This window comes from Streptomyces sp. ID05-39B (assembly GCF_033794725.1).
Taxonomy (GTDB): domain Bacteria; phylum Actinomycetota; class Actinomycetes; order Streptomycetales; family Streptomycetaceae; genus Streptomyces; species Streptomyces bobili.
Window position 1 is genome coordinate 1 of sequence record NZ_JARGEF010000017.1, and the last position, 57671, is coordinate 57671.

Annotated in this window: 51 protein-coding genes and 2 tRNA genes (1 of these 53 running past the window's edge); 44 read left to right on the forward strand and 9 right to left on the reverse strand. The window is 70.9% G+C overall.

The annotated features are described in order from the left end of the window. Window positions 1–295: 295 nt before the first annotated feature. Window positions 296–742, forward strand: coding sequence for a hypothetical protein (locus P1P75_RS06645; protein WP_319252464.1), 447 nt, complete (start codon window positions 296–298; stop codon window positions 740–742). Window positions 743–944: 202 nt separating this feature from the next. Continuing rightward, the gene (locus tag P1P75_RS06650) at window positions 945–1133 is read left to right on the forward strand and encodes a hypothetical protein (protein WP_319252561.1); all 189 of its coding nucleotides are present in this window, start codon (window positions 945–947) and stop codon (window positions 1131–1133) included. A gap of 61 nt (window positions 1134–1194) precedes the next feature. Here P1P75_RS06650 and P1P75_RS06655 read toward each other — a convergent pair whose 3' ends face one another. After that, complete coding sequence (locus tag P1P75_RS06655; RefSeq protein WP_086771706.1) at window positions 1195–1755, reverse strand: CGNR zinc finger domain-containing protein; 561 nt, start codon at window positions 1753–1755, stop codon at window positions 1195–1197. 278 nt (window positions 1756–2033) lie between these two features. After that, window positions 2034–2447 carry an SsgA family sporulation/cell division regulator gene (locus P1P75_RS06660; protein ID WP_004002642.1) on the reverse strand — a complete coding sequence of 138 codons (414 nt, stop codon included), beginning with the start codon at window positions 2445–2447 and terminating at the stop codon, window positions 2034–2036. 191 nt (window positions 2448–2638) lie between these two features. Between P1P75_RS06660 and P1P75_RS06665 the strand changes: the two genes are divergently transcribed. The 7 genes from P1P75_RS06665 to P1P75_RS06695 all read left to right on the forward strand — a co-directional run bounded on the left by P1P75_RS06665 (window position 2639) and on the right by P1P75_RS06695 (window position 10898). Beyond that, entirely contained in the window at window positions 2639–3097 is a 459-nt protein-coding gene (locus P1P75_RS06665) for a TIGR02611 family protein (protein WP_319252467.1), read from the forward strand. Window positions 3098–3174: 77 nt separating this feature from the next. After that, window positions 3175–3246: transfer RNA gene (locus P1P75_RS06670), tRNA-Val, on the forward strand. A gap of 1062 nt (window positions 3247–4308) precedes the next feature. After that, entirely contained in the window at window positions 4309–5598 is a 1290-nt protein-coding gene (locus P1P75_RS06675) for an extracellular solute-binding protein (protein WP_319252469.1), read from the forward strand. Window positions 5599–5612: 14 nt separating this feature from the next. Then, the gene (locus tag P1P75_RS06680) at window positions 5613–6569 is read left to right on the forward strand and encodes a sugar ABC transporter permease (RefSeq protein ID WP_319252471.1); all 957 of its coding nucleotides are present in this window, start codon (window positions 5613–5615) and stop codon (window positions 6567–6569) included. Next, window positions 6566–7441 (forward strand): carbohydrate ABC transporter permease, encoded by an 876-nt coding sequence (locus tag P1P75_RS06685; protein WP_319252473.1) that lies wholly within the window; start codon window positions 6566–6568, stop codon window positions 7439–7441. Before P1P75_RS06680 ends, P1P75_RS06685 begins: the two co-directional genes overlap by 4 nt. Before the next feature lie 10 nt (window positions 7442–7451). After that, on the forward strand, window positions 7452–8063 hold the full coding sequence (locus P1P75_RS06690) for a hypothetical protein (RefSeq protein WP_319252475.1): 612 nt from the start codon (window positions 7452–7454) through the stop codon (window positions 8061–8063). A 96-nt stretch (window positions 8064–8159) separates the two neighbouring features. Further along, a complete protein-coding gene (locus P1P75_RS06695; protein WP_319252477.1) occupies window positions 8160–10898 on the forward strand; it encodes a Tat pathway signal sequence domain protein in 2739 nt (912 codons plus the stop codon). Window positions 10899–10947: 49 nt separating this feature from the next. Here P1P75_RS06695 and P1P75_RS06700 read toward each other — a convergent pair whose 3' ends face one another. Next, window positions 10948–13278, reverse strand: a complete 2331-nt coding sequence (locus P1P75_RS06700; RefSeq protein WP_319252479.1) for an SCO7613 C-terminal domain-containing membrane protein — start codon at window positions 13276–13278, stop codon at window positions 10948–10950. Window positions 13279–13371: 93 nt separating this feature from the next. Here P1P75_RS06700 and P1P75_RS06705 point away from each other — a divergent pair, with 93 nt between their 5' ends. Both P1P75_RS06705 and P1P75_RS06710 read left to right on the forward strand, forming a co-directional pair. Further along, window positions 13372–13818 carry an SRPBCC family protein gene (locus P1P75_RS06705; protein WP_319252481.1) on the forward strand — a complete coding sequence of 149 codons (447 nt, stop codon included), beginning with the start codon at window positions 13372–13374 and terminating at the stop codon, window positions 13816–13818. Window positions 13819–13857: 39 nt separating this feature from the next. Beyond that, window positions 13858–13929, forward strand: a tRNA-Val gene (locus P1P75_RS06710). A 68-nt stretch (window positions 13930–13997) separates the two neighbouring features. On the opposite strand, the gene P1P75_RS06715 is transcribed toward P1P75_RS06710, so the two are convergent. Further along, entirely contained in the window at window positions 13998–14723 is a 726-nt protein-coding gene (locus tag P1P75_RS06715) for a 3'-5' exonuclease (protein WP_086768990.1), read from the reverse strand. 193 nt (window positions 14724–14916) lie between these two features. On the opposite strand from P1P75_RS06715, the gene P1P75_RS06720 reads away from it, so the two are divergent. The 3 genes from P1P75_RS06720 to thrS all read left to right on the forward strand — a co-directional run bounded on the left by P1P75_RS06720 (window position 14917) and on the right by thrS (window position 18783). Beyond that, entirely contained in the window at window positions 14917–15483 is a 567-nt protein-coding gene (locus P1P75_RS06720) for a DUF4365 domain-containing protein (RefSeq protein WP_319252483.1), read from the forward strand. Continuing rightward, a complete protein-coding gene (locus P1P75_RS06725) occupies window positions 15480–16715 on the forward strand; it encodes a hypothetical protein (RefSeq protein WP_319252485.1) in 1236 nt (411 codons plus the stop codon). Before P1P75_RS06720 ends, P1P75_RS06725 begins: the two co-directional genes overlap by 4 nt. A 91-nt stretch (window positions 16716–16806) precedes the next feature. Then, the gene (thrS, locus tag P1P75_RS06730) at window positions 16807–18783 is read left to right on the forward strand and encodes a threonine--tRNA ligase (protein WP_319252487.1); all 1977 of its coding nucleotides are present in this window, start codon (window positions 16807–16809) and stop codon (window positions 18781–18783) included. A gap of 35 nt (window positions 18784–18818) precedes the next feature. Here thrS and P1P75_RS06735 read toward each other — a convergent pair whose 3' ends face one another. Continuing rightward, the gene (locus P1P75_RS06735; protein WP_319252489.1) at window positions 18819–19511 is read right to left on the reverse strand and encodes a potassium channel family protein; all 693 of its coding nucleotides are present in this window, start codon (window positions 19509–19511) and stop codon (window positions 18819–18821) included. A 67-nt stretch (window positions 19512–19578) separates the two neighbouring features. On the opposite strand from P1P75_RS06735, the gene P1P75_RS06740 reads away from it, so the two are divergent. After that, window positions 19579–20142, forward strand: a complete 564-nt coding sequence (locus P1P75_RS06740; protein ID WP_319252491.1) for an HIT domain-containing protein — start codon at window positions 19579–19581, stop codon at window positions 20140–20142. 322 nt (window positions 20143–20464) lie between these two features. On the opposite strand, the gene P1P75_RS06745 is transcribed toward P1P75_RS06740, so the two are convergent. After that, the gene (locus P1P75_RS06745; protein WP_319252493.1) at window positions 20465–22126 is read right to left on the reverse strand and encodes a hypothetical protein; all 1662 of its coding nucleotides are present in this window, start codon (window positions 22124–22126) and stop codon (window positions 20465–20467) included. 187 nt (window positions 22127–22313) lie between these two features. Further along, window positions 22314–24509, reverse strand: a complete 2196-nt coding sequence (locus P1P75_RS06750) for an elongation factor G-like protein EF-G2 (protein ID WP_319252495.1) — start codon at window positions 24507–24509, stop codon at window positions 22314–22316. Between the two features lie 312 nt (window positions 24510–24821). Here P1P75_RS06750 and pgsA point away from each other — a divergent pair, with 312 nt between their 5' ends. From pgsA to P1P75_RS06840, 18 genes are all read left to right on the forward strand, one after another. Beyond that, the gene (gene pgsA / locus P1P75_RS06755; RefSeq protein WP_319252497.1) at window positions 24822–25502 is read left to right on the forward strand and encodes a phosphatidylinositol phosphate synthase; all 681 of its coding nucleotides are present in this window, start codon (window positions 24822–24824) and stop codon (window positions 25500–25502) included. Continuing rightward, entirely contained in the window at window positions 25499–26407 is a 909-nt protein-coding gene (locus tag P1P75_RS06760) for a phosphatidylinositol mannoside acyltransferase (RefSeq protein ID WP_319252499.1), read from the forward strand. The genes pgsA and P1P75_RS06760 overlap by 4 nt, the downstream gene beginning before the upstream one ends. Continuing rightward, window positions 26404–27570: a glycosyltransferase family 4 protein gene (locus tag P1P75_RS06765; RefSeq protein WP_319252501.1), complete on the forward strand. Its 1167-nt coding sequence runs from the start codon at window positions 26404–26406 to the stop codon at window positions 27568–27570. The genes P1P75_RS06760 and P1P75_RS06765 overlap by 4 nt, the downstream gene beginning before the upstream one ends. Window positions 27571–27708: 138 nt before the next feature. Then, complete coding sequence (locus tag P1P75_RS06770) at window positions 27709–28254, forward strand: hypothetical protein (protein ID WP_319252502.1); 546 nt, start codon at window positions 27709–27711, stop codon at window positions 28252–28254. 139 nt (window positions 28255–28393) lie between these two features. Continuing rightward, on the forward strand, window positions 28394–29299 hold the full coding sequence (gene pdxS / locus P1P75_RS06775; RefSeq protein ID WP_319252504.1) for a pyridoxal 5'-phosphate synthase lyase subunit PdxS: 906 nt from the start codon (window positions 28394–28396) through the stop codon (window positions 29297–29299). 4 nt (window positions 29300–29303) lie between these two features. Continuing rightward, window positions 29304–29912, forward strand: a complete 609-nt coding sequence (pdxT, locus tag P1P75_RS06780; RefSeq protein ID WP_319252506.1) for a pyridoxal 5'-phosphate synthase glutaminase subunit PdxT — start codon at window positions 29304–29306, stop codon at window positions 29910–29912. Window positions 29913–29960: 48 nt separating this feature from the next. Next, window positions 29961–30713, forward strand: coding sequence for a YebC/PmpR family DNA-binding transcriptional regulator (locus tag P1P75_RS06785; protein ID WP_319252508.1), 753 nt, complete (start codon window positions 29961–29963; stop codon window positions 30711–30713). Window positions 30714–30918: 205 nt separating this feature from the next. Then, window positions 30919–31449 (forward strand): crossover junction endodeoxyribonuclease RuvC, encoded by a 531-nt coding sequence (gene ruvC, locus P1P75_RS06790; RefSeq protein WP_319252510.1) that lies wholly within the window; start codon window positions 30919–30921, stop codon window positions 31447–31449. Further along, window positions 31446–32051: a Holliday junction branch migration protein RuvA gene (ruvA, locus tag P1P75_RS06795; RefSeq protein ID WP_319252513.1), complete on the forward strand. Its 606-nt coding sequence runs from the start codon at window positions 31446–31448 to the stop codon at window positions 32049–32051. Before ruvC ends, ruvA begins: the two co-directional genes overlap by 4 nt. A 26-nt stretch (window positions 32052–32077) precedes the next feature. Continuing rightward, a complete protein-coding gene (gene ruvB, locus P1P75_RS06800; protein WP_319252515.1) occupies window positions 32078–33172 on the forward strand; it encodes a Holliday junction branch migration DNA helicase RuvB in 1095 nt (364 codons plus the stop codon). Window positions 33173–33359: 187 nt separating this feature from the next. After that, window positions 33360–33893 (forward strand): preprotein translocase subunit YajC, encoded by a 534-nt coding sequence (gene yajC, locus P1P75_RS06805; protein ID WP_319252517.1) that lies wholly within the window; start codon window positions 33360–33362, stop codon window positions 33891–33893. Window positions 33894–34029: 136 nt separating this feature from the next. Beyond that, window positions 34030–35787, forward strand: coding sequence for a protein translocase subunit SecD (gene secD / locus P1P75_RS06810; RefSeq protein ID WP_319252519.1), 1758 nt, complete (start codon window positions 34030–34032; stop codon window positions 35785–35787). A 3-nt stretch (window positions 35788–35790) separates the two neighbouring features. After that, window positions 35791–36909, forward strand: a complete 1119-nt coding sequence (gene secF, locus P1P75_RS06815) for a protein translocase subunit SecF (RefSeq protein WP_319252521.1) — start codon at window positions 35791–35793, stop codon at window positions 36907–36909. Further along, complete coding sequence (locus tag P1P75_RS06820; RefSeq protein WP_319252523.1) at window positions 36906–37454, forward strand: adenine phosphoribosyltransferase; 549 nt, start codon at window positions 36906–36908, stop codon at window positions 37452–37454. The genes secF and P1P75_RS06820 overlap by 4 nt, the downstream gene beginning before the upstream one ends. 202 nt (window positions 37455–37656) lie before the next feature. Continuing rightward, window positions 37657–40203 carry a bifunctional (p)ppGpp synthetase/guanosine-3',5'-bis(diphosphate) 3'-pyrophosphohydrolase gene (locus P1P75_RS06825; protein ID WP_319252525.1) on the forward strand — a complete coding sequence of 849 codons (2547 nt, stop codon included), beginning with the start codon at window positions 37657–37659 and terminating at the stop codon, window positions 40201–40203. A gap of 43 nt (window positions 40204–40246) precedes the next feature. Continuing rightward, window positions 40247–41647, forward strand: coding sequence for a serine/threonine-protein kinase (locus P1P75_RS06830; RefSeq protein ID WP_319252527.1), 1401 nt, complete (start codon window positions 40247–40249; stop codon window positions 41645–41647). Continuing rightward, entirely contained in the window at window positions 41640–42071 is a 432-nt protein-coding gene (locus P1P75_RS06835) for a hypothetical protein (RefSeq protein ID WP_319252529.1), read from the forward strand. Before P1P75_RS06830 ends, P1P75_RS06835 begins: the two co-directional genes overlap by 8 nt. Beyond that, entirely contained in the window at window positions 42055–43194 is a 1140-nt protein-coding gene (locus P1P75_RS06840) for a caspase family protein (RefSeq protein ID WP_319252531.1), read from the forward strand. The genes P1P75_RS06835 and P1P75_RS06840 overlap by 17 nt, the downstream gene beginning before the upstream one ends. 93 nt (window positions 43195–43287) lie before the next feature. Here the strand turns inward: P1P75_RS06840 and P1P75_RS06845 are convergent, their stop codons facing one another. After that, the gene (locus P1P75_RS06845; RefSeq protein WP_319252534.1) at window positions 43288–44517 is read right to left on the reverse strand and encodes a DUF349 domain-containing protein; all 1230 of its coding nucleotides are present in this window, start codon (window positions 44515–44517) and stop codon (window positions 43288–43290) included. A gap of 143 nt (window positions 44518–44660) precedes the next feature. After that, window positions 44661–45476 carry a peptidylprolyl isomerase gene (locus tag P1P75_RS06850; protein WP_319252536.1) on the reverse strand — a complete coding sequence of 272 codons (816 nt, stop codon included), beginning with the start codon at window positions 45474–45476 and terminating at the stop codon, window positions 44661–44663. A gap of 179 nt (window positions 45477–45655) precedes the next feature. On the opposite strand from P1P75_RS06850, the gene P1P75_RS06855 reads away from it, so the two are divergent. From P1P75_RS06855 to P1P75_RS06905, 11 genes are all read left to right on the forward strand, one after another. Continuing rightward, a complete protein-coding gene (locus tag P1P75_RS06855) occupies window positions 45656–46363 on the forward strand; it encodes an MBL fold metallo-hydrolase (protein ID WP_319252538.1) in 708 nt (235 codons plus the stop codon). An 11-nt stretch (window positions 46364–46374) separates the two neighbouring features. Further along, window positions 46375–47637 carry a histidine--tRNA ligase gene (hisS, locus tag P1P75_RS06860; RefSeq protein WP_319252539.1) on the forward strand — a complete coding sequence of 421 codons (1263 nt, stop codon included), beginning with the start codon at window positions 46375–46377 and terminating at the stop codon, window positions 47635–47637. Window positions 47638–47856: 219 nt separating this feature from the next. Next, window positions 47857–48516 (forward strand): vitamin K epoxide reductase family protein, encoded by a 660-nt coding sequence (locus tag P1P75_RS06865; protein WP_319252542.1) that lies wholly within the window; start codon window positions 47857–47859, stop codon window positions 48514–48516. Between the two features lie 64 nt (window positions 48517–48580). After that, window positions 48581–49936, forward strand: a complete 1356-nt coding sequence (locus P1P75_RS06870; protein ID WP_319252544.1) for a replication-associated recombination protein A — start codon at window positions 48581–48583, stop codon at window positions 49934–49936. A 302-nt stretch (window positions 49937–50238) separates the two neighbouring features. Then, window positions 50239–50853, forward strand: a complete 615-nt coding sequence (rpsD, locus tag P1P75_RS06875) for a 30S ribosomal protein S4 (RefSeq protein ID WP_086766745.1) — start codon at window positions 50239–50241, stop codon at window positions 50851–50853. 385 nt (window positions 50854–51238) lie between these two features. Next, window positions 51239–51670, forward strand: a complete 432-nt coding sequence (locus P1P75_RS06880; protein ID WP_319252546.1) for a DUF948 domain-containing protein — start codon at window positions 51239–51241, stop codon at window positions 51668–51670. Window positions 51671–51680: 10 nt separating this feature from the next. Then, a complete protein-coding gene (locus P1P75_RS06885) occupies window positions 51681–52028 on the forward strand; it encodes a hypothetical protein (RefSeq protein WP_319252548.1) in 348 nt (115 codons plus the stop codon). Then, entirely contained in the window at window positions 52028–54700 is a 2673-nt protein-coding gene (gene alaS, locus P1P75_RS06890) for an alanine--tRNA ligase (protein WP_319252550.1), read from the forward strand. Before P1P75_RS06885 ends, alaS begins: the two co-directional genes overlap by 1 nt. Window positions 54701–54708: 8 nt before the next feature. Then, complete coding sequence (ruvX, locus tag P1P75_RS06895) at window positions 54709–55173, forward strand: Holliday junction resolvase RuvX (RefSeq protein ID WP_086766753.1); 465 nt, start codon at window positions 54709–54711, stop codon at window positions 55171–55173. A 122-nt stretch (window positions 55174–55295) separates the two neighbouring features. Continuing rightward, window positions 55296–56981 (forward strand): endolytic transglycosylase MltG, encoded by a 1686-nt coding sequence (mltG, locus tag P1P75_RS06900; RefSeq protein ID WP_319252552.1) that lies wholly within the window; start codon window positions 55296–55298, stop codon window positions 56979–56981. Between the two features lie 4 nt (window positions 56982–56985). After that, on the forward strand, window positions 56986–57671 hold the 5' portion of the coding sequence (locus P1P75_RS06905; protein ID WP_319252554.1) for a shikimate dehydrogenase. Its footprint extends 169 nt past the window's final position; 686 of the gene's 855 nt are visible here — the first part of the coding sequence; its start codon is at window positions 56986–56988; the stop codon falls past the right edge of the window.

A 57671-nucleotide genomic window follows, 5' to 3' on the forward strand; every position in this document is an offset into this window, starting at 1 on the left:
CGTAACAGGGTGGCTAGGGATGGGCGTCGTCCTGATTGGGCGCCGGGACGGCCGCGGGGGAGGAGTCGCTCATGCCCCCAGTCTTCCAGTCCCCGCCCCGGCCTCCAATCCGGACGCCGCGCATCCCTGACCACCGGCACCTGCGGAGGAGCCGACCCGGAGATGTCCCTGATGTCCGGCTGAAACATGGCCTGCGGGCACCTCGCAGGTGCAGGATGGAGGGGACGAAGCGCCGCCCCGTCGCGGCGCCGAGCCACATTGCCCCTGCCCGAGTGTGCCGTGTCTGGAGGACCGGATGATTGCCGAGACCGTGTGTTCCGCCGTGGCCGCGGCCGGCCTGGGCATCGCGGCCGTCACGGCGTACCGCAAGCGTTTCCTGGCGGCCGCCCGGATCGCCGCCTACGCGCTGGTGCCCCTCGGCCTGGTCATGACCGGGGTCGTCGAGTGGGCGGCCGACACGGCCTTCAGTCCCACGGCCTGGGCCGGCTTCGCCGTGCTCGGCGGCGCGTGGGCGCTTTTCATGACGACCCGTGCGGTGGAGCGCCGCAGGGGCGGCGGCACTCGCAAGGAGCGCAGGGCGGCGGCGCGCTCCGCACAGGCCGGCGCCGTGGCACCGACCGCGTCGGCCCCGTCCCTGGGACAGGGCGCCCGGCCCGCCTCCCGCCCGGCCGCCGCGCCCAGAGCGGCCGCCTCGGAGGACTTCAGCGACATCGAGGCCATCCTCAAGAAGCACGGCATATGAAGCGGTGCCGACGGCGGGTGACGGCCCCGGCATCACCAGGGTGGCCCCGCGTCTGAGGTGTGTCCGCGCGGCGAGCCCCGGGAGGCGAGCCCCGGGAGGCGAAGCGACACAGTCGGGCCGCAGGCGCGCGGAAGTGATCAAGGTGGGAAACCGGCATCACGGAATTCGGCGAACTACCGCTCAATTGGGGCGTGCTGATCGCGTGGGGTGGGCCACCTGCGTCATCATCGCCCGCGAGATGCTGGACACGACACAGAGCGAGGCCGCGCCCCCTCACAACGAGCCGCGCGGATGCCTCTTCGCCCTTTCCCAGCCACCGCTGATGATCTTCCTAGCGGTGATCGGGTGTCTGCTGCTCATGGCCTCGCTGCACGACCTGCTGCTGCTCTGAGCCGTACCCGCGGTCCCCGGCGCCACCCGCCGGGGCCGCGTCGGCATCGACGAGCGGGTTCTCAGCCCGCCGCCTCCTTGCGGCGTGCCCGGTAGGCGGCCACATGCAGCCGGTTGCCGCAGGTGCGGCTGTCGCAGTACCGGCGCGAACGGTTGCGGGAGAGATCGACGAAGGCGCGTCGGCAGTCCGGGGCCTCGCAGCGCCGCAGCCGCTCCTGCTCCCCGGCCACCACGAAGAAGGCCAGAGCCATCCCGCAGTCCGCCGCGAGATGGTCGGCGATCGACGCACCGGGGGCGAAGTAGTGGACATGCCAGTCGTAGCCGTCGTGGTCGGTGAGCCGGGGCGTGGTGCCCGCGGCGGCGATCAGCTCGTTGATGATCGAGGCGGCGGCGCGGGGGTCCGGCGCCGCGAAGATCCGCGCGAACCGCCCGCGGACCTTGCGCACCGCGGACAGATCGAACGCGGAGAGCACGCCGACATCACTGATTTCGTGTTTTCGTACGAAAACCTCAAGGGCGGCGACATCCGGCAGCGCGTCCGGGGTGGTGTCGTCCTCCGGTGCGGTGTTCACCAGATCCACCACGGCATCGAGCGCACACCGGGTGTCGTGGGTGATCAGCACGTTTCGCTCCCTGGCCTGGAGGGTCGGGCGGGCGCCCGCCGATGCTGGCCGATGGTAGCCGTACCGGGCCGTGCTGCCACGGTCGATCGAGGGCCGGAATCTCGCCGTCTCGCGCGGCCGGGCCGGGGGAAGGGCGGCGACCGGGCCGCACACACGCCGGCGCCGCACCACGGAGAACCCGTGGTGCGGCGCCGGCGCTTTCCCTGTGCGGTTGTTGTCCGGTCCGAGCCGTCTCCCCGAGTGGACGGCGCCGGGCGGCTCTGGTGGGAGCTCCCTTCCTAGCTTTCCGCCAGGATGTGCGAGAGCTCTTGATCGAGATCGAAGTGACGGTGCTCCGTGCCCGGGGGTACGGCGGCGTCCGTTCGCTTCAGGAAGGATTCCAGGGCCCGCGCCGGGGCCTCGAGCAGGGCTTCCCCCTCCGGGGAGCTCAGGGCGATGCAGACGACGCCCTGACCGTGGCTGCGCGACGGCCAGACTCGGACGTCGCCGGTGCCCGTGGGCCGGTGCAGGCCCTCTGCGAGGAGGTCGCGGGCGAACACCCACTCGACGGTTTCCTCGGCTCCGGTGTGGAAGGTGGCGTGCACGGCGTAGGGGTCGGCCGTGTCGTACCGCAGGCCTGCGGGGACAGGCAGGGAGGACTCGCTCGACACAACGAGGCGCAGGTGCAGCTCGCAGCTGACCGTGGTGTTCATAAGCGCCAGGGCCTTTCGCTCAGTGTGCGCTCGGGGATTCGCACGTCGGCGAAATCGACATGCCACCTACGGTGCCGTTGTAAACCCCTCTGCGTGTTTTGCGTGTGTTTACGTAACTCTTCCGGCCGATGGGGCGTTCGCGAAGTACCACCATTACGGTGACTGGAATCCCTCGGGTAGGGTTTGGCCGTATGAATACGGGGAGTGACGAGCCGGGCGAGGTGGCCATGGCGGCGAACGACGCGAGGCCGGACAGGGCGGCTGAGCAGCAGGAACAGGCCCTCGGATCCAGGGCTCCGGCGTTCATCAAGGCCCGCCGGATCCTGCATCTGAGCTGGCAGGTCGGAATCTTCGTGGTCGGCCTCGCGGTCGTGGTCGCGGGCATCATCATGCTGCCCCTGCCCGGCCCCGGCTGGGTCGTGATCTTCGGCGGCATGGCGATCTGGGCGACCGAGTTCGTCTGGGCCCAGCTGGCGCTGCGCTGGACCAAGCGCAAGGTCACCGAGGCGGCGCAGCGCGCCCTCGACCCGAAGGTCAGGCGCCGCAACATCATCCTGACCTCGATCGGACTCGTGCTCATCGCGGCCATCATGGGCTTCTACGTGTGGAAGTTCGGCCTGGTGATGCCCTGGAAGATCAAGGACCAGTGAACCGCCACGGGGGTGCGCGAGCGGTCTGACCTGGTCACAGGGACCCGCTGACATGGGGTAATGTACTTCCTGCGCCCGGGCGATTAGCTCAGTGGGAGAGCGCTTCGTTCACACCGAAGAGGTCACTGGTTCGAACCCAGTATCGCCCACCCGGAACCGACGGCCCATCCGCGATATCGCGGATGGGCCGTCGGCGTTTGCGCTGGTCGCTGACCATGTGCGGGTGGCCGCCCGGCGCGGTGCTCGCGGCTGGTCACTGGCGGTGGCGATCGGGCGGGCCGGGTTGTCGCGGCAGGTCGGCGGTCCGGGCTGCGGGTGGGACCGGTTCGGCCACCTTCGAGGGTGCTGCATGGCCCGTGCGGGCCGGTGGAGCCCGTGTGCGCGCCCGCTCGCACTGCCGGGTGCACCGGGGCGGGTGCCGTGTCCTGTGCGCCACCCAAGACGCCTTCGACGGCGCGTAGGGGCCGGCGGCTGCCCATGGTGGCCCCGCGGCCGCTGGAAGTCACCGGAGAGCCCGCCTGCGGCCTGCGAGGGGTGGACGCGCAGGCGCTGTTCGGCCCCGCCCTGGGCGGAGACGCCGGACCGACCGCATGATCCGACCGCCCTGTGTGACGCCCTGATGGCATGGCTGGCATCCCGGGTGAGCTGGGGTGATGTCAGGCACGCGCGGTCGCCGGTGCGGGGCGCCGCCGGCCGTCGCTCGGCGACGTGGGTGAGCTGGTCGTGGTCGCCGTCCGGCCGGGTCGTGTGGCGTGGGCGGGCGCCGTGCTGCCGTCTCTCGGCCGGCCCGCCGGATCGTGCCCGCGCCGGGCGACGGGTCGGTTGCGGCGGCACCGCCGGCCGTCGGGGCGACTGAACGACCGTTTGGCCGCACCCTGGCCGGCCAACCCTGCCGCGCCGACTCGACGCGCCCCGCACCGAGACCCGTGCCCTCCGACGCCCGGCGCGGCGCCCTCCCGGTGGATTCCAGCCGTACGTCTGCACCCCCCAACTTCTGTCCGGCCCGCCGAACCTCCGCCGCCCACCTGCGCTTTGACCCTTCAGCCGGCCGCCTCACACGCGCAACGGGCACCCCGTTCGGGCGTGCCCTTCGCAAGAAATTCCTGTCCGAATCATTGACGCTCCACGAACCCCCTCGTACCTTGTGCCAGCAAGCGCTTTCTTGAAACGATTCATGCAAGCGGCAATGACGCTGCGGGAGGGGCCCGACTGTGCGAACCAGCAGGAATGTTGAGAGGCGAACGATCCTCAAGGCCACGGGGGCGACGGCGGCCGCACTGGGCCTGGCCGCGACCACCGGGTGCGGGGGAGACAGTGGGACCTCCTCGGACGGAACGGTGACGATCCGTTACGCGTGGTGGGGTGGCGAGCCGCGCACCATCGCCATCAAGAAGACGATCGCGCTCTTCGAGAAGAAGTACCCGAAGATCAAGATCAAGCCCGAATTCACCGACTACGAGGCGTTCTGGGAGAAGTTCCAGACCCAGGCCTCCGGTGGGAATCCGCCGGACGTTTTCCAGAATTCGGTCACCTTTCTGCGCAAGTACGACAAGCGCGGTGTTCTGATGGATCTCAAGTCACAGGCGGACGCCGGGAATCTGAACCTGGAGAACTTCCGCAACGGTGTTCTGGCGAACGGTCAGGTCGACGACAAGCAGGTCGCCATACCCGTCGGGGCCAACACCATGGCGCTCGTCATCGACCTCAACGCCTTCAAGAAGGCGGGCGTCGAGGCGAAGTTCGGCTGGACCTGGGACGAGTACTTCGCCGCGCTGCAGACGATCCAGGACAAGCTGAAGATCGCCGGTGACACCGGCTACTTCGGCATCATGTACCTCTACGACCTGTATCTGCGTCAGAACGGCAAGGCCTTCTACACCGACACCGATCTCGGCTTCACCGAGGACGATCTGACGCAGTGGTGGGAGGACGGCTACAAGCGGGTGCGGTCCGGGCTGGTCGCCGACCCGAAGAAGATCGAGCAGGTCAAGCCGAAGTCCGGTCTCTCGGCCGGCCTGGCCGCCTCCGAGTTCACCTGGGACAACTTCTCCATCCGCTACCAGGGAGAGGGCGAGTCGGACTACGGGCTCGCGCCGATCCCCACCACCAACGGCAAGGACACCGGTCAGTACCTCGGTTCGCTGATGCTGAGCGCCTTCTCGGGGACCAAGCACCCCAAGGAAGTGGCCCAGTTCATCGACTTCATGGTCCACGACCCCGAGGCCGGCAAGATCATGGGTTACGACCGCGGCATCCTCTCCACCACCGAGCAGTACGACGCCTTCAAGCCGACCGACCCCAACAACAAGGGCGTCGCGGCCTACGAGGACGAGGTCGCCAAGGCCGGCGTCCTCGGGAAGATCACCCCGCACCCGTCCGGCGCCGACGTCATCGAAGTGGCCTTCCTGCGGCTCGGCGCTGAGGTCTCCCAGGGCAAGACCAAGCCGGCCGACGCCGCGAAGGCGCTGTTCGGCGAGGCCAAGGCCGCGTTCGCGGGCTGAGGGGACGTACCACCATGACGCTCGTCAAGGAAGCGCCCGCGCCCCCGGCGGAGAAGCGGTCCGCCGCTGTCGCCGCCGGGCGGCGCGGGCGGCGCCGCGAGAACCTCGCCGGCTATCTCTTCATGTCGCCGTGGATCGCGGGCTTCGTGTTCCTCACGGCGGGGCCGATGATCGCGTCGCTGTACTACGCGTTCACCAGCTACAACCTGTTCACACCACCCCGGTGGGTGGGGCTCGACAACTTCACGACGATGTTCCAGGACCCGCGCTGGCAGAAGTCGGTCGAGGTCACGCTCAAATACGTCGTCGTGGCCACACCGCTGAAGCTGCTCCTCGCGCTCGGCGTGGCGCTGCTGCTCGCGCAGAAGCGGCGCGGGCAGGCCCTGTACCGGGCCGCGTTCTACATGCCGTCGCTCATCGGCGCCAGCGTCTCCGTGGGGTTCGTGTGGCGGGCGCTGTTCTCCGACGACGCCGTCGTGGACCGTACGCAGAAGATCTTCGGGGCCGACGTCGGCGGCTGGATCGGCAACCCTGACTACGTCCTGTACTCACTGGTGGCGCTGAGCATCTGGCAGTTCGGTGCGCCGATGGTCATCTTCCTGGCCGGGCTCAAACAGGTGCCGCAGGAACTGTACGAGGCCGCCGAGATGGACGGGGCCGGCCCCTTCCGGCGGTTCTGGAACATCACGCTGCCGATGATTTCCCCCGTGCTGTTCTTCAACGTGCTGCTGGAGTCGATCCACGCGTTCCAGGTGTTCGGTTCGGCGTACGTCGTCTCCGACAGCCGGTGCGGACCGGCCGACGCCACCCTCGTCTACACCTGTTACCTGTATCAGAAGGGCTTCAAGGAATCCCAGATGGGCTTCGCCTCCGCGATGGCCTGGACACTGGTGATCGCGGTGGCGCTCGTCACGGCGGTCCTGTTCTGGTCGCAGAAGAAGTGGGTGCACTACGAGGAGGCCGCCAAGTGACCACTGTCACCACCCCTGCCGTGCGCAGCGGGAACGAGCGGCGGCGGACCGGATCCCTCGCCTGGCACGTGGGCGCGCTGCTGCTGCTCGCGGTCGTCCTCTACCCGGTGGTCTGGGTGCTCGGCGCCTCGTTCAAGCCGAGCAAGGACATCATCGCCAGCATCGACCTGTTGCCCACCGAGCCGGTCTGGGCGAACTTCTCCGGGCTGGCCGACGGCATCTCCGGCATCTCCATCGGCAGCTTCTTCAGCAACTCGCTGATGTACGCGGGCCTGGCCGTGCTCGGTGTGGTGATCTCCAGCTCGCTGACGGCCTACGCCTTCGCCAAGATCCGGTTCGCCGGGCGGAACCTGCTGTTCACGCTGATGATCGGCACCCTGCTGCTGCCGTACCACGTGCTGCTCATCCCGCAGTACGTGCTGTTCCGCAACCTCGGCTACATCGACACCCTCGTCCCGCTCGTCGCGGGCAAGTACCTGGCCACGGAGGCGTTCTTCGTCTTCCTGATGGTGCAGTTCATGCGCGGCCTGCCGCGTGAGCTGGACGAGGCCGCCAAGCTCGACGGCTGCGGGCACCTGAGGACCTACTGGTCCATCGTGCTGCCGCTGAGCCGCCCTGCCATCATCACCAGCGCCATCTTCACGTTCATCAACGCGTGGAACGACTTCATGGGTCCGTTGATCTACCTCAACACCCCCGAGAAGTACACCGTTTCGCTCGGACTGATGATGTTCCGCGACCAGGAGGGCATCTCCAACTACGGCAGCATGATCGCGATGTCGCTGGTGGCACTGGTACCGGTCATCGCCTTCTTCATGGCCTTCCAGCGCTACCTCATCGACGGCATGGCGACCTCCGGACTGAAGGGCTGAGGCGCTCACCATGGCGCAAGCACGGGTGAAGGACGGTGTGAAGGACCGCCGCCGGCGCAGGGAGTCCATCTTCGGCGAGCGCTTCTCGGTCTTCGCGGAGTGTCTGCTCACCGGAGTGTGGATCGCCGTGGCCTGTCTCGGGGTCGTCACCTACCCCGCGGCCTTCGCCGCCGGGTCACGGCACCTGCGGCGTCGTACGACGCATCAGGTCAGCGGGTTGCGGGAGTTCGTCGTGGACTTCCGTGCGGCCGTGCGCGGCGGGTGGGCCGTCGGGCTCGCCGGCTGGGCAGCCGCCGCCGCGGTCTGGGTGGACGTCCTGGCCGCGCGGGCCGGGCTTCCCGGTGGACCGTTCGTCGGGGCCGTCGGCATCCTGGCGCTGATCGGCCTCGCCGTGGCCCTGCTGCGGGCGGCCGCCCTGTGGACACCGGACTCCGCCTGGCGGGCGCTGCTCGCGGATGCCGGGCGGCGGACCGTGCTCGATCCCGCCGGGTCCTTCCTCGTCGTCTGCGGACTGGCCGTCGTGGCCCTGTCCGCCCTGTTCCTCGCGCCGCTGGCGGTCCCGGTCCTCGGGGCCGTCGCCGCCGCCTCCGTCGCCGTGGAGGAGCGCCACCGGCGCCGCTGACGGGCGGCCCTCCCTCTCGCCGGGTCGGCGCTCAGGCGCCGCACCTAGCTCTGTCATGCCCTGACCACACTGCTACCCGCACGGAAAGGAATGGCCATGTCCCCCATCCCCCGCAGGTCCCTTCTCAAGGCGGCGGCCGTCGCCGGAGCCGCCGCCCAGTTCAGCTGGGCGCTAGGGGCGAAGGACGCCGAAGCCGCCCCCAGAACCGCACCCGCCGACGCCGACCCGGTCACCCTCGACTGGCTGGAGGACGGCGGCCTCGGTGCCGCCCCCGGCTCCACGCTCGGCGTGCCCTGGCCGATGGGCACCTACCAGGAGGGCCAGACCTTCGCGCTGACGGACGCCGGCGGCAAGGCCGTCCCCGTGCAGTCCTGGCCGATCGCCTACTGGCCGGACGGGTCCCTCAAGTGGACCGCGCACGCCGTGAGTTCGGGCGAGGGCAAACTCACCCTCGCCGCCGGGGCGCCCGCCGCCCCCGCCAAGAAGGTCACCGTCGACAAGAGCGGCGGCACCATCGACGTATCGACCGGTGTCATCACCGCGCGGATCGGCAAGTCCGGCGCCACCCTCATCAAGTCGGTCACCCGCGGCTCCACCGAGATCGCCAAGAACGGCCGTCTGGTGCTGATCCGCCAGCCCGAGATCGAGGACGGGGACCAGGGCGCGGTCAAGACCGAACGCTTCGACGGGGCCATCGACGCCGTCACCGTCGAGCAGGCGGGCCCGGTCCGCGCGGTCGTGCGCATCGACGGCAAGCACCGCAAGGGCGGCCGCAGTTGGCTGCCGTTCTCGATCCGCCTCTACTTCTACGCGGGCGCCGACTCCTTCCGCATGGTGCACACCATCACCTTCGACGGCACGCAGGAGCCCGGCAAGGCCAGCGGCGACTTCATCCGCGGCCTCGGCGTCCGCTTCACCGTCCCCATGCGCGACCAGTCCTACGACCGCCACATCCGCATCGGCGGCGAGGGCACCGGCCTGCTGCGCGAAGCCGTCAAGGGCATCACCGGCCTGCGCCGGGACCCGGGCGCCGCCGTCCAGGAGGCCCAGTACGCGGGCCAGAAGCTGCCCGACCCGGCCACCTGGGACCAGCGGGTCACCACCCGGCTGCAGTACATCCCCGAGTGGGGCGACTACACCCTCTCCCAGCTGTCCGCCGACGGCTTCACCGTGCGCAAGCGCACCAAGAAGGGCCACGGCTGGATCGGCGCGGGCGGCGGCAAGCGCGCCTCCGGCTTCGGATACGTCGGCGGCGCGAGCGGCGGATTCTCCTTCGGTCTGCGGGACTTCTGGGAGAAGCACCCCGCCCAGCTCGACATCCGTCACGCCCAGACCGAGGAGGCCGAGGTCACCCTCTGGCTCTGGTCGCCCGAGGCGCAGCCCATGGACCTGCGCTTCTACCACGACGGCATGGGCCAGGACACCTTCCCCGAGCAGCTCGAGGGCCTCAACATCACCTACGAGGACTACGAGCCCGGCTTCGGCACCCCGTACGGCATCGCCCGTACCTCCGAACTCCTCTTCTGGGCCAACGAGTCGACGCCCACCCCCGCGGCCCTCGCCGAACAGGTCGAGGCCGTCCGGGTGCTGCCCCAGCTCGCCGCCCCGCCCAAGCAGCTCATCAAGGCGCAGGTCTTCGGCCCCGGCCTGTACTCCGAGCCGGACCGCTCCACTCCCGCCAAGGCCAAGATCGAGGACCACCTCGACTTCCTCTTCACCTACTACAAGGACCAGGTGGAGCAGCGCCGTTGGTACGGCTTCTGGGACTACGGCGACATCATGCACACGTACGACACCGTGCGCCACCAGTGGCGCTACGACATCGGCGGCTACGCCTGGGACAACTCCGAACTGTCGCCGGACCTCTGGCTCTGGTTCGCGTACCTGCGCAGCGGCCGGTCGGACATCTTCCGCTTCGCCGAGGCGATGACCCGGCACACCGGTGAGGTGGACGTCTACCACCTCGGCCAGTGGGCCGGCCTCGGCACCCGGCACGGCATCCAGCACTACGCAGACAGTGCCAAGCAGCAGCGCATCGCCAACACGACGTACCGCCGCTACTACTACTTCCTCACGGCGGACGAGCGGGTCGGCGACCTCATGCACGCCAACGTGGACTCCGACGAGACGTTCCTCGTCCTGGACCCGATCCGCAAGATCCGCACCGAGCCGTACACCCCCGACCGGCACGCCCTGTCGATCGGCTTCGGCACGGACTGGAGCGGACTGGTGTCGGCCTGGCTCACGGAGTGGGAGCGCAAGGGCCCCAAGTGGGAGAAGGCCAGGGCCCGGGTGCTGTCCACGATGGAGACGATCGCCGCCCAGCCCAACGGGTTCGTGCAGGGCACCGGCCTCTACGACCTGGACACCGGGAAGTTCGCCGTCGCCGACAAGCCGGCCGTCGGTGTCTCGCACCTCTCGGCCGTCTTCGGCCTCAACGAGCTGTGCGCCGAGCTGATCCACCTCGTCGACATGCCGAAGTTCAACGAGGCGTACTTCGACTACTGCCGCTACTTCAACGCCACCAAGGCCGAGCAGGCGGCGCGTTACGGCTCCAACTTCGGCACGCTGCTGCTGTTCCAGGGCCACTCGCGCCTGGACGCGTACGCGGCCGTCAAGACCGGCGACGAGAAGCTCGCCAAGCGGGCCTGGGAGAAGTTCTACAACTCGGACGGCTACAAGGAGTCCGCGCCCTGGAGGACGGAGGCACTGAGCGGCCCCACCGCCCTGGTGCCGGGCAGCGAGGCCGCCTGGGTGGCCACCAACGACACCGCGCTCTACGGTCTCGCCGCCATCGAGAACCTGGCCCTCCTCGGCCACAAGATGCCGTCGTAGAGGGCCGGTTCACCGAGGGCCGGTTCACCGAGGGCTGGTCCGTCGAGGGCTAGTTCATCCTCCCCAGGACCTCCCGCACATGCCGGACGTCCCGGATCCGGCGCTCGTACGTCGCACCCACGGCGAGCAGCAGGACTCCGGCGAGTGCGGGGGGTACCCAGCGGGGGAGCGCGTCGGCCGCCTGCACCAGATAGGGGGCCAGTTCGTGCAGGGCGTCCAGCACCAGCACCGAGCCGCCGAGGACCAGCGGGGCCCGCAGCCGGTGCCGGGCGCCCAGCAGGGTGACCAGCAGGGCGGCCGCGCCCAGCAGCAGCGGGCGCGTCCACTGCGGGTCGCTCCAGGCCGCGGCCAGGCTCGGCAGCAGGGCCGCGGCCAGCCCGGGGCCGTACGCCGTCCAGGACGCGGTCAGCGGGTCGCGGTGCCGCCGCCAGGCGCCGACGAGCAGTGCACAGACGGCCACGGGGAGGGTGTACGCCTCCGGTGTGGTGACCTCCCAGGCGGCGAGCCTGACCCAGGTGGCCAGCAGGAACAAGGCGGCGGCCGCGTAGCCGGCCCCGCGGCGCTGCGGCCGGGCCGCCGTGCCCGCGGCGATCACACCACAGGCCGCCAGCACCGTGGCCAGCATCGGCGGGTCGGTCACCGCGAGGACCAGGGCCAGCAGCGCGGCGGCCGTTCCGGCCGCCTCGACCGGCAGGGTCGCCGGAGACCCGCCGAGCCGGCCTGCGGCCAGGGCCGCGACCAGGGGCACACAGAGGACGAGCAGCGCGGTGTGCGACGGCTGCCAGTCCGCCGCGGCACCCGTCGCACAGGCCAGCGCGGTGGCGTACCCGAGGGCGGCCGGCGCCGCGACCACAGTCAGGCGCGGCCGGCGGGCCGCCGTCGCGCCCAGCGCGGTCAGCGCCGACAGAACGCTCATGGTCGCCGACTGCGTGGCCAGGGACAGGAAGGCGAAGTGCAGCGAGGTGGCCAGGGCGAGCCACGGCGTGGGCAGGAAGGCCGCCGCCACCGCCACGCCACCCACCAGCAACAGGCCGGCCGGGTAGGGCAGTTCGAGCATCGCCGGCAGGGCGAGGCAGGCCGCCCAGGTCAGCAGCAGCGCTCCGGTCCGTGCCTGCGGGCGCCAGGTCCCGTGCCGCACGGCCAGGACGGCCAGGACGCCGGCGACGGCCACCAGGACGAGGAGCGCCTGCCCCGCGTACGGCGGCCACGGCGTGTGCACGGTGACCGCGGCGCGTGCGTCCGACGGCCCGCCCGACCAGGGGCGCTCGGCCCATCCGAGCGGGCCCACCAGCGTGACGGCGACCAGCGGCGCGGCCCACAGCAGCGCCAGTGCCTGCACCGCGGCGGAGGCCCGCAGGAGACCCTGCCGCACCGGCTCGGGCAGCCGGTCCGCGCGGAGCGCCGCCAACAGCGCCACTCCGAGGACCAGATGGACCGGCACCGCCCAGCCGGCGGACAGCAGCACCCGGAGCGGGCCGCCGCCCGCCGCCACCAGCAGCAGGCCTCCGGCGACCGCCGTTCCCGTCGCGACGGCCCGCTCCGCCAGCCGCGCGGCGGCCACCAGGGCGATCACCGCCGCGAAGGCGAGGAGCGCCGCCGCACGGGCGGCGGCGCTCGGACCGGTGGCCGTCCAGGACAGCCAGCCGGCCGTCAGAACCCCCGAGCCACCCAGGCCGTAGGCACCGGCCGTGACCGTGACCCGGACGGCGCCGGCCGCCACCCCGAACGCCAGCACCGCGTCCAGACCGGCCGTCACCAGCATCGCCGTCGCGACACCGTACGGGTCTGGGCCGGCCGCTACCGCCCAGAGGACCAGGGGGAGTTGGGCCGTCACCAGTCCGGCGGGCACCGGCAGCCGCAGCGCCCCGAGACCGCGACCGTACGCCGTCCAGAGCGCGGCGAGCACCGCCGCGGCGACCGCCGCGTAGCCCGTGCCGTCGGTGCCGGGGGCCGCCTCGTGCAGGGCGTAGGCGTCCAGCACCGTCAGGGCCAGGCCCACACCGGCCACGGACTCCGCCGTCGAGCGCAGTCCGCGACGCAGCAGCGGCACCGGCGCGGCGAGCACCGCCGACGTGACCGTGCCCAGCACCAGGGCGCGCCCGGCGATCCCGAGGTGACCCCAGCTGACCAGGGTGAACGCGATCGCCGCGATGGTGAGCAGCATCCCGCCGAGCAGCAGGAGCACGTTCTGGACCCGCGGGGCGCTCGCCTCGGGGCGGGGCGCGGCCGGGGGCAGCGCCGGCCGGACCGGGCGCACCGACTGGAGCGAGGCGACCAGCCAGGCGCGGCGTGCGAGCAACTGGGCGCGGCGAGCGTCCAGTTGCCACAGCTCTGCGTCGAGGAGCCGCAGCTCCTCGGTCGGGGGCGGAATGTGCGTCATGCAACGGAGTGTGGGCCGCGTCACGGCATCCGGCATGAGCGCGCCTACTCAGGACGTACTCAGATCCCGCCCCCGCACGGGCACACTCGGCACATGGACCAGAACCGTTACCGCTTTCTCAGCCGGTGGCCGCTGCCCGCGCCGCCCGCCGCCGTCTACACGGCGCTGGAGCGGGCCGAGGACTATCCCCGCTGGTGGCCACAGGTCCGCGAGGTGACCCGGCTCGACGACACCACCGGCGTCGTCACCGTCCGCTCGCTCCTGCCGTACGCCCTCACCTTCACCGCACGCGAGGTGCGACGGGACCCGGCGGCCGGGGTGCTGGAGATCGCGATGACCGGGGACCTCGAGGGCTGGGCGCGCTGGACGGTCACCGCGCACGGCACCGGCACCCTCGCCCGCTACGAGCAGGTCGTCGATGTGACCAAGCCGCTGCTCAGGAGGTTCGCCGTGCCCGGACGTCCGCTGTTTCGCGCCAACCACCGGCTGATGATGCGGGCCGGGCGGCGCGGCCTGCTCCGGTATCTCGAAGCGGTTTGAAGGAAACCCGAGGGGACCTGTATTGTTCGGTGCGTTCCCGGGCGATTAGCTCAGTGGGAGAGCGCTTCGTTCACACCGAAGAGGTCACTGGTTCGAACCCAGTATCGCCCACCGGGAAAGGCCGGTCCGCAACACGCGGACCGGCTTTTTGCATGCGCTTCTCGTCGCCGCCGTACTCCTCACGCCGCCGCCGACAGCGCCGGGCGCAGCGGCCACGACGTGTCGACCGTTTCCGGGGTGCCGCTGCGCGCGAACCACGCCTGGAGCCCCCGGGCCTGCGCCGCGTGCCAGGTCGCCTGGAGCGTGTGCAGCTCGGCGGGGGACAGCCGCTCCAGCCGGGCCGCGAACCGCCGCCCCACCGCCCGTACGACCTCCAGCGCGGCCACCGCGTCCGCCGCGGCGTCGTGCGCGTCGGCCAGCGTCACGTCGTAGTGCCCGCACAGGTCGGTGAGGGTGCGGCGGCCCTTGCGGTAGCGGTCCAGGTGCTTGTCCAGGACCCGTGGGTCCAGCACCCGCAACGGCGCCGGCTCCAGCCAGTGCCCCAGCGAGGACGCGCGGTGCCGGCGCAGCTCGCGGTCGAGCAGCGTCAGATCGAACGGCGCGTTCATCACCACCAACGGCCGTCCGGCAGCCGCCTGTTCACCGAGCAGCTCGGCTATCTCGTACATCACCGGCGCCGGCCAGCGGCCGTTTCGCTGCAGGTGCTCGTCCGTCAGGCCGTGTATCGCCGTCGCCCCTTCGGGCACCGGCACACCAGGATTCACCAGCCACCGGCTCACCCGGGGCCGCAGGCCCGGCCCGTCCTGCACGACCAGCGCGGCCGACACGATCCGGTCGGTCTCGACGTCGACGCCCGTCGTCTCCGTGTCGAAGGCGGCCAGCGGCCCCTCGTACCAACACGTCATACCACCACAACCCCTCGTTCACCCACGGCAGCTGACGCGCCGTCTTCTGCCGCTCTGGTGATACCCGGGCTGTTTGCGCCGTACGCCGCGCGGAGACAACAGGAGTACGGGTCTTGCCAGTTCAGGGGCTCGACGCGGAAATCCTCCCAGCCCCCGTCGTGGGGCACCCCTTTGCTCGGAAGGCTGTCCGGTCATGGCGATAGCGCAGCCCGAGCGTGGCGGGCTGCTGCCCGAACGCACGGGAACCCACCGCGGCTCACTCGCCACCACGGCGTGCATGGAGACACTCCAGGTCGGCTATCTCCACGCGGTCGCGGCGGCCGCGGGCTGTTCGCTGTCCCAGCCGTTCCCCGACAACGGCATCGACTGGCACGTCAGCCACAGCGCCCCCGGTCACACCGTCGACGACGAGGTGACCATCAAGGTGCAGCTGAAGGCCACGTACCAGCTCCCGCCCCACCCGCCGGGGCGCTCCTTCTCCTTCACGCTCGACAACGACCACCTGCGCAAGCTCGCCCGCACCCCGGTGTCGGTGCACAAGCTCCTCGTCGTGATGATCGTCCCGCGGTCGCAGGACCAGTGGCTGCGCGCCGGCCACGACCGGCTCGACCTGCGGCACTGCTGCTACTGGGTCAACCTGGCCGGGCATCCGGTCACCGGCCGGACCCGGACCACCGTGCGGATCCCGACCGCGCGGATCTTCGACGACCGGGCGCTGTGCGAGATCATGACGCGGGTCGGGACGGGAGGCAGACCATGACCCACCGCCCACCGGACGAGCCCCTGACGCCGGTACGGCCGCACCCCGTCGACCCCGCCTGGCACCGGCCGCCCGAAGCCGCCGAGGTCGACCCGGGCGTCCTCGGCGCCCTGCTGCGCCGGCACGGCTGGCAGCGTCGCGGGGGCGCCGCCGGACGCTACGGCCGCTGGACGCCGCCCGGACCGGGCGGCGGTGGCACCAGCCTCCTCGTACCGGAGAACCGCGCCTTCCCCGACAGCGACGACCTGCTCGGCGAGGCGCTGCTGGCGCTGGCCCGCAGCCAGACGCCCGCCGCCCGCGAGGTGCTGGTCGCCCTCGCGGTACCGAGCGACGAGATCCGGTGGTGGCGGGACACCCCGGCCGGACCCGCCGAGGAGGCCGGGGCCGTCCCCTGGGCGGTCGAGGAACAGCTGCGCGGCGCCGCCCGGCAGATGCTCCTCGCCGGCGCGCTCGCCACCCGCGCGCGGGCCGGCTACCACGGCGCCCGGCACCGGCGGTCGGCCGGCGCGCTGCTGGAGAGCGTCCTCGTCGGCAGCGCCGCCGACGGCCGCGGCCTGACCGCCTTCGCACCCGTGACCCCGGCCCGACCCCTCGCCGTACGGCTCCACCAGGCGCTGTACGCCGTCCGCGAGGCCATCGACTACCGGCGCGCCACCGGCCGCATGGACGCCTTCGACAGCGCCGTCGAGACCGGTGCCAGCCGCGAACTGACCGAGTCGCTCGTCACCCTCGTCCGCGGCACCGAGGGAGCCCGGGTCGCCCTCGCCTGGTCGCCCGCCGCCGGAGTCCCCGAGGACTGTGCCGCCACCGACGAGCCCGTCGAGTTCTCCCCCGGCGACCTGCCCGCCCTGCGCGAGGCGGGCGCCCGCTATCTGCGCGAGGAACCCTCCGTGCCCGTACGGATCACCGGCACGGTCGTCCGGCTGCGCAGGTCCGGGCCGCGCGGCGAGGGCGGCGTACGGCTGCGGGTGATCGCCGGTGCCGATGTCCCGCACGTCCGGCTCACCCTCGACGAGGACGACTACCGCATCGCCGGCCAGGCCCACCTCGTCGGACTGCCGGTGCGGGTGCAGGGCCGGCTGGAGCGACGGGGCGGCTTCCGCAGACTCACCGGCGCCCGCGGCGTGGTCCCCGTGCAGGTGGACGACGCCGAACGGGACCGGCTGATGAAGTCGCTCCAGGAGACCGCGGAGATCACGGCCGTGTTCGAGGAGGCGTGCGGAGGGGACTGATTTCGCGGAGGGCGGTCCCGGGTCGGTACGATCGCCTATTGCGCGGCGATGGAATCGGGTCCGCGCTTCCGCCTTCAGTCAGGAGAGACCGGTGTCAGACGTCCGTGTGATCATCCAACGCGATTCCGAGCGGGAAGAGCGCACGGTGACGACGGGCAGCACGGCCGCCGACCTCTTCGCCGGTGAGCGCTCGATCGTCGCCACCCGCGTGGACGGCGAGCTGAGGGACCTCGCCCACGAACTGCGCGACGGCGTGACCGTGGAGGGCGTCGAGATCTCCTCCGAGGACGGTCTGAACATCCTGCGCCACTCCACCGCGCACGTCATGGCGCAGGCCGTGCAGGAGATCTTCCCCGAGGCCAAGCTGGGCATCGGCCCGCCCGTCAAGGACGGCTTCTACTACGACTTCGACGTCGAGAAGCCGTTCACGCCCGAGGACCTCAAGGCCGTCGAGAAGAAGATGCAGGAGATCCAGAAGCGCGGGCAGCGGTTCTCCCGCCGCGTGGTGAGCGACGAGGCCGCCCGCGAGGAGCTGGCCGACGAGCCGTACAAGCTGGAGCTGATTGGCCTCAAGGGCTCCGCCTCGCACGACGACGGCGCGGACGTCGAGGTCGGCGCCGGCGAGCTGACCATCTACGACAACCTGGACGCCAAGACCGGCGAGCTGTGCTGGAAGGACCTCTGCCGCGGTCCCCACCTGCCCACCACCCGCCTCATCCCGGCGTTCAAGCTGATGCGCAACGCGGCCGCCTACTGGCGCGGCAGCGAGAAGAACCCGATGCTCCAGCGCATCTACGGCACCGCCTGGCCGTCCAAGGACGAGCTGAAGGCGCACCTGGACTTCCTCGCCGAGGCGGAGAAGCGCGACCACCGCAAGCTGGGCAGCGAGCTGGACCTGTTCTCCATCCCCGAGCAGATCGGCTCCGGCCTCGCCGTCTTCCACCCCAAGGGCGGCGTCGTCCGCCGGGTCATGGAGGACTACTCGCGCCGCCGCCACGAGGAGGAGGGCTACGAGTTCGTCTACACCCCGCACGCGACGAAGGGGAAGCTCTTCGAGACCTCGGGCCACCTGGACTGGTACGCCGACGGCATGTACCCGCCCATGCAGCTCGACGAGGGCGTGGACTACTACCTCAAGCCCATGAACTGCCCGATGCACAACCTGATCTTCGACGCGCGCGGCCGCTCCTACCGTGAACTGCCGCTGCGTCTCTTCGAGTTCGGCACCGTGTACCGGTACGAGAAGTCGGGCGTCGTGCACGGCCTGACCCGCGCCCGCGGCTTCACCCAGGACGACGCGCACATCTACTGCACGCGCGAGCAGATGTCGCAGGAGCTCGACAAGACGCTCACCTTCGTCCTCGGCCTGCTGCGCGACTACGGCCTGACCGACTTCTACCTGGAGCTGTCCACCAAGGACCCGGAGAAGTTCGTCGGCTCGGACGAGGTCTGGGAGGAGGCGACCGAGACGCTGCGCGAGGTCGCCGAGAAGCAGGGCCTCCCGCTCGTCCCCGACCCGGGCGGCGCCGCCTTCTACGGTCCGAAGATCTCCGTCCAGACCAAGGACGCGATCGGCCGCACCTGGCAGATGTCGACCATCCAGCTCGACTTCAACCTGCCGGAGCGCTTCGACCTCGAATACACCGGCCCGGACGGCTCCAAGCAGCGCCCGGTCATGATCCACCGCGCCCTGTTCGGCTCCATCGAGCGGTTCTTCGCCGTACTCCTGGAGCACTACGCGGGCGCCTTCCCGGCGTGGCTGGCCCCGGTCCAGGCGGTCGGCATCCCGATCGGCGACGCGCACGTGGAGTACCTGGAGAAGTTCGCCGCGGCCGCGAAGAAGCAGGGGCTGCGGGTCGACGTCGACTCCTCCTCCGACCGGATGCAGAAGAAGATCCGCAACGCCCAGAAGCAGAAGGTGCCCTTCATGGTCATCGCGGGCGACGAGGACATGTCGAACGGCTCGGTGTCCTTCCGCTACCGCGACGGCTCCCAGGAGAACGGCATCCCGCTCGACGAAGCCATCGCGAAGATCGCGAAGGTCGTCGAGGAGCGCACGCAGGTCTGAGTCGGTTCGCAGCGGGACGCGGGGCCCTCGGGGAGTCAGCTCCCCGAGGGCCCCGCCCCGTCTCCGGCCCCGCCCCCGGGTGCGCCCGCCCGCTCGTCCTCACCGGAGAAGATCTGGATCAGCCAGGACGAGAAGGACCCGGTGACCGCGCCCAGCAGAGCCAGGCCGCACGCCATCAGGCCGACCGCGATGAACCGGCCCATCGCAGTCACCGGCGTCACGTCGCCGTAGCCCACGGTGGACAGGGTGGAGCACGCCCACCACACGGCGTCGCCGAACGTGCGCATCTCGGTGCCCGGCGCCCCGCGTTCCTGTGCGTAGACGGCGAGCGCGCCCGCGAATCCGAGCAGCAGCGTCGACACCCCCGCGTAGACGATCACGCGCGCGTGCAGCGACAGCCGTGGCTGCCCGCGCCGGCGCAGTACGGCCTCGTAGAGCCGCACGATCCGCAGCGGGCGCAGCAGCGGCAGCAGCACCACCAGGGTGTCCAGCCAGTGCCGCCGGACGAAGCGCCGACCCTGTCCGCTGAGCCGCCAGCGCACCGCGTAGTCCACGGCGAACAGTGCCCACGCCGCGAACAGGACGGACAGGCTCAGATCCCGCCAGGCGTCGGGCAGGCCGGTGGCGAGGACGTGGGCTGCGTACCCGGCCAGGAAGGCCAGCGAGGCGAGGGCGAGGGGCAGCTCGGTGCGCCGTTCCCAGCGGATCAGGCGGCTGTCTGCGGTCATCGGCCCAGCTTGGCCCGCATGCCTTTCGCGCTCACCCCGCCGACACGCCGCGAACGGGCGAAGCCATATGCTGCTTGGCATGACGAGTGAGCCGGAGCAGCAGATCGGAGTGGGGACGCGGGACGCGTTCCAGCGCCTGTGGACCCCGCACCGGATGGCCTACATCCAGGGCGAGAACAAGCCCACCGGCCCCGGAGCCGACGACGGCTGTCCGTTCTGCGCGATCCCGGCGAAGTCCGACGAGGACGGCCTGGTGGTCCGGCGGGGCGAGCACGTGTACGCCGTGCTGAACCTCTACCCGTACAACGGCGGCCACCTGATGACCGTCCCCTACCGGCACGTGGCCGACTACACCGGCCTGACCGGGGCGGAGACGGCGGAGCTGGGAGAGCTGACCAAGCAGGCGATGACGGCCCTGCGCACGGCGTCCGGCGCCCAGGGCTTCAACATCGGCATGAACCAGGGGGCGGTGGCGGGCGCCGGCATCGCCGCGCACCTGCACCAGCACATCGTCCCCCGCTGGGGCGGCGACACGAACTTCATGCCGGTGGTCGGCCACACGCGCGTGCTGCCGCAACTGCTGGCGGACACCCGGAAGATGCTGGCGGAGGCATGGCCCAGCCGGCAATGAGAGCGGCGGCGGGCAGATCCGGCCCGTCCGGCGGTCCCCCTCCGGGGGCGTCCGAGGACGAGGCCATGGGGGCCGGCAACGGGGGCCTGGGGGCGGCAGCCTTCAGCACGCCGTTCACCGCGCCCACGTGAGAGGTCCCGCCGATCCGCCGGAGGCCTAGGCGTCGTAGGTGTCCGCGAGAGCGGCGGCGGGCAGATCCGGCCCGGTCCGGCGGTCCCCCTCCGGGGGCGTCCGAGGACGAGGCCATGGGGCCGGCAACGGGGGCCTGGGGGCAACAGCCCCAGCGCCTCAGCCCGTGAGACCCCGACCCACCGCCGGAGGCCTACGCGTCGTAGGTGTCCGCCTTCTTCGGTGTCAGGTCCTGGACCGCCCCGCTCAGGGCCGACGAGCGCGAGCTGAAGTTCGCGATGTCCACGTCGTGCTCCTTGAGCACCCGCAGTGCGGCCGAGTGCACCACCCGCAGCACCGGTGTCGCCGCGCGCAGCGCGTCGTCGGCCATGAAGCGGTGCCGCCACGGCTGGTCGGCCCAGGAGTGCCGCAGGCCGAAGGGCTCGGGCAGGCCGATGGAGCCGCCGAGCCAGTTCAGCAGCGGCGGGTACCAGCTGATCGTGGCGCGCGCGGCCACCCGTACCACCTCGTCGGCGGTGACCAGCGGCAGGCTGATCTTGCGGGTCTCCCAGAACCGGACGGTCTTGGCGACCTCCTTGGTGGGGGCCTCGGGCTTGCTGGTGAACAGGGAGTTCACCGGGCCCAGCGCATGGCCGGTGACCTCGATGCGCAGCGTCTCGTGCAGCACGGTCACGGTGATCAGCATGGTGATGATCAGCTGGCCGTCCCACAGCGGCCACTGGACGCCGAGGTAGTGCCGGTCGCCGCCGCCGAACTGCTGGTTGTTGCAGATGTCCTCCACGGCCCGCGGCTTGACCTGGTACGCCTCCACGTCGGTGCCCTCCGGCCGGGCCACCGCCTTGGCGTTCTCGCCGACCGGAGTGACGATCCAGTGCCGTACCGAAGGAGGCGGGAATCCGCCGGTCTTCAGGCTCTGCCGGTGCAGTAGCTGGAGCTGGTCGTGGATGGCGCGCACGACGGTCCAGCTGCGGAACTCGTGGACGCCCTTGACGGGGTCGATCGGGGTCAGTTCCTCCGCGAGGTGCCAGGCGCCCCAGCGGGTGCCCATGCCGAGTATTCCCTTGGGACCGGCGTAGAAGACGGAGTTGGACTGCTGTTCGGCGCTCAGCCGGGCCAGGGACTGGCGCAGCTGCTCGGCCGCCGTCTGGCTGGGGCTGGTCGGCACCGCCTCGGGGACCTTGGCGCCGACGCTGGTGCCGGACAGCAGGCTGTCCCAGCGCTCGCGCAGGTCCTTCGCCGTGCCCTCGCAGATCCGCTTGGCCAGGAACCAGCCGGCCACCGGTGCGACGACCGCACCGCGCGCGTACCACCCGGCCAGGCCGGAGAAGGGCATGCGGAGCAGGAAGAGCGCGGCGAGGGCGCCGACGGCCACGAGCAGACCGGTGGCCAGTCCCGAGACCCGCCTGTTGTCCGCCTTCACCATGGTGGCCCGGAGCTGGAAGACCAGCAGCCACACCAGGAGGCCCGGCAGGAAGAGCACACCGCACAGGAGCATGACGCCGGTGAGCTTCCGGTCGCGCTCGCGGCGGATCCGGTTGGCGGCCAGGCAGTGCTCGACGACCGCCTGCGGGTCACTGCCGAACGACTGGATGAGCGGCTTCCGGCCGACGCCCAGCATGCGGTCGATCACCGCCTGGGAGAACGCCTCGCCGAGGTTGGGCCGGAAGATCTTGGCCCAGCCGCGGCCGGTGTCGACCGTCGACTGATGCCATTCGTTGTCTGCCTGCTTGATGTCCTCGACGGGGTTGTCCCGGTAGGCGGCCGAGGCCAGGGCGACGGTCGGCGTCTGCCCGCCGTCGCCCTGCTGGGGCACCTGTGGTCCGAAGAAGTCCGCGTAACCGCTGCCCACGGTCATTCCCGCCCCCGATCGCCGCCACTGTCGCTTCTGCGGCCTTCCCGACTTCCGTACTCCGCACACCTGTTGATCAGGTCATCAGCGTATATCCAGGCACGGACATCCGTCGGCGGACGGCCGAAGCCGCCCGCCGGATCGGAGGCACACGTTCCACACCGGCCACTTGAAGGTGGCCGGGCCTCAATCCCTAACCGTCCTGCTCCTGTTGGCGGAGCCGCTCGGCCACCTGCACCGGCATCGGTTCGTGCCGGGCGTACGCGCGGTGGAAGCGGGCCGTGCCGTGCGAGAGGGAACGCAGGCCGACCGCGTACCGGCCGATCTCGATCTCGGGCACCTCGGCGCGCACCAGCGTGCGGCCGCCGTTCGTCTGCTCGGTGCCCAGCACCCGGCCGCGCCGGCCCGACAGATCACTCATCACGGCGCCCACGTACTCGTCGCCGACCAGCACGCTCACCTCGGCCACCGGCTCCAGCAGATGGATCTTCGCGTCCGCGGCGGCCTCCCGCAGCGCGAGCGCCCCGGCGGTCTGGAACGCGGCGTCGGAGGAGTCCACCGAGTGCGCCTTGCCGTCGAGCAGGGTCACCCGGACGTCGACGAGGGGATGGCCGGCGGCCACGCCCTTGGCGGCCTGCGCCCGTACGCCCTTCTCGACGGAGGGGATGAACTGGCGCGGCACCGCGCCGCCCACGACCTTGTCCACGAACTCGATGCCCGAACCGCCCGGCAGGGGCTCCACCTCGATCTCGCAGATGGCGAACTGCCCGTGCCCACCGGACTGTTTGACGTGCCGCCCGCGCCCGGACGACTTCGCGGCGAACGTCTCCCGCAGAGAGACCTTGTGCGGGACGACGTCGACCTGCACGCCGTAACGGGTGCGCAGCCGCTCCAGGGCGACGTCCGCGTGGGCCTCGCCCAGGCACCACAGCACCACCTGGTGGGTGCCCTGGTTCTGCTCCAGCCTCATCGTCGGGTCTTCGGCGACCAGCCGCGAGAGCCCCTGCGAGAGCTTGTCCTCGTCGGCCTTGCTGTGCGCCTGGATGGCCAGCGGCAGCAGCGGGTCGGGCATCTGCCACGGCTCCATCAGCAGCGGGTCGTCCTTGGCGGAGAGCGTGTCGCCGGTCTCCGCGCGGCTCAGCTTCGCCACGCACGCGAGGTCGCCCGCGATGCAGTGCGTCAGCGCCCGCTGCTGCTTGCCGAAGGGCGCGGACAGCGCGCCGATGCGCTCGTCGACGTCGTGGTCCTCGTGGCCGCGGTCGGTGAGTCCGTGCCCGCAGACGTGGACGGTCTGGTCGGGGCGCAGGGTGCCGGAGAACACGCGGACCAGGGAGACCCGGCCGACGTAGGGGTCGGAGGCCGTCTTCACGACCTCCGCGACCAGCGGCCCGTCCGGATCGCACAGGCCCAGCGCGCGCGGCTCGCCGCCGATCGTGGTGACGCGGGGTGCCTCACGCTCCAGCGGTGTCGGGAAACCGCGGGTGACCAGTTCGAGCAGTTCCACGGTGCCGATGCCCTGCCGGGCGCCCTCGGCCGCCGGGGCCGCGGCCAGGACCGGGAAGAAGGTGCCGCGCGCCACGGCCCGCTCCAGATCCTCGATCAGCGTCTTCACGTCGATCTGCTCGCCGCCGAGATAGCGGTCCATCAGGGTCTCGTCCTCGCTCTCGGCGATGATCCCCTCGATCAGCCGGTTACGGGCCTCCTCGATCCCGGGCAGTTCGTCCTCGCCCGGTTCGGACTCCTTGCGCTCGCCGGAGGCGTAGTCGAACAGCTTCCGCGACAGCAGCCCGGTCAGTCCCGTCACGGGTGCGTGCCCGTCCGGCGCCTGCGGGCCGTGCAGCGGCAGGTACAGCGGCAGTACGGCGTCGGGGTCGTCGCCGCCGAAGGCCTGCGCGCAGATCCTCGTCATCTCCTCGAAGTCGGCGCGCGCGGACTCCAGATGCGTGACGACGATCGCGCGCGGCATGCCGACGGCCGCGCACTCGTCCCACACCATGCGGGTCGAGCCGTCCACGCCGTCCGAGGCCGAGACGACGAAGAGGGCCGCGTCCGCTGCCCGCAGACCGGCCCTCAGCTCCCCGACGAAGTCGGCGTACCCGGGGGTGTCGAGGAGGTTGATCTTGATGCCGTCCCATTCGACGGGCACCAGGGAGAGTTGCACCGAACGCTGCTGCCGGTGCTCGATGTCGTCGTAGTCGGAGACGGTGCCGCCGTCCTCCACGCGGCCCGCCCGGTTCACCGCTCCCGCCGTCAGCGCGAGAGCCTCCACCAATGTCGTCTTGCCCGATCCGCAGTGGCCGACCAGCACCACATTCCGTACGGACGCGGGGTGGTCGGCCGCCGTAGCCCTGCCGGCGGCTCCGGGGTGTGCGTTCGCCTTGTCGCCCATTTCTCTGCCTCCCGTGCACGGTGAGGTCATCGGGGCGCGGACACGGCGGCTCCGCGTGCGGTGGCGGCTCCGGCGACGCCCGCGGTCCTTCGAGCTTTCCACTCCCGTCACGGTGCGTCCATACGAAGGACGCGACGAGGCCATGAACCCGGCCGGGGCACGGGCCGGCCCGCGATGCCGCCGCGGCCCGGAAGCGGCCCGGCCGTGACACCGGCCCCGGGTGCCCGACGGTCGGGCACCCACGCGCGTGGCTACGATGGGCCAGCCGGTGGCCAGCAGGGGCCGCGCGGCCATACAACCTTCGGGAAGGCCATGCTGAACAAGTACGCGCGTGCATTCTTCACGCGTGTCCTCACACCGTTCGCCGCGTTTCTCATCCGCCGGGGCGTGAGCCCCGACACGGTCACGCTGCTCGGCACCGCCGGCGTGGTCGCGGGCGCGCTGGTCTTCTACCCCATGGGCGAGTTCTTCTGGGGCACGGTCGTGATCACGCTGTTCGTGTTCTCCGACCTCGTCGACGGCAACATGGCCCGCCAGCTCGGCCGCTCCAGCCGCTGGGGGGCCTTCCTGGACTCCACGCTCGACCGGGTCGCCGACGGCGCGATCTTCGGCGGCTTCGCCCTCTGGTACGCGGGGCACGGCGACGACAACGTCCTGTGCGCCGTCTCGATCTTCTGCCTGGCCAGCGGCCAGGTCGTGTCGTACACCAAGGCGCGCGGCGAGTCGATCGGGCTGCCGGTCGCCGTCAACGGGCTCGTCGAGCGCGCCGAGCGGCTCGTGGTGTCGCTGGTGGCGGCCGGGCTCGCGGGCCTGCACGCGTTCGGCGTGCCGGGCATCCAGTACCTGCTGCCGGTCGCCCTGTGGCTCGTCGCCGTCGGCAGCGTCGTCACGCTGATCCAGCGGGTCGTCACCGTCCGGCGCGAAGCGGCGGAGGCCGACGGGCAGACCGCCGCGGCCGCACAGGACTCCGAAGGGCGTGAGACGGCCAAGTGAGCGCACGCGACCAGCTGACCGACGGGCTGTACGGGCTCGGCTGGAGCACCGTCAAGAACCTCCCCGAGCCGGTGGCCACCCGCCTCGGCCGCTCCCTCGCCGACCTCGCCTGGAAGCGGCGCGGCAAGGGCGTCCAGCGGCTGGAGAGCAACTACGCGCGCGTGGTGCCGGACGCGGGTCCCGAGCGGCTGGCCGAACTGTCGCGCGCGGGCATGCGCTCCTACCTGCGCTACTGGATGGAGTCCTTCCGCCTCCCCTCCTGGAGCCCGGAGCGGATCGCGTCCGGGTTCGAGCCCAAGGACCTGCACCACCTGACCGACGGCCTCGCGGCCGGCAAGGGCGTCGTCCTCGCCCTGCCGCACCTGGCCAACTGGGACCTCGCCGGCGCCTGGGTCACCACCAAGCTGAAGACCCCGTTCACCACGGTCGCCGAGCGGCTCAAGCCCGAGACGCTCTACGACCGCTTCGTCGCCTACCGCGAGGGCCTCGGTATGGAGGTCCTGCCGCACAGCGGCGGCACCGCCTTCGGCACCCTCGCCCGGCGGCTGCGCGAGGGCGGCCTGGTCTGCCTGGTCGCCGACCGCGACCTGTCCGCGTCCGGGGTCGAGGTCGAGTTCTTCGGCGCCACCGCGCGCATGCCCGCCGGACCGGCCCTGCTCGCCCAGCAGACCGGCGCGCTGCTCCTGCCCGTGACGCTCCGGTACGACGACTCACCCGTCATGCGGGGCCGCATCCATCCCCCGATCCAGGTACCCGAGTCAGGTACGCGGGCCGAACAGACGTCTGTCATGACACAGGCGCTGGCCGACGCCTTCGCCACGGGTATCGCCGACCATCCGGAGGACTGGCACATGCTCCAGCGGCTGTGGCTCGCCGATCTCGACCCCGCGAAGGGGCCCTCGTGAAAATCGGCATCGTCTGCCCCTACTCCTGGGACGTGCCCGGTGGCGTCCAGTTCCACATCCGCGACCTCGCCGAGTACTTCGTCCGGCTCGGCCACGAGGTGTCCGTCCTCGCCCCCGCCGACGAAGACACCCCGCTGCCGCCGTACGTCGTCTCGGCCGGCCGCGCCGTCCCGGTGCCCTACAACGGCTCGGTGGCCCGGCTCAACTTCGGCTTCCTGAGCGCCGCCCGGGTACGTCGCTGGCTGCACGACGGCGCCTTCGACGTGGTCCACATCCACGAGCCGACCTCGCCCTCGCTCGGGCTGCTGACCTGCTGGGCGGCGCAGGGCCCGATCGTGGCGACCTTCCACACGTCGAACCCGCGCTCGCGCGCGATGATCGCCGCCTACGCGATCCTTCAGGCCGCCCTGGAGAAGATCAGCGCGCGCATAGCGGTGAGCGAGTACGCCCGCCGCACCCTGGTGGAACACCTCGGCGGGGACGCCGTGGTCATCCCCAACGGCGTCGACGTCGACTTCTTCGCCCGCGCCGAGCCCAACCCCGAGTGGCAGGGCGGGACGATCGGTTTCGTCGGCCGCATCGACGAGCCCCGCAAGGGTCTGCCGGTGCTGATGGCCGCCCTGCCGAAGATCTTCGCCGCGTGTCCCGACGCGCGCCTGCTGGTGGCCGGCCGCGGCGACGAGAAGGAGGCCGTCGAGAACCTCCCGCAGGAGCTGCGCTCCCGCGTGGAGTTCCTCGGCATGGTCAGCGACGAGGACAAGGCCCGCTTCCTGCGCAGCATCGACCTGTACGTCGCTCCCAACACCGGCGGCGAGAGTTTCGGCATCATCCTGGTCGAGGCCATGTCCGCGGGGGCCCCGGTGCTCGCCTCCGACCTGGACGCCTTCGCCCAGGTGCTCGACCAGGGCGGCGCCGGCGACCTGTTCGCCAACGAGGACCCGGACGCGCTGGCCGAGGCGGCGGTGCGGCTGCTCCGCGACCCCGAGCGGCGGGCCGGCCTGCGCGAACGCGGCAGCGCCCATGTCCGGCGCTTCGACTGGTCGACGGTCGGCGCGGACATCCTGTCCGTGTACGAGACGGTCACGGCGGGCGCGGCGGCGGTCGCCGCGGACGACGGGGGTTCGCCGGGGCTTCGGGCGCGGTTCGGCCTGGCGCGGGACTGACGGGGGGCGGGTGGTGCCTGTCGGCGGGGTGGTCGGGTCTCGTCCGTGGTCGTGAGGGTGTCGTCGGCGCGGGCCTGAGGGCGCCAGCCCGCGCGAGACATCCCGGCCCGCCTCGTGGAGCGGCTAGCCTTTCGGCCCGTGACCGCAACCCTCATCTGGATCCTCGTCGTCCTCGTCGCCATCGGCCTCTATCTGAGCTGGACGGCGGGACGCCTGGACCGGCTGCACGCCCGGATCGACGCCGCCCGCGCCGCCCTGGACGCGCAACTGCTGCGCAGGGCGTCCGTCGCCCAGGAGCTGGCCACCTCGGGCGTGCTCGACCCGGCCGCCTCGATCGTGCTGTACGAGGCCGCGCACGCCGCCCGGCAGGCCGAGGAGGAGCAGCGGGAGGTCGCCGAGAGCGACCTCAGCCAGGCACTGCGGGCGGTGTTCGCGGACGCACTGCAGCTGGAGGCCGTCCGTGAGGCGCCCGGGGGAGAGGCCGCGGCGCAGGAGCTGACGGAGACCGTCCTGCGGGTTCCCATGGCCCGCCGCTTCCACAACGACGCGGTGGGCGGGGCCCGCAGGCTGCGCGAGCACCGCAAGGTGCGCTGGTTCCGGCTGGCCGGCCACGCCCCGTTCCCGATGGCCTTCGAGATGGACGACGAGCCGCCCGCCGTCCTCATGGACCGTTCGCGCCCGTGACCGCACCGGGAGGCGTGGGGCACGCCTCCCGGAACCCAAAAGGATCCACCGGCTTCCCATTGGCCCTTGCTGTGGACTGGTCCACTCGCGTTTCCTCAGTGCGGTAGAAAGCCCTCTTTCCCTTCAGTGAGGTCAACCCGTGTCCAGCACCCAGAACCAGGCCCCCGAGACCGGCACCGCGCGCGTGAAGCGCGGCATGGCCGAGCAGCTCAAGGGCGGCGTGATCATGGACGTCGTCAACGCGGAGCAGGCGAAGATCGCCGAGGACGCGGGCGCCGTCGCCGTCATGGCCCTGGAGCGGGTTCCCGCCGACATCCGCAAGGACGGCGGCGTGGCCCGGATGTCGGACCCGAACATGATCGAGGAGATCATCGAGGCGGTCTCCATCCCGGTCATGGCCAAGTCCCGCATCGGCCACTTCGTCGAGGCCCAGGTCCTGCAGTCCCTCGGCGTGGACTACATCGACGAGTCCGAGGTCCTCACCCCGGCCGACGAGGTCAACCACAGCGACAAGTTCGCCTTCACCACGCCGTTCGTCTGCGGCGCCACCAACCTGGGCGAGGCCCTGCGCCGCATCGCCGAGGGTGCCGCGATGATCCGCTCCAAGGGCGAGGCCGGCACCGGCAACGTCGTCGAGGCGGTCCGCCACCTGCGCCAGATCAAGAACGAGATCACCAGGCTCCGCGGCTACGACAACAACGAGCTGTACGCCGCCGCCAAGGACCTGCGCGCCCCGTACGAGCTGGTCAAGGAGGTCGCCGAGCTGGGCAAGCTGCCGGTCGTGCTGTTCTCCGCCGGTGGCGTGGCCACCCCCGCCGACGCCGCCCTGATGCGCCAGCTCGGCGCCGAGGGTGTCTTCGTCGGCTCCGGCATCTTCAAGTCCGGCGACCCGGCCAAGCGTGCCGCCGCCATCGTGAAGGCGACCACCTTCTACGACGACCCGAAGATCATCGCGGACGCGTCCCGCAACCTCGGCGAGGCCATGGTCGGCATCAACTGCGACACCCTCCCCGAGACCGAGCGCTACGCCAACCGCGGCTGGTAGTCACATGAGCGAGGCACCTGTCATCGGCGTCCTGGCCCTCCAGGGCGACGTACGGGAGCACCTCATCGCCCTGGCCGCGGCCGACGCCGTGGCCAGGCCGGTCAGGCGCCCCGAGGAACTCGCCGAGGTCGACGGCCTGGTCATCCCCGGCGGCGAGTCCACCACCATCTCCAAGCTGGCCGTCCTCTTCGGCGTACTGGAGCCCCTCCGCGAACGCGTGCGGGCCGGCCTGCCCGTCTACGGCACCTGCGCCGGCCTGATCCTGCTCGCCGACAAGATCCTCGACCCGCGCTCGGGCCAGGAGACGATCGGCGGCATCGACATGATCGTGCGCCGCAACGCCTTCGGACGGCAGAACGAGTCCTTCGAAGCGGCCGTCGACATCAAGGGCGTCGAGGGCGATCCCGTGGAGGGCGTCTTCATCCGTGCCCCCTGGGTGGAGTCCGTCGGTGCCGGCACCGAGGTGCTGGCCGAGCACGAGGGCCACATCGTCGCCGTCCGCCAGGGAAACGCGCTCGCCACGTCGTTCCACCCGGAGCTGACGGGCGACCACCGGGTCCACTCCCTGTTCGTGGACATGGTGCGCGCCAACCGGGCACCGGAGTCCTTGTAGGATCTCTGGCGTTCACGCAGAGATGGGTTACGCGAAGGAGACAGGCAGATGTCCGGCCACTCTAAATGGGCCACGACGAAGCACAAGAAGGCCGTGATCGATGCCAAGCGCGGCAAGCTCTTCGCGAAGCTGATCAAGAACATCGAGGTCGCGGCGCGCATGGGCGGCGTCGACATCGACGGCAATCCGACGCTCTACGACGCCATCCAGAAGGCGAAGAAGTCGTCGGTCCCGAACAAGAACATCGACTCCGCGGTCAAGCGCGGCGGTGGCCTTGAGGCCGGCGGTGCCGACTACGAGACGATCATGTACGAGGGCTACGGTCCGAACGGCGTCGCGGTGCTCATCGAGTGCCTCACCGACAACCGCAACCGCGCCGCATCCGACGTCCGCGTCGCCATGACCCGCAACGGCGGCTCCATGGCCGACCCGGGTTCGGTGTCGTACCTGTTCAACCGCAAGGGCGTCGTCATCGTCCCCAAGGGCGAGCTGACGGAGGACGACGTGCTCGGCGCCGTCCTGGACGCCGGTGCCGAGGAGGTCAACGACCTCGGGGAGTCCTTCGAGGTCATCAGCGAGGCCACCGACCTGGTCGCGGTCCGCACCGCCCTCCAGGACGCGGGCATCGACTACGACTCCGCCGACGCCAACTTCGTCCCGACCATGCAGGTCGAGCTGGACGAGGACGGGGCCCGGAAGATCTTCAAGCTGATCGACGCGCTCGAGGACAGCGACGACGTGCAGAACGTCTTCGCCAACTTCGACGTCAGCGACGAGGTCATGGAGAAGGTCGACGCGTAGCGCTGCCGCGAACTGAGCGGATTCCGGCGGGCCGGTGGGACACGTCTCACCGGCCCGCCGCCGTTGTCAGTGCCGGCGGATAGCCTGGCGACGTCTGTGGATCGCCGCCGTCCACACATCGCAACCATCAATTGGGGAACCACGACGTTCCTCAGCCAGGTCCGCGAGAGCGGCGGCGGTTCAGCCGCAAAGAAGGGGAGGGCACGTGCGCGTACTCGGGGTGGACCCCGGCCTCACGCGATGCGGTGTGGGCGTCGTCGAGGGCGTCGCGGGCCGGCCGCTCACGATGCTCGGCGTCGGTGTCGTCCGCACGCCCGCGGACGCCGAGTTGGGGCAGCGCCTGGTCGCCGTCGAGCAGGGCATCGAGCGGTGGCTGGACGAGTACCGGCCCGAATTCGTCGCCGTGGAGCGGGTGTTCAGCCAGCACAACGTGCGCACGGTCATGGGCACCGCCCAGGCCAGCGCCGTCGCCACGCTGTGCGCCGCCCGCCGCGGCATCCCCGTGGCCCTGCACACGCCCAGCGAGGTCAAGGCGGCCGTCACCGGCAGCGGCCGCGCCGACAAGGCCCAGGTCGGTGCCATGGTGACCCGTCTGCTGCGGCTGAGCGCGCCGCCCAAGCCCGCCGACGCCGCCGACGCCCTCGCCCTCGCCATCTGTCACATCTGGCGCGCCCCCGCGCAGAACCGACTCCAGCAGGCCGTCGCCCTGCACACATCGAAAGGCCGTACCGGATGATCGCCTTCGTGAGCGGACCGGTCGCCGCCCTCTCCCCGGACTCCGCGGTGGTCGAGGTGGGCGGCATCGGCATCGCCGTCCAGTGCACACCGAACACGCTCTCCGGCCTGCGCATGGGCCGGCCGGCGAGACTGGCCACCTCCCTGGTCGTCCGCGAGGACTCCCTCACCCTGTACGGCTTCTCCGACGACGACGAGCGCCAGGTCTTCGAGCTGCTCCAGACCGCGAGTGGGGTCGGCCCGCGCCTCGCCCAGGCCATGCTGGCGGTCCACGCGCCGGACACCCTGCGCAGAGCCGTCGCCACCGGTGACGAGAAGGCCCTCATCGCCGTCCCCGGTATCGGCAAGAAGGGCGCCCAGAAACTCCTGCTGGAGCTGAAGGACCGTCTCGGCGAGCCGGTCGGCGCCCCCGCGGTGGGCAGGCCCGTCACCCAGGGCTGGCGCGACCAGCTGCACGCGGCCCTGATCGGCCTCGGCTATGCGACCCGCGAGGCCGAGGAGGCCGTGACCGCGGTCGCACCGCAGGCCGAGGCCGCCGGGGGCACACCCCAGGTCGGCTCGCTCCTCAAGGCGGCGCTGCAGACCCTCAACCGAGCCCGCTGACCCCCTACATCCCCGAGGCACACCACATGAACTGGGACGACCCGAGCGACGCGACCGCCGACGAGGGGCCCGCCGGCCCCGCCGCGGAGCGGCTGGTGGGCTCTGTCGCCGACGGCGAGGACCAGGCCGTCGAGGCCGCCCTGCGCCCCAAGGACCTGGGCGAGTTCATCGGCCAGGAGAAGGTCCGCGAGCAGCTGGACCTCGTCCTGCGGGCCGCCCGCGCGCGTGGCGCGACCGCCGACCATGTGCTGCTCTCCGGCGCCCCCGGCCTCGGCAAGACCACCCTCTCGATGATCATCGCCGCCGAGATGGGCGCCCCGATCCGCATCACCAGCGGCCCCGCCATCCAGCACGCGGGGGACCTCGCCGCGATCCTCTCCTCCCTCCAGGAGGGCGAGGTCCTCTTCCTCGACGAGATCCACCGCATGTCCCGGCCCGCCGAGGAGATGCTCTACATGGCGATGGAGGACTTCCGCGTCGACGTCATCGTCGGCAAGGGCCCCGGCGCCACCGCCATCCCCCTGGAGCTGCCCCCGTTCACCCTGGTCGGCGCCACCACGCGCGCGGGCCTGCTGCCGCCCCCGCTGCGCGACCGCTTCGGTTTCACCGCGCACATGGAGTTCTACGAGCCGGCCGAGCTGGAGCGGGTGATCCACCGCTCGGCGAACCTCCTCGACGTCGAGATCGACACCGTCGGCGCCGCCGAGATCGCCGGCCGCTCCCGCGGCACGCCTCGCATCGCCAACCGCCTGCTGCGGCGCGTACGTGACTACGCGCAGGTCAAGGCGGACGGCGTGATCACCCGCGAGATCGCGGAGGCGGCCCTGAAGGTCTACGAGGTCGACGCCCGCGGACTCGACCGCCTCGACCGCGCCGTCCTTCAGGCACTGCTGAAGCTGTTCGGCGGCGGACCGGTCGGCCTTTCCACGCTCGCCGTCGCGGTGGGGGAGGAGCGTGAGACCGTGGAGGAGGTCGCCGAACCCTTCCTCGTCCGCGAGGGCCTGCTCGCCCGCACGCCCCGTGGCCGGGTCGCGACCCCCGCCGCCTGGACCCACCTCGGCCTGACCCCGCCCCGCCCAGCCACGGCGGGAAACGGACAACAGGACCTGTTCGGGGCGTGACGGCGGGGGCATCCGGCCGGGATCGGACGGGGCCATGGCGGTGCCAGGAACCCTGGTGCCATGCTGAGCGTTGTTCAGTGCGCGCGGACTCGCTTAGACTCCGCCGATGCTGCCCTTGTCGGCAGCGCACATACCCCCAACCATCAGGCCGCTCACCATCGCGGTCGCGTGAAGGAAGTACCGACCCGTGAGTCTCGTGACCATCCTCCCGTTCGTCGTGCTCATCGGGGCCATGTTCCTGATGACGCGGTCGGCGAAGAAGAAGCAGCAGCAGGCTGCGGACATGCGTAACCAGATGCAGCCCGGAAGCGGTGTCCGCACGATCGGGGGCATGTACGCGACGGTCAAGGAGGTCAGCGAGGACACGGTCCTCCTCGACGCCGGCCCGGGTGTGGACCTGCTCTTCGCGAAGAACTCGATCGGTGCCGTCCTGACGGACGACGAGTACAACCGCATCGTCCACGGCATCGAGCACGACCTGAAGTCCGACGCCGACGTCGTCCCCGACGACGCCTCCTCCCTCACCGAGACCGACGGGTCCGCCGACGCTGCCGCCACCTCCGGTGACCAGAGCGTCGACCTCGGCAAGAAGGACGAGGACCTCGACGCGAAGGACGCGGCCGAGGCCGACGCAGAGCCCGAGAAGACCGCCGAGGAGAAGACGGCCGCGGCCGACGAAGAGCCGAAGAAGACCGACGGCGACTCCGACGCGAAGAAGTAGCCACGACCCGGGGCACGCGGGCCCGTCCCGTGTGCCCCGGGCGCGCGCAATCTCGCACATAGGGGATCCCGACACCATGTCATGGCCGCTGCCGCGCTGACCCGGCGCGAGGCGGCCCGAGAGGGAGTACGAGAAGGTGGCAGCACCTAAAAAGGGCCGGAGCGCGAGTGCCCAGAGCAAGCCGTGGCGCTCGCTGGCCCTGATTCTGATCGCCATCGTGGGGCTCACCGGAGGCATGTTCCTCTCCGGTCACACGACTCCGCGTCTCGGCATCGACCTTGCCGGCGGTACGAGCATCACGCTCGAGGCGAAGGCCGACCAAGGGTCCGCGATCAACAAGGCCAACATGGACACCGCGGTCGAGATCATGAACCGCCGTGTCAACGGGCTGGGCGTCTCCGAGGCGGAGGTGCAGACCCAGGGCGATCGCAACATCATCGTCAACATCCCCAAGGGCATCAACTCCAAGGAAGCCCGGGAACAGGTCGGCACCACCGCCAAGCTGTACTTCCGTCCGGTTCTGGCCAGCGAGCCCAGCGGCCCCGCCGCGAGCACCCCGCCGAGCCCGTCGGCCAGCGGTTCCCCGAGCGCGTCGCCGAGCCCCTCCACCAGCGCCTCCGCCGGTGAGAAGGCCTCCTCCTCGACCTCCCCGTCGGCCTCCGCCACCTCCCAGGGCCGTGCCGTCACCGACGACCTGAAGGCCGACACCACGCCGTCGCCCTCAGCGAGCGCCTCCGCCTCCGCCAGCCCCTCGGCGTCCGCGCCCCCCGCCGACGAGGCCGCGCTCCAGGCGAAGTACACCTCCCTGGACTGCACCAAGGACAAGCAGCGCTCCGTGCTCGGCGAAGGCGTCAAGCCCGGCGACACGACCGTGGCCTGCGGCCAGATCGACGGCGCCTGGTACAAGTACCTGCTCGGCCCGGCCGCCGTGGACGGCACCGAGGTCGACGAGGCCAAGGCGGTCTACGACACGCAGACCGCCGCCGGCTGGCAGGTCACCATGGACTTCAACTCCAAGGGCGCGAAGAAGTTCGCGGACATCACTGGCCGGCTCGCCCAGAACCAGCAGCCGCAGAACCAGTTCGGCATCGTCCTCGACGGCGAGGTCGTCTCCAGCCCGTACGTCAGCTCCTCCATCGCCGGCGGCCAGGCCCAGATCTCCGGCAGCTTCACGCAGGAGGAGGCCCAGGGCCTCGCGAACATGCTGTCCTACGGCGCCCTCCCGCTCTCCTTCCAGGAGTCGAGCGTCCAGACGGTGACCGCGGCACTCGGCGGTGACCAGCTCCGCGCCGGTCTCCTCGCGGGCGCCATCGGCCTCGGCCTGGTGATCGTCTACCTGGTGGCCTACTACCGCGGCCTGTCGCTCATCGCGATCGCCTCGCTGCTGGTCTCCGCCGCGCTGACGTACGTGATCATGTCGCTGCTCGGCCCGACCATCAACTTCGCGCTCAACCTGCCGGCCGTCTGCGGCGCCATCGTCGCCATCGGCATCACGGCGGACTCGTTCATCGTCTACTTCGAACGGGTCCGGGACGAGATCCGCGAGGGCCGCTCCCTGCGTCCCGCGGTCGAGCGGGCCTGGCCGCGCGCGCGGCGCACCATCCTGGTCTCCGACTTCGTGTCGTTCCTCGCCGCAGCGGTGCTGTTCCTCGTCACCGTCGGCAAGGTCCAGGGCTTCGCGTTCACCCTCGGTCTGACCACCGTCCTCGACGTGGTCGTGGTCTTCTTCTTCACCAAGCCGCTGATGACGCTGATCGCCCGCCGCAAGTTCTTCGCGAGCGGCCACAAGTGGTCCGGTCTCGACCCGAAGAGCCTGGGTGCCAAGCCGCCGCTGCGCCGCACCCGCCGTCCCTCCGGTCCTGCCGCCGGTCCCGTCGAGACGAAGGAGGCGTGAGCGATGTCGAAACTCGGCACCCTCGGCGCCCGACTCCACCGTGGTGAGATCAGCTACGACTTCATCGGTCACCGCAAGATCTGGTACGGCATCTCGATCCTGATCACCATCACGGCGATCGTCGGTCTGGCGGTACGCGGCCTGAACATGGGCATCGACTTCCAGGGCGGTGCCGTTTTCACCACCGCGAAGAACGGCTCCATCTCCGTCTCGCAGGCGCAGACCGCCGCCGAGGAGGCGTCGGGCCACGAAGCCGTCGTGCAGAAGCTCGGCGACGGCTCGGTGCGCATCCAGATCGCCGGCATGGACACCAAGCAGTCCGACACGGTCAAGGAGGAGCTGGCCAAGGACTTCAAGGTCGACCCCGAGTCGATCGCGGCCGACCTGGTCGGTCCCAGCTGGGGTGACCAGATCGCCAACAAGGCCTGGCAGGGTCTGGCGATCTTCATGGTGCTGGTGGTGATCTATCTGGCCATCGCCTTCGAGTGGCGTATGGCCATCGCGGCCCTCATCGCCCTGATCCACGACATCACCATCACCGTCGGCATCTACGCCCTCGTCGGCTTCGAGGTCACGCCGGGCACGGTGATCGGTCTGCTGACCATTCTCGGATACTCCCTGTACGACACGGTCGTCGTCTTCGACTCCCTCAAGGAACAGACGAAGGACCTCACGAAGCAGACCCGCTTCACCTACAGCGAGATCGCCAACCGTTCGATCAACGGCACCCTGGTGCGGTCCATCAACACCACGGTGGTCGCGCTGCTCCCGGTCGCGGGCCTGCTGTTCATCGGCGGCGGCTTCCTCGGCGCGGGCACGCTCAACGACATCTCGCTGTCGCTGTTCGTCGGCCTCGCCGCCGGTGCCTACTCCTCGATCTTCATCGCCACCCCGCTCGTCGCCGACCTCAAGGAACTCGAGCCGCAGGTCAAGGCCCTGAGGAAGCGTGTCCTCGCCAAGCGTGCCCAGTCGCCCGCCGACGAGGATCCCACGCCGTCGTACGGCTACGACGGCGGGCCGGACGAGGACTCGGAGGACGTCGAGACGGCGGTCGTCGGTCCGCGCACCCAGCCGGCGTCCCGCGGCCGCGGCCGTGGCCGTCCCTCGGGGAAGCGCCGATGACCGAGACCACGGACATCACGACGCTGCTGCTCAGCCGCATCCGCGACGTGGCCGATTACCCGGAGCCGGGCGTGATGTTCAAGGACATCACCCCGCTGCTCGCGGACCCGGCGGCGTTCAGCGCGCTCACCGACGCGTTCGCGGAGATCGCCGAGCGCACCGGCGCCACCAAGGTCGTCGGCCTGGAGGCCCGAGGGTTCATCCTCGGTGCCCCCGTCGCGGTCCGGGCGGGCCTCGGCTTCGTCCCCGTGCGCAAGGCGGGCAAGCTCCCCGGAGCCACCCTCGCCCAGGCCTACGACCTGGAGTACGGCTCGGCCGAGATCGAGATCCACGCCGAGGACCTGACCGCCGACGACCGCATCCTGATCGTCGACGACGTCCTCGCCACCGGCGGCACCGCCGAGGCGTCGATCCAGCTCATCCAGCGTGCGGGCGCCCAGGTCGCCGGCGTGGCCGTCCTCATGGAGCTGGGCTTCCTCAACGGCAGGCCCCGCCTGGAGGCGGCCCTGGACGGAGCACCACTGGAGGCACTGCTCACGGTCTGACAGCGCCGTAGGCCTGATCGGCACGGCGCGACAACCGTCGTACGGCAAGCGGGCGGGCCCGGAGGAATCCGGTGCCCGCCCCTTGTGTTTCACGGGTTGACCGCTCTCACATCGGTCTGGAGGCGATGCCGGAGCCCGGGATCGCTACGATGGGTGCTCCGGAGCCTGACCGGGGCACCCGGATCGCGCACGAGGAGCCCTCTTGCCAGACGAGGCCCAGCACCTGACCGCCGCCAAGCCCGAGTCGCCCTCGGAGCCCGCGGCCAAGCCCGCGTCGCAGGCGCACGACGACGCCCGCGGGCCGGTCGAGCACGACCGCTCCGCCTCCGTCGAGCAGCCGGCCGAGCAGCCCCGCCCCAAGCCCTCCACGCCGGAGAGCCCCGCCGTCACGCCGGCGGCCCGGCCGGCCACCACGCCTGCCGCCCGCCCGGCCGCCGCTCAGCCGCCCGCCCGCTCCGGCTCCTCCAACCGCGTCCGCGCCCGCCTCGCCCGCCTCGGCGTCCAGCGCGTGAACCCGTACAACCCGGTCCTGGAACCGCTGCTGCGGATAGTGCGCAGCAACGACCCGAAGATCGAGACCGCGACCCTGCGCCAGATCGAGAAGGCCTACCAGGTCGCCGAGCGCTGGCACCGCGGTCAGAAGCGCAAGAGCGGCGACCCGTACATCACGCACCCCCTCGCGGTGACGACGATCCTCGCCGAGCTGGGCATGGATCCGGCCACCCTCATGGCGGGCCTGCTGCACGACACCGTCGAGGACACCGAGTACGGCCTGGACGATCTGCGCCGCGACTTCGGCGACGTGGTAGCCCTCCTCGTCGACGGCGTCACCAAGCTCGACAAGGTCAAGTTCGGCGAGGCCGCGCAGGCCGAGACCGTCCGCAAGATGGTCGTCGCCATGGCCAAGGACCCGCGCGTCCTGGTCATCAAGCTGGCCGACCGCCTGCACAACATGCGCACCATGCGCTATCTCAAGCGCGAGAAGCAGGAGAAGAAGGCGCGCGAGACCCTCGAGATCTACGCGCCGCTCGCCCATCGCCTGGGCATGAACACCATCAAGTGGGAACTGGAGGACCTCGCCTTCGCGATCCTCTACCCCAAGATGTACGACGAGATCGTCCGGCTGGTGGCCGAGAGGGCACCGAAGCGGGACGAGTATCTGGCCATAGTGACCGACGAGGTTCAGGCCGATCTGCGCGCCGCCCGCATCAAGGCGACCGTCACCGGCCGCCCCAAGCACTACTACAGCGTCTACCAGAAGATGATCGTCCGCGGCCGTGACTTCGCGGAGATCTACGACCTGGTGGGCATCCGCGTCCTCGTGGACACCGTCCGCGACTGCTACGCGGCCCTCGGCACCGTGCACGCGCGATGGAATCCGGTCCCCGGCCGGTTCAAGGACTACATCGCGATGCCCAAGTTCAACATGTACCAGTCGCTGCACACGACGGTGATCGGCCCCAACGGCAAGCCGGTCGAACTCCAGATCCGCACGTTCGACATGCACCGCCGCGCCGAGTACGGCATCGCCGCGCACTGGAAGTACAAGCAGGAGGCCGTCGCCGGTGCCTCCAAGGTCCGCAGCGACGCCCCCAAGTCGTCCGGCAAGGGCAAGGACGACCACCTCAACGACATGGCGTGGCTGCGCCAGCTCCTGGACTGGCAGAAGGAGACCGAGGACCCCAGCGAGTTCCTTGAGTCCCTGCGCTTCGACCTGTCCCGCAACGAGGTCTTCGTCTTCACGCCCAAGGGCGACGTCATAGCGCTCCCGGCGGGGGCGACGCCGGTGGACTTCGCGTACGCGGTCCACACGGAGGTCGGCCACCGGACGATAGGAGCCCGGGTCAACGGCAGACTCGTACCGCTGGAGTCGACCCTGGACAACGGCGACCTGGTGGAGGTCTTCACCTCCAAGGCGGCCGGCGCCGGGCCGTCCCGCGACTGGCTGGGCTTCGTCAAGTCGCCGCGCGCCCGCAACAAGATCCGGGCGTGGTTCTCCAAGGAGCGCCGCGACGAGGCGATCGAGCAGGGCAAGGACGCCATCGCCCGCGCGATGCGCAAGCAGAACCTGCCGATCCAGCGCATCCTCACCGGCGACTCGCTGGTCACGCTCGCGCACGAGATGCGCTACCCGGACATCTCCTCGCTGTACGCCGCGATCGGCGAAGGACACGTCGCCGCGCAGAACGTCGTGCAGAAGCTGGTGCAGGCCCTCGGCGGCGAGGAGGCCGCGAGCGAGGAGATCGACGAGACGGTCCCCTCCCGCGGCCGCAAGCGGCGCAGCAGCAACGACCCGGGCGTCGTGGTCAAGGGCGTCGACGACGTGTGGGTCAAACTGGCCCGCTGTTGTACGCCCGTCCCCGGCGACCCGATCATGGGCTTCGTCACCCGCGGCAGCGGCGTATCGGTGCACCGCACCGACTGCGTCAACGTCGACTCGCTGTCCCGTGAGCCCGAGCGCATCCTCGAGGTCGAGTGGGCGCCCACCCAGTCCTCGGTGTTCCTGGTCGCCATACAGGTCGAGGCGCTGGACCGCTCCCGTCTCCTCTCGGACGTCACGCGCGTCCTGTCCGACCAGCACGTCAACATCCTCTCCGCGGCCGTCCAGACCTCCCGCGACCGCGTCGCCACCTCCCGCTTCACCTTCGAGATGGGCGACCCCAAGCACCTGGGGCACGTCCTGAAGGCCGTCCGCGGGGTCGAAGGCGTCTACGACGTCTACCGGGTGACGTCGGCGCGCAGGCCGTAACCTACGGGCGGACGGCAACAGCCGGCGGGGACGGGGGAGTGGCATGAGCGGTCCTGGACAGGACGGATCAGCGGGCGCCGCGCCGTCGGCGGAGAGCCGGCCCGACCCTCCGGTGGAGGCGTCGCCGCCCGCCGTGCCCGTCCTGGTCGCCGGGCGCTACCGTCCCGTCCGCTTCCTCGGCCGCGGCGGAATGGGGGTCGTGCACGAGGCGGAGGACACCCGGCTCGACCGCCGCGTCGCCGTGAAGATGCTCACCGCCGTCGAGGGACTGGCCGGGGACAGCGAGGCCTGGGACCGGTTCCGGCGCGAGGCCCGCGCCCTGGCCCGGATCGACCACCCCGGAGTCGTCACCCTCTACGACAGCGGGGTGCACGACGGCACCCCCTACCTCGTGATGCAGGTGCTCGACGGCACGACGCTCGCCGGCCTGGTGTCGGTCGCGGGACGACTGCCGACGGCCGTGGTGTGCACGGTGGCGTTCGGCATGGCGGAGGCCCTGGAGGCCGCACACGCGGCCGGGGTCCTGCACCGCGACGTCAAGCCCACCAACGTGGGCATCACCCGCAGCGGACGCGTCGTCCTGCAGGACTTCGGCCTGGCCCGGCTCACCGGCGAGGCCGCCATCACCCGCACCGGCGCCCTCGTCGGCACCCCGCAGTTCATGGCGCCCGAGGCCATGCGCGGTGTCCTGCCGGAGCGCGCCGCCGACTGGTACGGCCTCGGCGTCTGCCTGTACCTCATGATCACCGGCGAGCTGCCCTTCGGCCCCACCGTCGACTTCGGCGCCATCATGGAACGGGCCCTCGGCGACGGCGTCCCCCCGCTCGCCGGGAGCCGCTGGGACTGCCCCGAGGACCTGTGCCGACTGGTCGACGATCTGTGCCGGCAGGACCCGGCCCTGCGCCGCCAGGACGCCGAGACCATCCGGGACGTCCTCCTGCCCCTGACCTACGGCGGTACGGAGGCCCTGGCCGGCCTGGTGACCGGCCGGGCACGCGAGGACGCCGTACGGGAGGCGCAGGCGGTCCAGCCCTTCCCCGAAGCCGCCGACCCGGACGAGGACGTGCCCGAGTACCTCTGGGACGAGGCGGCCGTCCTGCCCGCGCCGCGTGACGCACCCCAGGACCCCTTTCGGCCCGCCACCCTCAGCGACACCACCCGCAGGATCGTGCTCGGCAGCATGACCCCGCAGAGCGCGCTGTCCCGGCAGCGCGAGGCCGTCAACCTCGTGCAGCGCGGCCGGCTCCAGGAGGCGGCGCAGATGCTGGCGGTCGTGGTCCCGGTCTGCCTCTCCACGCTCGGGCCCGACCATCCGACCACCCTGACCAGCCAGTACTGGCACGCGGTCTGCCTGGCACGGCTCGACGCCGGGCGGGACGCGATCGACCTCTTCTCCCGCGTCAACAGACGCGTGGCCCGACGAACGGACGGACACGATGACTGACCCCGGCCCGGGTATCTCGGCCTCCCTGGACGACACCGGTACCGAGGACGACCTGCGCTCCCTGCTGCGCTGGCTGCGCGCCGACGAGACGGCGGGCGTACGGGCCGGCCTCGCACCGGCCCCGGCGTCCCCGGCGGACGCCATGGGCACCGGCTTCGACGTGCTCCAGTTCGCCGTCTCCGGCGGACTGTCCGCGGCCTCCCTGGTGGTCTCCGTCCTCCAGTGGCAGACCTCGCTGCGCCGCGCCCCGGCGGTCACCCTGCGCCGCGGCGACGTGGAGATCCAGCTCACCGCCCAGGCGGCCCGCGACGAGCAGACCGTACGGCGCCTCGCGGCCCTCCTCGACGGCGACACCGCCCCCGCCGTCCTGCCCGCCCCGCGCACCCGCACCGAGGGAAGCGGAGGCGATGACGGCACTGCCTGACCCGGCGCGCTCGCGGGCCGTCCTCATCGGCACCGCCTCCTACCGTCACCTGCCCCAGCTTCCCGCCGTCGAGGCCGGCGTCGTCGACCTCGCCGCCGAGCTGTGCGACGCCACCGTGTGGGGGCTGCCCGTGCAGCACTGCACGGTGGTCACCGACCCGCTGAGCCCCCAGACCATCCTCGACCCCGTCTACCAGGCGAGCGAGGAGGCCACCGACACGCTGCTGGTGTACTTTGCCGGACACGGCATGCGCGACGCCGACTCCGCAGACCTCTACCTCGCGCTCGGCGACTCCCGCGAACACCTCGGCTACACCGCCGTCGCCTACCAGCACCTGCGCACCGCACTGCGCTCCGCCCGCGCCCGCCGCAAGGTCGTCCTGCTGGACTGCTGCTTCAGCGGCCGCGCCGCCCGCGCCCTGTCCGGCAGCGACGTCCTGGCCGCCGAGGCCGCCGTGGACGGGGCGTACGTCCTGACCGCCTCGCCCCGTGACCGGATCGCCCTGGCCCCCGACGGCGAGCGCTACACCGCCTTCACCGGCGAACTCCTCACCGTCCTGCGGCACGGCGTCGAGGACGGCCCCGAACTGATCGACCTCGACACCCTCTACCGGGTGCTGCTGGAACGCCTGCGCGCCAAGAACCGGCCACTGCCCCAGCACTCCCAGGAGAACGGCGTCGGACGGCTGCCGCTGGCCCGCAACAAGTCCCGCGCCGCCCGCCACACCGCCCCGGCCGGCCCCGTCCTGGCCGCCGACGTCCGCGCCGCCATGGTCTCCACCGGCCTCGCCGTCGCCCGGCTGCTGCGCGCCGAGGGCAACACCCGTGACGCCCTGCCCGTCCTGCGACTCGCCCTCCAGGAACAGCAGAACGCCGGCGCCCAGGGCGACCTGCTCACCGTCCAGCTCGAACTCTCCGAACTCCTCGCCGAGACCGGCCAGGTCAAGGACGCCATCGAGGTCCTGGAACTCGCCTTCCAGCAGGTCCACAAGGTGTACGGCCCGGAGGCCGTCCTGGTCTGCCGGCGCCTCGCCGACCTGCTCCAGGAGTCCGGCAACCACCTCCAGGCCTGCGAGGTCCTCAAGCACGCCCTGGACATCGGCGAACGCGGCGGTCCCGCCTGAACCGGGGCGCCGTAAGGGGCTTCGGCACAACGCCGAACGGCCCGGCCGTGGTCTCCCACAGCCGGGCCGCGAGGCCGGTTCCGACAGGCGGTGTCAGCCGCCGAACTCCTGGAGGCCCTTGAGCGCCTGGTCCAGCAGCGCCTGGCGGCCCTCCAGCTCACGCTCCAGCTTGTCGGCCCTGGAGCTGTTGCCCTGGGCGCGCGCCTGCTCGATCTGGGAACGGAGCTTGTCCACCGCCGCCTGGAGCTGACCGGTCAGCCCCTCGGCACGCGCGCGTGCCTCCGGGTTGCTCCGGCGCCACTCGGCCTCCTCGGCCTCCTGGATCGCCCGCTCCACCGCGTGCATCCGGCCCTCGACCTTCGGCCGGGAGTCGCGCGGCACATGGCCGATGGCCTCCCACCGCTCGTTGACCGTGCGGAACGCGGCCCGCGCCGCCTTCAGATCGGTGATCGGGAGGATCTTCTCGGCCTCCTCGGCCAGCTCCTCCTTCAGCTTCAGGTTCTCCGTCTGCTCGGCGTCGCGCTCCGCGAAGACCGAGCTGCGGGCGGCGAAGAAGACGTCCTGGGCACCGCGGAAGCGGTTCCACAGATCGTCCTCGTGCTCGCGCTGGGCGCGGCCCGCCGACTTCCACTCGGTCATCAGGTCCCGGTAGCGCGCGGCCGTCGGACCCCAGTCCGTCGAGCTGGACAGCGCCTCGGCCTCGGCGACCAGTCGCTCCTTCACCCGGCGGGCGTCCTCGCGCTGCGCGTCGAGCTGCGCGAAATGGGCCTTGCGGCGCTTGGAGAACGCCGAGCGGGCGTGCGAGAACCGGTGCCACAGTTCGTCGTCCGACTTGCGGTCCAGGCGCGGCAGACCCTTCCAGATGTCCACCAGCGCCCGCAGCCGCTCACCGGCCGACCGCCACTGGTCCGACTGCGCCAGCTGCTCCGCCTCGGTGACCAGGTCCTCCTTGGCCTTGCGGGCCTCGTCGGACTGCTTGGCCCGCTGCTGCTTGCGCTCCTCGCGGCGTGCCTCGACCGTCGCCACCAGCTTGTCCAGCCGGGTCCGCAGCGCGTCCAGGTCGCCGACCGCGTGATGCGCGTCCACCTGCGCGCGAATGTGATCGATGGCGACCTGGGCGTCCTTCGTGGACAGGTCGGTCGTCCGCACTCGCTTCTCGAGGAGGCCGATCTCGACCACCAGGCCCTCGTACTTGCGCTCGAAGTAGGCCAGTGCCTCGTCAGGCGAGCCGGCCTGCCAGGAACCGACGACCTGCTCGCCGTCGGCCGTACGCACGTACACGGTCCCCGTCTCGTCGACGCGGCCCCACGGGTCGCTGCTCACAGCGCCTCCTCCACATGATGCCTCCGAGGGGCTTCGGCGCCCCTGGGCATCGTCCACAGTTTCGTCACGGCCAACATAGGCGACCGGCGGGTCGCCTGTCCGCATCCAGCACGACCGAAATTGGGCGGTTGACCGCCCTGTCATCAGGACTTGGTGACCGTCGCCTTGTCGATCACCACGGTCGCGTTCGGGGCACCGTCACCGGCGCCCGTGTTCTCGCCCGCGGCGGCGATCTTCTTGAGAACGGCCATGCCGGTCTCGGAGACCGTCCCGAAGGGTGTGTAGCTCGGCGGGAGCTGACTGTCCTCGAAGACGAGGAAGAACTGGCTGCCGCCGCTGTTGGGCTGGCTGGTGTTGGCCATCGCGACGGTGCCGGCCGGGTAGACGTTCGCCTTGAGGCTCGCGTCCTTCAGGTTCTCGTCCGGAATGGTGTAGCCGGGCCCGCCGCTGCCGGTGCCCGTCGGGTCGCCGCACTGGAGCACGAAGATGCCGTTGGTGGTGAGCCGGTGGCACTTGGTGTGGTCGAAGTAGCCCTTGCCGGCGAGGAAGCTGAACGAGTTCACGGTGTGCGGCGCCGCCGACGCCTTCAGCGCGATGTCTATGTCACCGCAGGTCGTGGCCAGCTTCATCGAGTACTTCGCCGACTTGTCGATCGTGACCGCCGGCTCCTTCTTCCACGTCTGCGTCTTGACCGCGCCCTCGGCGGGCTTCTCGCACGGGTCCTTGACGGTGCTCGGCGAGGGCGACGGGGTCGTCTCGGCGCCGGCCTTCGTCTTGTCGTCGTCCTTGAGGACGCCGGTCGTGTACAGCGCCAGACTGCCCACCACGATCACGCCGAGGACCGACGCGATCACCGCGTTGCGCGCGCGTGCCTTGCGTCGCGAGGCCGTACGGCGCTGCTGCTGCCGCAAGAACTTCTCCCGGGCGAGCTGACGCTTGCGCTGTTCCTGGGTGACCACCGGGTTCTCTCCTCATGCGTCTCGTATGTCCACCGGTACGCGTGCGTCCAGTGAGCCGACCGCCTGCGTGTGCCCCGTACCGTATATGGGTTCGCTGAGGAATCGGCAGCGCCGGTAGGCTCTGACCACTGGCGCAGCCGCTCGCAAGCCACCCGTATCGACACAAACGAAGGACGATCGTGCTCATTGCCGGGTTCCCCGCCGGGGCCTGGGGGACGAACTGTTATCTCGTCGCCCCCGCCGCCGGTGAGGAGTGCGTGATCATCGACCCGGGCCACCAGGCGGCCCCCGGAGTCGAGGAGACGCTCAAGAAGCATCGGCTCAAGCCCGTCGCCGTCGTCCTCACCCACGGCCATCTCGACCATGTGGCCTCGGTCGTCCCGGTCTGCGGGGCGCACGACGTCCCCGCCTGGATCCACCCCGAGGACCGGTTCATGATGAACGACCCCGAGAAGGGGCTCGGCCGCTCCATCGGCATGCCGCTGCTGGGCGAACTGACCGTGGGGGAGCCGGACGACGTCCGCGAGCTGACCGACGGCGCGAAGCTGCAACTGGCGGGCCTGGAGTTCTCCGTCGCACACGCGCCGGGCCATACCAGGGGGTCGGTGACCTTCCGGATGCCCGAGATCGCGGACGTCCCGTCCGTGCTCTTCTCGGGCGACCTGCTGTTCGCCGGCTCCATCGGACGCACCGACCTGCCCGGTGGCTCCATGGACGACATGCTCGAGTCGTTGGCCCGCGTGGTCCTTCCGCTCGACGACTCCACCGTGGTGCTGCCCGGTCACAACGAGCACACGACCATCGGCCAGGAACGCGCCACCAACCCGTATCTGCGCCAGGTGGCCGCCGGCCAGGGAGCCTCCGAGGCTCCCCGACGAGGAATGTGACGAGACCTCCCGTGAGTACCTTCCAGGCCCCCAAGGGCACGTACGACCTGCTTCCGCCGCGCTCGGCGGCCTTCCTCGCCGTCCGCGAGGCCATCGCCGCCCCACTGCGCAACTCCGGCTACGGCTACATCGAGACGCCCGGCTTCGAGAACGTCGAACTGTTCGCGCGCGGAGTCGGCGAGTCCACCGACATCGTGACCAAGGAGATGTACGCCTTCGAGACCAAGGGCGGCGACCGTCTCGCCCTGCGCCCCGAGGGCACCGCCTCCGTCCTGCGCGCCGCTCTGGAGGCGAACCTGCACCGGCAGGGCAACCTCCCGGTCAAGCTCTGGTACTCGGGCTCGTACTACCGGTACGAGCAGCCGCAGGCAGGCCGCTACCGCCACTTCTCCCAGGTCGGTGCCGAGGCGATCGGCGCCGAGGACCCGGCGCTGGACGCCGAGCTGATCATCCTGGCCGACCAGGCCTACCGCTCCCTGGGGCTCAGGAACTTCCGCATCCTGCTCAACAGCCTGGGCGACAAGGAGTGCCGCCCGGTGTACCGGGAGGCGCTGCAGGCCTTCCTGCGCGGCCTGGACCTCGACGAGGAGACGCTGCGCCGCGCGGATATCAATCCGCTGCGGGTCCTCGACGACAAGCGCCGGGACGTGCAGCAGCAGCTCACCGGCGCCCCGCTGCTGCGCGACTACCTGTGCGACGCCTGCAAGGCGTACCACGAGGAGGTCCGCGAGCTGATCACCGCGGCCGGCGTCGTCTTCGAGGACGACGCGAAGCTGGTCCGCGGCCTGGACTACTACACCCGCACCACCTTCGAGTTCGTCCACGACGGCCTCGGTTCGCAGTCCGCGGTGGGCGGCGGCGGCCGCTATGACGGCCTGTCCGAGATGATCGGCGGCCCCGCGCTGCCGTCCGTCGGCTGGGCCCTCGGCGTCGACCGCACCGTCCTGGCGCTGGAGGCGGAGGGCGTGGAACTCCGGCTCCCCGCATCCACCAGTGTGTTCGCCGTCCCGCTCGGCGAGGAGGCCCGCCGCGTCCTCTTCGCCAAGGTCACCGAACTGCGCAAGCTCGGCGTCGCCGCCGACTTCTCCTACGGCGGCAAGGGCCTCAAGGGCGCGATGAAGAACGCCAACCGCAGCGGAGCCCGCTACACGATCGTCGCCGGCGAACGCGACCTCGCCGAGGGCGTCGTCCAGCTCAAGGACATGGAGTCCGGCGAGCAGAGCGCGGTCGGCGTCAACGAGATCGTGGCGGAGCTGGAGTCACGGCTCGGCTGATCACGCGCGCGCGGGCGCCGTACATCCGCAGGGATGTGCGGCGCCCTTGTGGCGTCAGGGCCCGTGCGCGGTGCCGGGTCGGGCGGCTGTCCGGAACCGAACGCGCGCACAAGGCCTCACCTTCATCCTTATGTGGAGCGAACGGTGTGCAGACACGCGTGTGCGGCACAATGGCCCTGCCCGAAGAAGGTCCAGGTCTCAAGTGACGGAATCGGCGTGATGAGCAAGACGACAGTCAAGGACGTCTCCACGGAGTCCGAGCCGCAGCGCGCCGGATCGGCCGCGCCCAGGACGGCGGGCGGCAGCCGGGCACTGGCCCTGCTGCTGGTGATCACCGGCGCGGCCGGACTGCTCGCCGCGTGGGTCATCACGATCGACAAGTTCAAGCTCCTCGAGGCCAAGGTCGAGGGCAAGACCTTCACCCCGGGGTGCAGCCTCAACCCCGTCGTCTCCTGCGGCAGCGTCATGGAGAGCGACCAGGCCTCGGTCTTCGGCTTCCCCAACCCGATGCTCGGTCTCGTCGCCTACGGCATCGTCGTCTGCGTCGGCATCAGCCTCCTCGCCGGTGCCCGCTTCCCGCGCTGGTACTGGCTCACCTTCAACGCGGGCACCCTCTTCGGCGTGGTGTTCTGCGCCTGGCTGATGTTCCAGTCCCTGTACCGGATCAACGCCCTGTGCCTGTGGTGCTCCCTGGCCTGGGTCGCCACGATCCTCATGTTCTGGTACGTCACCTCGTTCAACGTCCGCAACGGCTTCCTGCCCGCCCCCCGCTGGCTCAAGAGCTTCTTCGGCGAGTTCACCTGGGTCCTGCCCGTGCTGCACGTCGGCATCATCGGCATGCTGGTCCTGACCCGCTGGTGGGACTTCTGGACCAGCTGACCCGGCCGACCAGGGCCTTCGGGCGACCGACGGGATTGTCAGTGCGGTGAATTAGGGTTTCGGTGTGGAGCCCGATCTGTTCACCGCCGCAGCCGAAGAACGCCAGGAGAAGGACCCCGCCGGGAGCCCCCTGGCCGTCCGGATGCGCCCACGCACCCTCGACGAGGTGGTGGGCCAGCAGCACCTGCTGAAGCCGGGCTCACCACTGCGCCGCCTGGTCGGCGAGAGCGCCAAGGGCCCGGCCGGCCCGTCCTCGGTGATCCTCTGGGGCCCGCCCGGCACCGGCAAGACCACCCTGGCCTACGTCGTCTCCAAGGCCACCGACGCCCGCTTCGTCGAACTGTCGGCGATCACCGCCGGCGTCAAGGAGGTCCGGGCCGTCATCGACGGTGCCCGCCGCGCCGCCGGCGGCTACGGCAAGGAGACCGTCCTCTTCCTCGACGAGATCCACCGCTTCAGCAAGGCCCAGCAGGACTCGCTCCTGCCCGCCGTGGAGAACCGCTGGGTGACCCTCATCGCGGCCACCACGGAGAACCCGTTCTTCTCGGTCATCTCCCCCCTGCTCTCCCGCTCCCTCCTCCTCACCCTCGAACCCCTCACCGACGACGACCTGCGCGGCCTGCTGCGGCGTGCCGTCACCGACGAGCGCGGTCTGAAGGGCACCGTCACCCTCCCCGAGGACACCGAGGCCCACCTCCTGCGCATCGCCGGAGGTGATGCCCGCCGCGCGCTCACCGCCCTGGAGGCCGCCGCCGGCGCCGCCCTGGACAAGGGTGAGACGGAGATCGCCCTCGCCACCCTGGAGGAGACGGTCGACCGGGCCGCCGTGAAGTACGACCGCGACGGCGACCAGCACTACGACGTGGCCAGCGCCCTGATCAAGTCGATCCGCGGCTCCGACGTCGACGCGGCCCTGCACTACCTGGCCCGCATGATCGAGGCGGGCGAGGACCCCCGGTTCATCGCCCGCCGCCTGATGATCTCCGCCAGCGAGGACATCGGCCTGGCCGATCCGGGTGCGCTGCCGATCGCGGTCGCCGCCGCCCAGGCCGTCGCCATGATCGGCTTCCCCGAGGCCGCCCTCACCCTCAGCCACGCCACGATCGCCCTGGCCCTCGCCCCCAAGTCCAACGCCGCGACCACCGCGATAGGCGCCGCCCTGGCCGACGTACGCAAGGGGCTGGCCGGGCCGGTGCCGGCGCATCTGCGGGACGGGCACTACAAGGGAGCCGCCAAGCTGGGGCACGCGCAGGGATACGTGTACCCGCACGACCTGCCCGAGGGCATCGCCGGCCAGCAGTACGCCCCGGACGCCATCAAGGACCGCGAGTACTACGAGCCGACCCGGCACGGCGCGGAGGCGCGGTACGCGGACGCCGTGGAGTGGACCAGGAAGCACCTCGGTCGCAAGCGGGACTGAGCACCCTGTAAACTCGTCCGAAGTGCTGCGTCCCGTGCCGTCAGAACGGGACAGTCAGCCGGAGCCCCGGTTGCTTTCGGACCGGCTCCAGGAGCGTCGCGCACCGTCGAAGGTGTCGCGGGCAGCCCACCACCAGCCGGGGTTCCCGGTCGAGGTCGGTGGGCCACTCGCGTGCTGCACGTATGTGCCCAGACCAGGGGAGCGGCTGCCCGACAGGTCCCACGCGGACCCGGCGGGTTTCCCCGGCTGCGGATGCGACCTCCCTTAACTCTGACAAGCCGAAATTGTGAAAGTGAGAGATCGTGGCCAACCAGCCCCGTCCCAAGGTCAAGAAGTCGCGTGCCCTCGGCATCGCGCTGACCCCGAAGGCCGTCAAGTACTTCGAGGCCCGCCCCTACCCGCCGGGTGAGCACGGCCGTGGCCGCAAGCAGAACTCGGACTACAAGGTCCGTCTGCTCGAGAAGCAGCGTCTGCGCGCGCAGTACGACGTGTCCGAGCGTCAGCTCGTCCGCGCCTACGAGCGTGCCGCCAAGACCCAGGGCAAGACCGGTGAGGCCCTGGTCATCGAGCTCGAGCGTCGTCTCGACGCGCTGGTCCTGCGTTCGGGCATCGCCCGCACGATCTACCAGGCCCGCCAGATGGTCGTCCACGGCCACATCGAGGTCAACGGCCAGAAGGTCGACAAGCCCTCGTTCCGCGTCCGTCCCGACGACGTCGTGATGGTCCGCGAGCGCAGCCGCAGCAAGACGCTGTTCGAGGTCGCCCGCGCCGGTGGGTTCGCCCCCGACGGTGAGACCCCGCGCTACCTCCAGGTGAACCTCGGCGCCCTGGCGTTCCGCCTGGACCGCGAGCCGAACCGCAAGGAGATCCCGGTCATCTGCGACGAGCAGCTGGTCGTCGAGTACTACGCCCGCTGATCCTCCGGCGGCCGTAGGACTTCTGTGTCCGAACCCGCCGTCCCTCCGTCCTTCCGGGCGGGCGGGGCGGCGGGTTCGCTCATGTCCGGGCGCGCCGCGCCGACGCGGCCCGTGCCGCGCCCAGGCCTGGTCCGGAGTTTCCCGCCTGCCGCGCGAAGCCTGGCACGGCACCTCCCCGCAGGGCCGAATCACCCGGGTACGTCCAGTGCGAGGGAGATCCGGCCGCACACCGATGCACCGCACCAGACGCCGCGCGGCCGCCCCTCGGGCGACGACGGGAACTCCGGACAGGACCTGAATCCGGTTCGGACCGGTACCGGCGGCGCGATAGGCTCGGTGCACAACTTTTCCGATGTAGAGGCACGTTTCAGGGAGCGGGTGCGCAGTGTCCGGTGGAGAGGTGGCCGGCATCCTGGTGGCCGTGTTCTGGGCGATTTTGGTCTCCTTCCTCGCCGTCGCGCTGGCGAGACTGGCCCAGACGCTCAGGGCGACCACCAAGCTGGTCGTGGACGTGACCGACAGGGCCGTTCCGCTGCTGGCCGACGCCTCCGCGGCGGTCCGCTCGGCACAGACCCAGATCGACCGGGTCGACGCGATCGCCTCGGACGTCCAGGAGGTCACCTCGAACGCCTCCGCGCTCTCCACCACGGTCGCCTCCACCTTCGGCGGACCCCTGGTGAAGGTGGCCGCCTTCGGCTACGGCGTACGCCGGGCCCTCGGCCGCAAGGAAGACGTGCCCGCCAAGGCGCCCCCACGTACCGTGATCGTGGGCCGGACCGTCCCGGCCCCGCGGTGGGGCAAGCGGAAGAAGGACTGAGACCCAAGCGATGTTCCGCCGTACCTTCTGGTTCTCCACCGGCGTCGCCGCCGGTGTCTGGGCCACCACCAAGGTCAACCGCAAACTGAGGCAGCTGACCCCCGAGAGCCTCGCCGCGACCGCGGCGAACAAGGCTCTCGAGACGGGAGCACGCCTCAAGGACCGCGCGGTGGGCTTCGCGCTGGACGTCCGCGACAACATGGCCCAGCGGGAGGCCGAACTGGGGGACGCGCTCGGCCTCCACCCGGACCCCGAACTCCCCGCACCCCGGCGGTACGCCGCCATCGAGGACAACCGCAGCAAGCCGAAGTACGTCGACGACACGACGCACTCGTACAACCGGAATGAGGACCACTGATGGAGTCGGCCGAGATCCGCCGCCGCTGGCTGAGCTTCTTCGAGGAGCGCGGGCACACCGTCGTCCCTTCGGCGTCGCTCATCGCGGACGACCCGACTCTGCTCCTCGTCCCGGCCGGCATGGTGCCCTTCAAGCCGTACTTCCTGGGTGAGGTCAAGCCGCCCTTCCAGCGCGCCACCAGCGTGCAGAAGTGCGTGCGCACACCCGACATCGAAGAGGTCGGCAAGACCACCCGCCACGGCACGTTCTTCCAGATGTGCGGCAACTTCTCCTTCGGTGACTACTTCAAGGAAGGCGCCATCAAGTACGCCTGGGAGCTGCTCACCACGCCCCAGGACAAGGGTGGTTACGGCCTGGAGCCGGAGAAGCTCTGGATCACCGTCTACAAGGACGACGACGAGGCCGAGCGCATCTGGCACGAGGTCGTCGGCGTGCCGACGGAGCGCATCCAGCGCCTCGGCATGAAGGACAACTACTGGTCCATGGGCGTACCCGGCCCCTGCGGCCCCTGTTCCGAGATCAACTACGACCGCGGCCCCGAGTTCGGCGTCGAGGGCGGCCCGGCCGTCAACGACGAGCGGTACGTGGAGATCTGGAACCTCGTCTTCATGCAGTACGAGCGCGGCGAGGGCATCGGCAAGGACAACTTCGAGATCCTGGGCGACCTGCCGAGCCAGAACATCGACACGGGCCTCGGCATGGAGCGCCTCGCCATGATTCTGCAGGGCGTGCAGAACATGTACGAGATCGACACCTCCATGGCCGTCATCAGGAAGGCCACCGAGCTGACCGGCGTCGAGTACGGCGAGGCCCACGACTCGGACGTCTCCCTGCGCGTGGTCACCGACCACATGCGCACCTCGGTGATGCTCATCGGCGACGGCGTGACCCCCGGCAACGAGGGCCGCGGTTACGTCCTGCGTCGCATCATGCGCCGCGCCATCCGCAACATGCGCCTCCTCGGCGCCACCGGCCCGGTCGTCAAGGACCTCATCGACACCGTCATCGCCATGATGGGCCAGCAGTACCCCGAGCTGGTCACCGACCGCGAACGCATCGAGAAGGTCGCCGTCGCCGAGGAGAACGCCTTCCTCAAGACGCTCAAGGCCGGCACCAACATCCTCGACACGGCCATCACCGAGACCAAGCAGTCCGGCGGCAAGATCCTCGCCGGCGACAAGGCCTTCCTGCTGCACGACACCTGGGGCTTCCCCATCGACCTCACCCTCGAAATGGCCGCCGAACAGGGCCTTTCCGTGGACGAGGACGGCTTCCGCCGCCTGATGAAGCAGCAGCGGGACCAGGCCAAGGCCGACGCCCAGGCCAAGAAGACCGGCCACGCCGGCGTCGGCGCCTACCGCGAGATCGCCGACCAGGCCGGTGAGACCGACTTCATCGGCTACACCGACACCGAGGGCGAGACCACGATCGTGGGCATCCTCGTCGACGGCGCGTCCTCCCCGGCCGCCACCGAGGGCGACGAGGTCGAGATCGTCCTGGACCGCACCCCGTTCTACGCCGAGGGCGGCGGCCAGATCGGCGACACCGGCCGCATCAAGGTCGACACCGGTGCCGTCGTCGAGGTCCGCGACACCCAGAAGCCGGTCCCGGGCGTGTACGTCCACAAGGGCGTCGTCCTGTTCGGCGAGGTGACCGTCGGGGCCAAGGCCCACGCCTCGATCGACGGCCGCCGCCGTACGGCCATCGCCCGCGCCCACTCGGCCACGCACCTCACGCACCAGGCCCTGCGCGACGCCCTCGGCCCGACGGCCGCCCAGGCCGGCTCCGAGAACCAGCCCGGCCGCTTCCGCTTCGACTTCGGTTCCCCGTCCGCCGTTCCGACGGCCGTGATGACCGACGTCGAGCAGAAGATCAACGAGATCCTCGCCCGCGACCTGGACGTGCACGCCGAGATCCTGAGCCTCGACGAGGCCAAGAAGCAGGGCGCCATCGCCGAGTTCGGCGAGAAGTACGGCGAGCGGGTCCGCGTCGTGACCATCGGCGACTTCTCCAAGGAGCTGTGCGGCGGCACGCACGTCCACAACACCGCCCAGCTCGGCCTGGTGAAGCTGCTCGGCGAGTCGTCGATCGGTTCGGGCGTACGCCGTATCGAGGCCCTCGTGGGTGTCGACGCCTACAACTTCCTCGCCCGTGAGCACACGGTCGTCGCCCAGCTCCAGGAGCTGATCAAGGGCCGCCCGGAGGAGCTCCCGGAGAAGGTCTCCGCCATGCTCGGCAAGCTGAAGGACGCCGAGAAGGAGATCGAGAAGTTCCGTGCGGAGAAGGTCCTCCAGGCCGCCGCCGGTCTCGTGGACTCCGCCAAGGACATCCGCGGGGTCGCGGTCGTGACCGGCCAGGTCCCGGACGGCACCACGCCCGACGACCTGCGCCGGCTGGTGCTCGACGTGCGCGGCCGCATCCAGGGCGGACGGGCCGCCGTGGTCGCCCTGTTCACGGTCAGCAACGGCAAGCCGCTCACGGTCATCGCCACCAACGACGCCGCCCGCGAACGCGGCCTCAAGGCCGGCGACCTGGTCCGTACGGCCGCCAAGACCCTCGGCGGCGGCGGTGGCGGCAAGCCGGACGTCGCCCAGGGCGGCGGCCAGAACCCGGCCGCCATCGGCGAGGCCGTCGACGCCGTCGAGCGGCTCGTGGCGGATTCGGCCAAGTGAGCCATCCCATGAGGAAGGGCCGTCGTCTCGCGATCGACGTCGGGGACGCGCGGATCGGGGTCGCCTCGTGCGACCCCGACGGGATCCTCGCCACCCCGGTGGAGACGGTCCCCGGCCGTGACGTCCCGGCGGCCCACCGGCGGCTCGGGCAACTCGTCGAGGAGTACGAGCCGATCGAGGTCGTCGTCGGTCTCCCCCGCTCCCTCAAAGGGGGCGAGGGCCCGGCCGCGGCCAAGGTGCGCGCCTTCGCGCAGGAGCTGGCCAAGGGCATCGCACCGGTCCCGGTCCGGCTGCTCGACGAACGGATGACGACGGTGACGGCCAGTCAGGGACTGCGCGCCTCGGGCGTGAAGTCCAAGAAGGGACGTTCCGTCATCGATCAGGCAGCCGCTGTGATCATCCTTCAGCAGGCCCTCGAATCCGAACGGGTGTCAGGCTCGGCACCGGGAGAGGGCGTCGAAGTGGTCATCTGATCGCGATACGGTAACGTTCCGCGCGATGCGGTGGTCTTCGAACAGCGACCGCACAGAAAGAGGCGGGACGGGAGCCGGGCCCACCAGCCGCGCGACCGCCGCCTCGCGGCTCTAGGGGACAGATGACTGAGTATGGCCGGGGCCCAGGCTCCGAACCGTGGCATCCGGAGGACCCGTTGTACGGGGACGTCGGATGGGAAGGGCAGCAGGGCGACACCGGCCATCAGCCTGCCTACGGCGGCCAGCCGCAGCACCAGTACCCGCAGGAGCCGCAGCAGCAGGCGTACGGCGACTGGAACAACGGCGGCCCCCAGCCCTACGACCAGCAGCAGTACCAGCCGTCCTACGACCAGCAGCAGTACGCCGGCCAGGGACAGCAGTACGTTCAGCCGAACCAGCAGGCGTACAACGAGGGCGGCTGGGACGGCACCGGCACCCACGCCCACGTCCCGTACGCCGCCGACCCCGGTGACCCGTACGGCCAGCAGGCCGCGGCCTACGGTGCCGAGCAGCCCGACTTCTACGGCACCCCCGACGCCTATCCGCCGCCGGAGCCGCCCGCACGCAGGCGCGCCGAGCCGGAGGCGGAGCAACCCGACTGGGACCCCGGTCCCGATCAGGGCGAGCACGCCTTCTTCGCGGGCGGCGGGGCGGACGACGAGGACGAGGACGAGCCGGAGGGGCGCGGCGACCGCCGCGGACGCGGCGGCAAGGGCGCCAAGAAGGACAAGAAGAGCCGCAACGGCTGTGCCTGCCTGGTCGTCCTGCTGGTGTTCGGCGGCGGCCTCGCCGGTGTCACCTATTTCGGTTACCAGCTCTACCAGAATCGTTACGGCGCGGCGCCGGACTACGCGGGCGCCGGAAACAGCCAGACCGTCAGCGTCGAGATCCCCAAGGGTGCCGGTGGCGTCGAGATCGGCCGCAGGCTCAAGGAGGCCGGCGTCGTGAAGAGCGTCGACGCCTTCGTGTCCGCCTTCACGAGCAGCGACGGGGACAAGATCCAGGCCGGCGCGTACATCCTCAAGAAGGAGATGTCCGCGACGAGCGCCGTGGAGATGATGCTCGACCCCAAGAGCCAGGCCAACGTCGTGGTCACGCCCGGTCAGCGCAACATCTCCGTCTACAAGATGATCGACACCAAGCTCGGCCTCACCGCCGGCACCACCAGGGGCGTCGCCGAGAAGGACTTCAAGACTCTCGGCCTGCCCGACTGGGCCAACGCCGACGGCGACATCAAGGACCCGCTGGAGGGCTTCCTCTACCCGGGTACCTATCCCGCGGCCAAGGGCATGAAGCCCGCCTCGGTGCTCAAGGAGATGGTCGGGGCGGCCGACGCGGCCTACGGCAAGTTCGACCTCGACGCCAAGGCCAAGGCCCTGAACCTGGAGGACCCGCTCCAGGTCATCACCGTCGCCAGCATGGTCCAGGCGGAGGGCAAGACGCACGACGACTTCCGCAAGATGGCCGAGGTGATCTACAACCGCCTCAAGCCGACGAACACCCAGACCAACCAGTTGCTCCAGTTCGACTCGACCTTCAACTACCTGAAGAACGAGAGCAACATCCACATCAGCGAGTCCGAGATCAACAAGAATCAGGACCCGTACAACACGTACACCCAGAAGGGCCTGCCGCCGGGACCGATCGGCAGTCCCGGGGCCGAGGCGCTCGCGGCGGCGCTGAATCCGACGAGCGAGGGCTGGCTCTACTTCGTGGCGACCGACGGCGAGAACAACACGGAGTTCGCCAAGACCTACGCGGAGTTCGAAAGGCTCAAGGACAAGTTCAACGAGAGCGCCGGTAACTGAGGTCATGACCGACATCACCACGGGCGGGCCCACCCACCGACACCGGGCCGCGGTGCTCGGCAGCCCCGTCGCCCACTCCCTCTCCCCGGTGCTGCACCGCGCTGCCTACCAGGCGCTGGACCTCCCGGAGTGGACGTACGACCGCTTCGACGTGGACGAGGCGGCGCTGCCCTCCTTCGTCGAGGGGCTCGGAACCGAGTGGGCGGGGCTGTCGCTGACCATGCCGCTCAAGCGCGCGGTCATCCCGCTGCTGGACGAGATCAGCGAGACGGCGGCTTCCGTCGAGGCGGTCAACACCCTGGTGTTCACCGAGGACGGCCGCCGCGTCGGCGACAACACCGACATCCCCGGCATGGTCGCCGCCCTGCGTGAGCACGGAGTCGAGCAGGTCGACTCGGCCGCCGTCCTGGGCGCCGGTGCCACCGCCTCCTCCGCGCTGGCCGCGATGTCCCGCGTCTGCACCGGCGAGGTAGTGGTCTATGTGCGCAGCGATGCCCGTGCCGCTCAGATGCGCGAGTGGGGCGAGCGCCTCGACGTCGACGTCCGTACGGCCGGCTGGGAGGACGCGGCCGAGGCGCTGCGCGCGCCGCTGGTGATCGCCACCACGCCCGCGGGCACCACCGACGCGCTCGCCACCGCCGTACCGGAGCGGCCCGCCACCCTCTTCGACGTGCTGTACGACCCCTGGCC

What these genes read in the sequence shown, in the direction of transcription:
- P1P75_RS06645 (WP_319252464.1), top strand. Translation starts at nt 296, where the DNA reads ATGATTGCCGAGACCGTGTGTTCCGCCGTGGCCGCGGCCGGCCTGGGC.
- P1P75_RS06660 (WP_004002642.1), bottom strand. Translation starts at nt 2,447, where the DNA reads ATGAACACCACGGTCAGCTGCGAGCTGCACCTGCGCCTCGTTGTGTCG.
- P1P75_RS06665 (WP_319252467.1), top strand. Translation starts at nt 2,639, where the DNA reads ATGAATACGGGGAGTGACGAGCCGGGCGAGGTGGCCATGGCGGCGAAC.
- P1P75_RS06680 (WP_319252471.1), top strand. Translation starts at nt 5,613, where the DNA reads ATGACGCTCGTCAAGGAAGCGCCCGCGCCCCCGGCGGAGAAGCGGTCC.
- P1P75_RS06690 (WP_319252475.1), top strand. Translation starts at nt 7,452, where the DNA reads ATGGCGCAAGCACGGGTGAAGGACGGTGTGAAGGACCGCCGCCGGCGC.
- P1P75_RS06695 (WP_319252477.1), top strand. Translation starts at nt 8,160, where the DNA reads ATGTCCCCCATCCCCCGCAGGTCCCTTCTCAAGGCGGCGGCCGTCGCC.
- P1P75_RS06700 (WP_319252479.1), bottom strand. Translation starts at nt 13,278, where the DNA reads ATGACGCACATTCCGCCCCCGACCGAGGAGCTGCGGCTCCTCGACGCA.
- P1P75_RS06705 (WP_319252481.1), top strand. Translation starts at nt 13,372, where the DNA reads ATGGACCAGAACCGTTACCGCTTTCTCAGCCGGTGGCCGCTGCCCGCG.
- P1P75_RS06715 (WP_086768990.1), bottom strand. Translation starts at nt 14,723, where the DNA reads ATGACGTGTTGGTACGAGGGGCCGCTGGCCGCCTTCGACACGGAGACG.
- P1P75_RS06720 (WP_319252483.1), top strand. Translation starts at nt 14,917, where the DNA reads ATGGCGATAGCGCAGCCCGAGCGTGGCGGGCTGCTGCCCGAACGCACG.
- P1P75_RS06725 (WP_319252485.1), top strand. Translation starts at nt 15,480, where the DNA reads ATGACCCACCGCCCACCGGACGAGCCCCTGACGCCGGTACGGCCGCAC.
- P1P75_RS06735 (WP_319252489.1), bottom strand. Translation starts at nt 19,511, where the DNA reads ATGACCGCAGACAGCCGCCTGATCCGCTGGGAACGGCGCACCGAGCTG.
- P1P75_RS06740 (WP_319252491.1), top strand. Translation starts at nt 19,579, where the DNA reads ATGCTGCTTGGCATGACGAGTGAGCCGGAGCAGCAGATCGGAGTGGGG.
- P1P75_RS06745 (WP_319252493.1), bottom strand. Translation starts at nt 22,126, where the DNA reads ATGACCGTGGGCAGCGGTTACGCGGACTTCTTCGGACCACAGGTGCCC.
- P1P75_RS06750 (WP_319252495.1), bottom strand. Translation starts at nt 24,509, where the DNA reads ATGGGCGACAAGGCGAACGCACACCCCGGAGCCGCCGGCAGGGCTACG.
- pgsA (WP_319252497.1), top strand. Translation starts at nt 24,822, where the DNA reads ATGCTGAACAAGTACGCGCGTGCATTCTTCACGCGTGTCCTCACACCG.
- pdxT (WP_319252506.1), top strand. Translation starts at nt 29,304, where the DNA reads ATGAGCGAGGCACCTGTCATCGGCGTCCTGGCCCTCCAGGGCGACGTA.
- P1P75_RS06785 (WP_319252508.1), top strand. Translation starts at nt 29,961, where the DNA reads ATGTCCGGCCACTCTAAATGGGCCACGACGAAGCACAAGAAGGCCGTG.
- ruvA (WP_319252513.1), top strand. Translation starts at nt 31,446, where the DNA reads ATGATCGCCTTCGTGAGCGGACCGGTCGCCGCCCTCTCCCCGGACTCC.
- ruvB (WP_319252515.1), top strand. Translation starts at nt 32,078, where the DNA reads ATGAACTGGGACGACCCGAGCGACGCGACCGCCGACGAGGGGCCCGCC.
- secF (WP_319252521.1), top strand. Translation starts at nt 35,791, where the DNA reads ATGTCGAAACTCGGCACCCTCGGCGCCCGACTCCACCGTGGTGAGATC.
- P1P75_RS06820 (WP_319252523.1), top strand. Translation starts at nt 36,906, where the DNA reads ATGACCGAGACCACGGACATCACGACGCTGCTGCTCAGCCGCATCCGC.
- P1P75_RS06830 (WP_319252527.1), top strand. Translation starts at nt 40,247, where the DNA reads ATGAGCGGTCCTGGACAGGACGGATCAGCGGGCGCCGCGCCGTCGGCG.
- P1P75_RS06835 (WP_319252529.1), top strand. Translation starts at nt 41,640, where the DNA reads ATGACTGACCCCGGCCCGGGTATCTCGGCCTCCCTGGACGACACCGGT.
- P1P75_RS06840 (WP_319252531.1), top strand. Translation starts at nt 42,055, where the DNA reads ATGACGGCACTGCCTGACCCGGCGCGCTCGCGGGCCGTCCTCATCGGC.
- P1P75_RS06865 (WP_319252542.1), top strand. Translation starts at nt 47,857, where the DNA reads ATGAGCAAGACGACAGTCAAGGACGTCTCCACGGAGTCCGAGCCGCAG.
- P1P75_RS06885 (WP_319252548.1), top strand. Translation starts at nt 51,681, where the DNA reads ATGTTCCGCCGTACCTTCTGGTTCTCCACCGGCGTCGCCGCCGGTGTC.
- alaS (WP_319252550.1), top strand. Translation starts at nt 52,028, where the DNA reads ATGGAGTCGGCCGAGATCCGCCGCCGCTGGCTGAGCTTCTTCGAGGAG.
- ruvX (WP_086766753.1), top strand. Translation starts at nt 54,709, where the DNA reads ATGAGGAAGGGCCGTCGTCTCGCGATCGACGTCGGGGACGCGCGGATC.
- mltG (WP_319252552.1), top strand. Translation starts at nt 55,296, where the DNA reads ATGACTGAGTATGGCCGGGGCCCAGGCTCCGAACCGTGGCATCCGGAG.